Raw genomic sequence first — 57,254 nt, forward strand, 5'->3', positions numbered from 1 at the left:
GGCGATACCTGGCAGGTAATTATCGTGCATGACCTTAGGGTTACGCCCCGCTGAGAACCTGCCTTGAACAACACGCCTTATATGCAGCCCCGCAAAACGCTCTGGAGCGTTGCTTGCGGCATCCTCGCCCTCGTGCTCTGCACTGTCGCGTTCGCCGAACAGGGCATGCCGTTGGGCCAGAAGTCATTCGAAGCGTACCGACTCGATACCTTGCAATGGCTGCGGGACCATCGCAATTTCCAGGGCACCGACAGGGAAGCCGAACTCAACTGGAATGCACCACAGGAGTGGCGACCGGCTGGAGCGCCCAAACGCGGGATCATCCTGGTGCACGGTTTGGGTGACTCACCCTGGTCCTTCCACGACCTCGGCAGCGCACTCGCCGCACGCGGCTTTCTGGTAAGGACCGTGCTGCTTCCGGGCCATGGCACACAGCCGTCCGACATGCTGCAGGTACGCATGGAGGACTGGCGCCGGGTAGTCGACGAACAGGCCGCGATACTTCGCGCGCAGGTGGGTGAAATCTACCTCGGCGGCTTCTCCACCGGTGCCAACCTGGTGCTCGACTACGCCTACCAACACGACGACGTCGCCGGGTTGCTGCTGTTCTCCCCCGCTTTCCAGTCCAGCATGACCTACGACTGGCTGACGCCCCTGATCAGTTGGGCGCGCCCCTGGCTGCTGGCGCCAGACGCCAGCCGGCCACAACAGAGCCTGGTGCGCTACATGACCGTCCCCACCAATGGCTTCGCCCAGTTCTACCGCAGCAGCCGGGTGGCCCGCCAGGATCTCGAACATCGAACCTACGACAAGCCGGTATTCATTGCCGTCGCCGCCCACGACTCAGTGCTCGATACAAACTATGTGCTGGAGACCTTCCAGCAACGCTTCAGCAACCCCCACAGCCGCCTCGCCTGGTACGGCACATTGCCGGAGAGCGCCTGGGACACCCAGCGCGTAAAAGCACGCACCGACTACTTGCCGCAGCTGCGGATCAGCCAGTTCTCCCATATGGGCTTGTTGTTTTCACCCGATAACGCACTGTACGGCGAACAGGGCAGCCTGCGGTTTTGCTGGAACGGCCAGACGGAAGACGCCACCCGCGCCTGCGAACAGGGGTCAGAGGTGTGGTATTCGGACTGGGGTTATCGTGAAGCGGGCAAGATGCATGCGCGGTTGACGTTCAATCCGTATTTCAACTGGCAGCTGGGGGTGATTGATGAGGTGTTGGGCAACCTTGCTGTCGCGGGTGGGAACGGTGAGCGCTGAATAGCGTATTGATTGAGGGATTTGTCGCTGGCTCACAAATCCCAGGCAACAAAAAAGGGCCCACCTTTCGGTGAGCCCTTCTAGACCGCCCAGCAGAGCGGATTTTGTTTGGTAGGCGCGATTGGACTCGAACCAACGACCCCCACCATGTCAAGGTGGTGCTCTAACCAACTGAGCTACGTGCCTGCTGTGAGGCGGCATTCTACGGAATTCCGGAGGGCTGTCAACACCTTTTTTGCAGCTAAGCCTATGAATATGCGAATTTTTTATTTGTGACCGGTACAACCGTATTTTTCCGGTGGCTGGCAGCGGATTTTCAACTCAGGTAGGATCGGCGCACTCGTAAAAAATATAAAACAGAGGTTCCAGGATGGCGAACACCCCCTACCCCCAGTCGTATTACGCCGCGTCTGCGAATGCGGTACCTCCTCGCCCGGAGCTGCAAGGCGAAGTCGAAACCGATGTGTGCGTGATCGGTGCCGGCTATACCGGGCTTTCCAGCGCGCTGTTTCTGCTGGAGAACGGTTTTCGCGTGACGGTACTGGAAGCCGCCAAGGTGGGTTTTGGCGCGTCGGGCCGCAACGGCGGGCAGATCGTCAACAGCTATAGCCGTGACATCGATGTGATCGAGCGCAGTGTCGGCCCCAGGCAGGCGCAGTTGTTGGGGGATATGGCGTTTGAGGGCGGCAGGATCATTCGCGAGCGGGTGGCCAAGTATCAGATCCAGTGCGACCTGAAGGACGGCGGTGTGTTCGCCGCGCTGAACAGCAAGCACATGGGCCACCTGGAGTCGCAGAAGCGCCTGTGGGAGCGCTACGGCCACACCCAGCTGGAGCTGCTGGACGAACGCCGGATTCGCGAAGTGGTCGCCTGTGACAACTATGTGGGCGGCCTGCTGGACATGAGCGGCGGGCATATTCACCCGCTGAACCTGGCACTGGGCGAAGCGGCGGCGGTGGAGTCCCTCGGCGGCACGATTTACGAGCAGTCGGCGGCGACTCGCATTGAGCGCGGTGCCAATCCCGTGGTGCATACGGCACATGGCAAGGTCAGGGCCAAGTTCATTATTGTCGCAGGCAATGCCTACCTGGGGAACCTGGTGCCGGAACTGGCAGCCAAGTCGATGCCGTGCGGCACACAAGTGATCACCACCGCGCCGTTGGGCGACGAGTTGGCGAAGACGCTGTTGCCGCAGGATTACTGCGTAGAAGACTGCAACTACTTGCTGGACTACTACCGCCTGACCAGCGACAAGCGCCTGATCTTCGGTGGGGGCGTGGTGTATGGCGCGCGGGACCCGGCGAATATCGAAGCGATCATCCGGCCGAAGATGCTCAAGGCGTTCCCGCAACTCAAGGACGTGAAGATTGATTACGCCTGGACCGGCAATTTCCTGTTGACCCTGTCGCGTCTGCCGCAGGTTGGTCGCCTGGGCGACAACATCTACTACTCCCAGGGCTGCAGCGGCCATGGCGTGACGTACACCCACCTGGCGGGCAAGGTGCTGGCGGAGGCCCTGAGAGGCCAGGCTGAACGTTTTGATGCGTTTGCCGGCCTGCCGCACTACCCGTTCCCGGGCGGGCAACTGTTGCGCACGCCGTTCGCGGCATTGGGGGCCTGGTATTACGGGCTGCGAGACAAACTGGGGTTCTGATCCCGAGTCGCGGGGCTGGCTTGCCGGCCCCTGCGCATCAAGCACTTAGCCAAATCGCAGACACAAAAAACCCCGGTCTTTCGACCAGGGTCTTTGCTATCGATCCAACCAAGCCAGCGGCTTGTTTTGGCGTCTCAGGGCGTTCAGTGGGCCCTGGAACAGATATGGCGCAGCGGACGGGACTCGAACCCGCGACCCCCGGCGTGACAGGCCGGTATTCTAACCGACTGAACTACCGCTGCGTATCGCTCAGACTGCTGAAGTGTCACCTTCAACCGCCTTCAAACATCTGACTGATCAGCCTTGGCTGTTCAATCTCAAATCTGAAACATCAGACCTGGAAAATATGGCGCAGCGGACGGGACTCGAACCCGCGACCCCCGGCGTGACAGGCCGGTATTCTAACCGACTGAACTACCGCTGCGCGTCGGTGCAACCTTTAACGTTGCGTCTTGCCCGAAGGCAAAACTCTCAAGAAGTGGTGGGTGATGACGGGATCGAACCGCCGACCCTCTGCTTGTAAGGCAGATGCTCTCCCAGCTGAGCTAATCACCCTTTGCTTCGTTGAGGCCGCGAAATTTACGCAGGTAGCGGACCTAAGTCAATAGCCCGCTTGAAGTTTTTCTGAAAAAGACAAAATTGCTTCAGGACCGTCACGCGCCCTACTCGCTGTAAATCATCTTCTTGCTCATGCCACCGTCAACGACGAACTCCTGCCCGGTCACAAACCCCGCATTGCGCGACAGCAACCACGCCACCATCGCCGCCACATCTTCCACAGTGCCTACCCTGCCCGCCGGGTGCTGGGCGTGATCGGCATCCGTCAGCGGCTCCGCACGGCGCGCAGCCGGGTCGCGGGCATCGATCCAGCCCGGGCTGACGGCATTGACCCGCACTTCCGGCCCAAGGCTGATGGCCAGCGCATGGGTCAGGGCCAGCAAACCACCCTTGCTCGCCGCGTAGGCCTCGGTGTCCGGTTCCGACTGACGAGCCCGGGTCGAGGCCAGGTTAACAATCGCACCACCGTGAGCCCGCAGATACGGCGCACAGTGCTTGGCCAGCAACATCGGCCCACTGAGGTTCACCGCCAGCACCCGGTTCCAGTAAGCCAGGTCGAGGCTTTCCAGGGTGATATTGCGCGGGTCGGCCACCGCGGCGTTGCACACCAACGCATCCAGGCGCCCGAACTGGCCAAGCACCTCGGCCACGCCCTGGGCAACCTGCCGCTCATCGGCCACGTCCATGGTGATAAACCAGGCGTTGTCGCCCAGCACCTTGGACACCTTGGAACCGCGCTCACGGTCGAGGTCGGTGAGCACCACCTGCCAGCCTTCGCTGATCAACCAGGCAGCAATCCCCAGGCCGATGCCCCGCGCCGCGCCGGTCACCAGCGCGACCCGCCCGTTACTGGCGCTTGCCGCCTCCATGGACCACTCGATCACAGGGCAGCCAACCCACGGGCCAGATCGGCCTGCAAGTCAGCAACGTCTTCCAGGCCCACGGCAATGCGGATCAGGCTGTCGCGAATACCGGCCGCTTCACGCTCCTGCGGCGCCAGGCGGCCGTGGGAGGTGGTGCTTGGGTGAGTGATAGTGGTCTTGCTGTCACCCAGGTTGGCGGTGATGGAGATCAGGCGGGTTGCATCGATAAAGCGCCAGGCGCCCTCTTTGCCGCCCTTGACCTCGAAACTCACCACGGCGCCGAAACCACGTTGCTGGCGCTGGGCCAACTCGTGTTGCGGGTGGCTCTTGAGCCCGGCGTAGTGGACTTTCTCGATGCCGTCCTGCTGCTCCAGCCACTCGGCCAAGGCTTGGGCGTTGGCACAATGGGCCTTCATCCGCAGGCTCAGGGTTTCCAGGCCTTTAAGGAAGATCCAGGCGTTGAACGGGCTCAGGGTCGGGCCGGCGGTGCGCAAGAAGCCCACCACTTCCTTCATCTGTTCGCTGCGACCGGCAACCACACCGCCCATGCAACGGCCCTGGCCGTCGATGAACTTGGTGGCCGAATGCACGACGATATCCGCGCCCAGCTTCAGCGGCTGCTGCAATGCCGGGGTGCAGAAGCAGTTGTCGACGATCAGCATCGCGCCCTTGGCGTGAGCCACCTCGGACAATGCGGCGATGTCTACCAGCTCGGCCAACGGATTGGACGGCGACTCGACGAACAGCAATTTGGTGTTGGCCTTGATGGCCGCGTCCCAGCCGGACAGGTCCGCCAGCGGCACGTAGTCGACTTCGATGCCAAAGCGCTTGAAGTACTTTTCGAACAGGCTGATGGTCGAGCCAAACACGCTACGCGACACCAGCACGTGGTCGCCGGCGCTGCACAGGCTCATCACCACCGCAAGAATCGCGGCCATGCCCGTGGCGGTGGCAACGGCTTGCTCGGCGCCTTCCAGCGCGGCGATACGCTCTTCGAACGCACGCACGGTCGGGTTGGTGTAGCGCGAATAAACGTTGCCCGGCACTTCACCGGCAAAGCGCGCAGCGGCGTCGGCCGCGGTGCGGAACACGTAGCTGGAGGTAAAGAACATCGGGTCACCGTGCTCACCTTCCGGGGTGCGGTGCTGGCCGGCGCGCACAGCCAGGGTATCGAAAGCTACGCCATCGAGGTCGCTGTCCAAGCGACCGGCATCCCATTCCTGACTCATGCTCTACTCCTCAACTCAATGCTTTAAAAATCCAAACGCCCCCAGGCATAACCTGTAGGAGCGAGCTTGCTCGCGAAAGACTCAAGAACAGCGCGCTAATTCAGAATGCCCGCGTCATCGTTGACGACCTTCGCGAGCAAGCTCGCTCCTACATTGTCAGCCACCGATACCAGGGCCGGTGTCAACTCAGTTGTTGTACAGGTCGATGATCGCGCTGACCGCCTGGGTCTTGATCTTCGAGGAATCGTTACGGGCCTGCTCGATCTTGTTCAGGTAGGCCTCGTCGACATCGCCGGTGACGTACTTGCCGTCGAACACCGCGCAGTCGAACTCCTCGATCTTGATCTTGCCACCGCCGACGGCTTCGATCAGGTCCGGCAGGTCCTGGTAGATCAGCCAGTCGGCGCCGATCAGGTCCGCAACGTCCTGGGTCGAACGGTTGTGGGCGATCAGTTCGTGGGCGCTCGGCATGTCGATGCCGTACACGTTCGGGTAACGCACGGCAGGCGCGGCGGAACAGAAGTAAACGTTCTTCGCCCCGGCTTCGCGGGCCATCTGGATGATCTGCTTGCAGGTGGTGCCACGTACGATGGAGTCATCCACCAGCATCACGTTCTTGCCGCGGAATTCCAGCTCGATGGCGTTGAGCTTCTGACGTACCGACTTCTTGCGCGCCGCCTGGCCGGGCATGATGAAGGTCCGGCCGATGTAGCGGTTCTTGACGAAGCCTTCGCGGAACTTCACGCCCAGGTGGTTCGCCAGCTCCAGCGCTGCGGTGCGGCTGGTGTCCGGGATCGGGATAACTACGTCGATGTCGTGATCCGGGCGCTCGCGCAGGATCTTGTCGGCCAGCTTCTCACCCATGCGCAGACGCGCCTTGTACACCGAAACACCGTCGATGATCGAATCCGGGCGCGCCAGGTAGACGTGTTCGAAGATGCACGGGGTGAGTTTCGGGTTCAGTGCGCACTGGCGGGTGTGCAGCTTGCCGTCTTCAGTGATGTAGACCGCTTCGCCCGGCGCCAGGTCGCGGATCAGGGTGAAGCCCAGCACGTCCAGGGACACGCTTTCGGAGGCGATCATGTACTCGACGCCTTCGTCGGTGTGACGCTGGCCGAACACGATCGGGCGGATACCGTGGGGGTCGCGGAAACCGACGATACCGTAGCCGGTCACCATCGCTACAACGGCGTAACCACCGACGCAACGGTTATGCACGTCAGTCACGGCGGCGAACACGTCTTCTTCGGTCGGCTGCAGCTTGCCACGCTGGGCCAGCTCGTGGGCGAACACGTTCAGCAGTACTTCGGAGTCCGAATTGGTGTTGACGTGGCGCAGGTCAGATTCGTAAATCTCCTTGGCCAGTTGTTCAACATTGGTCAGGTTGCCGTTGTGCGCCAGGGTGATGCCATACGGCGAGTTGACGTAAAACGGCTGGGCTTCAGCCGACGTCGAACTGCCCGCGGTCGGGTAGCGCACGTGGCCAATGCCCATGTGCCCGACCAGGCGCTGCATGTGGCGCTGATGGAACACGTCACGCACCAGACCATTGTCCTTGCGCAGGAATAACCGGCCGTCGTGGCTGGTCACAATACCGGCAGCATCCTGGCCGCGGTGCTGGAGGACGGTTAGCGCGTCATACAGCGCCTGATTCACGTTCGACTTACCGACGATACCGACGATGCCACACATGCGACGCAACCCCTACTTAATGAATCTTGACTGAACACAACTTACTGAGGCGTTTTGGCCGGCAAGAGGTGTTCCTTGAACGGAAGATCAGCGGGTACGCTGATCCCGCTGGCCAGCCACTGACTGCTCCACCCCAAAATGAGGTTTTTGGACCAATCTGCAACCAATAGAAATTTTGGCACGAGTACCGACTCCTGCCACCACGAATCCTGCTGTACCGGCCCCAGGCTCAACAGCCCGACCGCCACGACCACCAGCAGCCCGCCACGGGCGGCGCCGAAGGCCATGCCGAGAAATCGATCGGTCCCGGAGAGGCCGGTGACACGTATCAATTCGCCGATAAGATAATTGACCATTGCCCCCACCAACAACGTGGCGATGAACATGATGGCGCAGCCCGCGATGACGCGAGCCGAAGGTGTCTCGATGTATCCGGCCAGGTAGACCGACAATGAACCGCCGAACATCCAGGCTACTACCCCTGCGATGATCCATGTCAGCAACGACAGTGCTTCTTTAACGAAGCCGCGGCTTAGACTGATCAAAGCGGAGATGGCGACGATTGCAACGATCGCCCAGTCAACCCAGGTAAATGGCACAGTTCAGCCTACAGACGGATAAGGCGGCGCATTTTAGCAGAGCGCCGGGCTATCGGTAAGCTGTGATTGGCAGTGCATTTGAAATCAATGAGTTGCGCCAGATAAATGCAGGAGCCGGCTTGCCGGCGATAGCGTCCTCGAGGCCGCCATCGCCGGCAAGCCGGCTCCTACAGTTTTAACCGCGCTCAGGCTGGAAGCGAACCACAAAACCTTTCAGGTTCTGCTGGCGGTCCAGCAAGTCCCGCAGGCGATCGGCTTCGGCACGCTCGATCAACGGTCCGATAAAGACCCGGTTCTTGCCATCGGCACTGCGGATATAGGCGTTGTAACCCTGAGTACGCAGCTTTTTCTGCAACGCATCAGCACTTTCGCGGTTTGCCAGGCTGGCCAGCTGGATCGACCAAGTGATCGGCAAGCCGTTCGGATCGATGCGGCTCTGGCCCACGTCCGGCTTACCCGGTGCAGCCGGTTGTGGCGCTACCGGTTTTGGCGCAGGCGCAGGCGTTGCAGGCTTGGCCGCGACGGCCGGAACAGCAGGCGCAGGCTTCACCACCGGCACGCTCGGCTGAATCGGCATCGACGGCGCTTGCTGTGCAGCCACTTCGTCATCGGTCGGCACCGGCTCTTCTTCAGGCAACGCCTGCGGCTCGGGCACCACCACCGGCTCAACCTGAACCTGGGGCACCGCTGGCGCCTGTGGCGCAGCCGGAGCTTCTACAACCACCTGGCGCTGCTCGTCCTGGCGGGAAAACAGCATCGGCAGAAAAATCACCGCCAACGCCACCAGAACCAGGGCTCCGACCATTCGCTGCTTGTATGCGCTATCCAGTAATGCCATGTGCAGCTTCCTCCGTGGAGCGCCGGGACAACCATTCGAGCGCCTCGGCAACACAATAAAATGATCCGAACAACAGAATCTCATCCTCAGGCGTCGCAATCGCGCACTGGGCTTCCAGGGCGGCTGTCACGCTTGCATGGGACGTCACCGACGCACCAAGGTTCTGCAACGCTACCTGCAACTCGGCAGCAGGACGACTGCGCGATGTATCCAGCGGCGCAACTGCCCAGGCTTGAACGTTGCCCAGCAAGGGCGCAACCACGCCATCCAGGTCTTTATCGGACAACAACCCGAACACCGCCAGGCGGCGACCGACAGGCGGCGTGCGCGCCAGGCGCTTGGCCAGGTATTCGGCGGCGTGAGGGTTATGCCCCACGTCCAGCAACAGGTTCAGGCGCTTGCCATTCCAGTCGAAGGCACGTCGATCAAGACGCCCCACCACGCGAGTAGCCTGCAACGTAGCGGCAATCTGCTCGGCATGCCAGGGCAAATCCAGCAACAGATAGGCTTGCAGGGCAAGGGCCGCGTTTTCCATCGGCAGGTTCAGCAGCGGCAGGTCGCGCAACTCGACAGCCTGGCCGCGCGCATCAAGCCCGCGCCATTGCCAATGCTGCTCGCCAATCTCGAGATTGAAATCACGCCCACGCAGGAAGAACGGGCAATCCAGCTCACGCACCTTGTCCAGCAAGGTATGCGGTGGATCCAGGTCGCCGCACAGTGCCGGCTTGCCCTGGCGGAAGATCCCGGCCTTTTCATAGGCCACGGATTCACGGGTGTTACCCAGGTAGTCGGCATGGTCGACGCCGATGCTGGTGACCAGCGCCAGGTCGGCATCCACCACGTTGACCGTGTCCAGTCGCCCGCCCAGGCCAACTTCCAGCACCACCACATCGAGTTGTGCACGCTCGAACAGCCAGAACGCCGCCAGGGTGCCCATCTCGAAATAGGTCAGGGAAATTTCGCCACGCCCGGCATCGAGTGCGGCGAAGGCTTCGCAGAGCTGCTCGTCAGTGGCTTCGACGCCATTGAGTTGCACCCGCTCGTTGTAGCGCAGCAGGTGCGGCGAGTTGTACACGCCGACCTTCAGGCCCTGGGCTTGCAGCAAGGCTGCGACAAAGGCGCAGGTAGAGCCCTTGCCGTTGGTGCCGGTGACCGTGATCACGCGCGGCGCCGGCCTGCCCAACCCGAGGCGGGCCGCTACCTGTTGCGAGCGCTCCAGGCCCATGTCGATGGCTGACGGATGCAACTGCTCAAGGTAGGCGAGCCATTCGCCCAGGGTACGTTGGGTCATATGTTTGCAGGCACCGGCGGCACGACGATCGGCTCTACTTTAGGTGCAACGTACACAGGTGTCGGCAGGCCCATCATTTGTGCCAGCAGGTTACCCAGGCGTGGACGCAGTTCGCCACGCGCAATGATCAGGTCGATCGCGCCGTGCTCCAGCAGGAATTCGCTGCGCTGGAAGCCTTCCGGCAGTTTTTCGCGCACGGTCTGCTCGATCACACGCGGGCCGGCGAAGCCGATCAGGGCTTTGGGCTCACCGACGATCACGTCACCCAGCATTGCCAGGCTGGCGGAAACGCCGCCGTAGACCGGATCGGTCAGCACGGAGATGAACGGAATACCTTCTTCACGCAGACGCGCCAGTACCGCGGAGGTCTTGGCCATTTGCATCAGGGAAATCAGTGCTTCCTGCATCCGCGCGCCGCCGGAGGCTGCGAAGCAGATCATCGGGCAACGGTTTTCCAGGGCGTAGTTGGCGGCACGTACGAAACGCTCACCGACGATGGCGCCCATGGAACCACCCATGAAGGAGAATTCGAAGGCGGAAACCACCACCGGCATGCCCAGCAGCTTGCCGCTGACGGAAATCAGCGCGTCCTTTTCACCGGTCTGCTTCTGGGCAGCGGTCAGGCGGTCCTTGTACTTCTTGCCGTCGCGGAATTTCAGACGGTCAACCGGCTCCAGGTCGGCGCCCAGCTCGGAGCGACCGTCGGCGTCGAGGAAGATATCAATGCGGGCGCGGGCGCCGATACGCATGTGGTGGTTGCACTTGGGGCAAACGTCCAGGGTCTTTTCCAGCTCCGGGCGGTACAGCACCGCGTCGCAGGATGGGCACTTGTGCCAAAGACCTTCAGGAACCGAGCTTTTCTTCACCTCGGAACGCATGATCGAGGGGATCAGTTTGTCTACTAACCAGTTGCTCATGCTTTCTTTCTCCAGTACCGGTGGCTTGAACACAGCCCCGCGTATGCCCTTGAGCTAAATTCATATGTGGCGATGACACAAGCTGGACGGGGTCAGACGTTCGACCTGCCATTTCCTGCCTGTGTCCTCAGCCTGCCAGACAACCTGCCATGCAGGGTTGCCACTTCATTTCCGGGCCTCCCACAGGCGGCGCCGGGCTGTTTTACACAGTGGTAGTTATGGACGGCGGCAGACTGCCAGCCGTCACATCGTCCCGCTGCTGTCGCGCACGGCTTGCATGAATGCGCGAATCTTTGCGTGATCCTTGATGCCCTTGCCCTGCTCCACCCCGCCGCTGACGTCCACGGCATACGGCCGAACCTGCTGGATGGCACTCGCCACGTTGCCTGGATTCAGACCGCCGGCGAGGATGATCGGCTTACTCAAGCCCTCGGGAATCAACGACCAGTCGAACGCTTCGCCAGTGCCACCGGGAACGCCTTCGACGTAGGTGTCGAGAAGAATCCCGCGAGCGCCAGTATAAGCAGCGCATGCCGCAGCGATATCGTCACCGGCCTTGACCCGCAGCGCCTTGATATACGGACGCTGATAGCTTTCGCACTCGTCAGGGCTTTCATCGCCATGGAACTGCAGCATGTCCAGTGGCACGGCATCGAGGGTTTCGTTGAGTTCGCAGCGGCTGGCGTTGACGAACAAGCCCACGGTGGTCACGAATGGCGGCAACGCGGCAATGATCGCCCGCGCCTGCACCACATTCACCGCCCGCGGGCTCTTGGCATAAAACACGAAACCGATGGCATCGGCCCCCGCCTCGACCGCCGCCAACGCGTCCTCTATGCGGGTAATCCCGCAAATCTTGCTGCGAACGGCAGACATGTCGATGAAACCTCAGGGCGTGTCCGGGAAAGTCCCGGATGGTAACAAATGCTTTTGAGGGCGTCAGCCGCCAAGTTCGCTGAAACCTGTGAGGAAGTGTGGCCCGATGAACCGCTGGGGCAGTTCGAACTCGTCGCGGTACTCCACATCCACCAGGTAAAGGCCGAACGGATGCGCCGTGACGCCGCCGGTGCGACGGATCCGGCTTTCCAGCACTTCCTTGGCCCACTCCACCGGGCGTTCGCCGGTACCGATAGTCATCAGCACCCCGGCGATATTGCGCACCATATGGTGCAGGAAGGCCCCGGCGCGGATATCCAGCACGATCATCTTGCCGTGGCGCGTCACCCGCAGGTGATGGACTTCCTTGATCGGCGACTTGGCCTGGCACTGGCCGGCACGAAACGCGCTGAAATCGTGGATGCCCACCAGATGCTGGGCCGCTTCAGCCATACGCTCGGCGTCCAGCGGGCGGTGGTTCCAGGTGATTTCTTCGTTGAGGTGCGCCGGACGAATCTGATCGTTGTAGATCACATAGCGATAACGCCGGGCAATGGCCTTGAAGCGCGCATGAAAGTGCGCGGGCATCACCTTGGCCCAACTGACGCTGACGTCGTGGGGCAAATTGATATTGGCGCCCATGACCCACGCCTTCATCGTGCGCTCGGCCTGGGTATCAAAGTGCACCACTTGCCCGCAGGCGTGCACACCGGCGTCGGTACGCCCGGCACACATCAGCGAGACCGGCGAGTCGGCGACTTTCGACAAGGCCTTCTCCAGGGTTTCCTGCACCGTCGGCACGCCGGAGGCCTGCCGTTGCCAGCCACGATAGCGCGAGCCTTTGTATTCCACGCCCAGGGCGATTCTGAAAAAGCCTGCGGCCGCCATTTCGGCGGCCGCGTTATCTATATTTGCCAAGAACTGAGAGCCTGATGAGTTGCGCAAAGGCGGCCATTATAAGGCCGCGCGCCGTGCGTGGGGCTTTTTGTAGGAGCGAGCTTGCTCGCGAAGGTCGTTAACGATAACGCGCCAGCCCAGGATAACCGCGGTGCCTGGACGGTCTTCGCGAGCAAGCTCGCTCCTACAGGGGAAGGTATCAAGCCAGCCGGCTGAGCATTTCCTTGGCTTCGCCTTTCTGGCCGTCATCGCCTTCGTTGAGCACTTCGGCGAGGATGTCCCGTGCGCCGTCGGCGTCGCCCATGTCGATGTAGGCCTGGGCCAGGTCGAGCTTGGTCGCCACTTCGTCGGTGCCGGAGAGGAAGTCAAATTCCGGTTCGTCGCCACCCAATGCCGCATCATCGGCAGTGAAGGACGGTTCGATCGACGGATGCTCCAGGCTTTGGGACAGGCGATCCAGCTCGGCGTTGACGTCGTCAAGCTCCGAGGCGAATGCGTCGGGCTTGGCCGCAGCAGGCGCCTCGGGCTCGTCGGCCAGGGACAGGTCGAAATCTTCCGGCAGGTCGAGGTCGTCCAGGTCAGCTGGCGTCAGGGTCGGCGGCTCTACCGGCGGCAGGTCCTTCATCTGGTCTTCAAGGCCGGAGAGGAAGTCGTCGTCGGACTGGGTCGACGATGGCGGATCAAGTTGCAGGTCCAGGTCGAAGTCCGAGAGGTCTTCCTCGCTGGCCTTGGCCTCGGTCTGCTGCTGCAGCACGGACTCGAAGCTCAGGTCGTCCGCTTCCGGGTTGACCACGGCCGGCGAAGCGGCTTCCAGGTCGTCCAGGCTTAGGTCGAAATCGGTGTCAAACGCGTCCAGCTCGGGCGCAGGTTCCGGCGCGGGTGCAGGCGACGCGGGTTCGTCCTTGAGCAGGTCCTTGACGTACTGGGCGTCGAGGGCCGCAGCGGCAACGGCAGCGCTGACGCCCGCCGCGAGCACAGCCATGGCCGGGAAACGGCTCTTCAGCTGTTCAACCTGGGCATGGTTGTCACCGTTGGCGACCAGTTGGCGCTCCTGGGTGACGAACCCGTCCTTGTTGCCCTGCAAACCGTGAACTTCCATCAGCTTGAGACGCAGGTCGCTGCGGGCAGGCTCTTGCTTGATCGCCTCTTCCAGCACTTCAGCGGCCTGGTTCAGATGACCACGGTCGATGTGCGACTGGGCTTGCGCCAGGGCGTCGGCTGGACGCTCGGCTGGACGCTCGGCAGCCACCGGGGCCACGACCGGTGCAATCACTGGAGCCACCACCGGAGCAACGACTGGCGCTGGAGCCGGGGCCAGCTTGACGTTCGGCGGCGGTACATCAAGGCCTTCGAAGCTGTCGGATGGCAGGTCGTGATCAATGTTCGGCGCAAACTCCGGCTCTTCAGCCAGGGCCCGCGCCATGCGCAGGTGCTTTTCTTCTTCAAGGCGCGCGTTGCGATGGCGGGCCCACAGCAGTAGCAGCAACAGCACCAGCAAACCCGCCGCGCCGCCGATCACGCCGAGCACGATCGGGTTGGTCAGCAGGTCGTTGAATTTGCCTTCGGTGGTGGCGGGCGCGGCGTCAGCCTTGACCGGCGTTTCGACCGGCGCAGCCGCCGGGGTTGCCGCCGGAGCGGTCGCTGCCGGTGTGGCCGGTCGTGCAGCCAGCTCGGCCGGCATCGTCGCGGTGGTTGCAGGCTGCGCTGCAGCGCCACCCGGGGTCTGCAACTTGGCCAGTTGATTGTTCTTGAGCTCGATCAGCCGCTGCAACTTGTCCAGCTGACTTTGCAGGTCAGCCATGCGGCTTTTCAGTTCTTCATTTTCGCGACGGGTCGAATCCAGGCTTTCCTGGGTCACCGCCAGCTTGTTGCTCAAGGCCCGGCTGTCGCCCGCCCCGCCCTTCACGCCTTTCTTCGCGGCTTCAGCCGAGACCAGGCTCAGGTTGTCCTTGGCATTGGTCTGCGACGGCGCATTACCCGCCTGGGTACGCTTGGTGGCATCCAGTTGCGCCTTGCCGGCGAGCTGATTGCCGCCGCGACGCCCCTCGCGCCACGCAGCATTTTGCGCAGTCACTTCAGCAATCGCCTCGGGCTGCGGCAGGCTGGTGCTCTGCCCCGAATCCGGCAGGCGCAGGACCTGGCCGGTTTTCATGCGGTTGATGTTGCCGTCGATAAAGGCGTCAGGGTTCAGCGCCTGGATGGCCAGCATGGTCTGCTGCACCGAGGCGCCATTGCGATTCTTCGCAGCGATTTCCCACAACGTGTCGCGGGAAGTCGTGGTGTGTTCCTTGGGCTTGCTGATGGCCGGAGCCGTCGCAGGCGCGTTCAGGCGTGGCGCCGATGCTGGTGCTGGCGCACCGGCTGCCGGGGTCGACTGATCGAACTTGGCCGGGTCGAGCAACACGCTGTAGTCGCGCATCAGGCGGCCGTTGGGCCATTGCACCTGCAGCAGGAAACGTACATAGGAATCAGGCAGCGGCTTGCTGGAGGTGACACGCACCACGCTGCGGCCGTTGGGATTGACCACCGGGGTAAAGGTCAGGTCGTTCAGGAACGCCTGGCGATCAACGCCCGCGTCCACAAAGGCTTGGGACGAAGCCAGGCTGGGGGTGATCTCGGAGGCGGTCAGGCCGCCGACGTCGAGCAACTCGATTTCCACCGACAGCGGCTGGTTCAGCTTCGACTTGAGGGTCATCTCCCCAAGTTGCAGTGCTTGCGCCATACCGGAGGACAGCGCCGAGGCGGCCGCTATTGCTAACACCAGTTTGCGAACTTGAACCATAGCCTCATCCTTTTTGAACACTCCTCGGCCCGCGAGAAGGTTGGTAACCGCTGCCATTAGGCATGGCGAGCCGATAGGTCACCGACGCGCAATTTTTCCAGCTTGGGGCCAAGCATAGCGCTTGGCTAGAATCAATCTACAAATTGCCGCCAAGTATCTTTTACACAAGGCCTTTTATCAACAACTGCGCCAGTTGCACGGCGTTCAGTGCGGCCCCTTTGCGTACGTTATCTGACGCCAGCCACATATTTAGTTCCGCCGGGTCATCGACTCCGGCGCGAACACGGCCGACATAAACCACGTCCTGACCCACCGCATCGCCAACAGCAGTAGGGTAATCACCCTCTTCCACCCGCTCGATACCCGGTGCTGCGTCCAGGGCGCGGTTGACGGCGGCGAGGTCGACCGCTGCGCCCAATTGCAGTGACACAGTCAGGCTATCGCCAAAAAACACCGGGGCTTGAACGCAAGTGACGGAAATCTTTAGTAAAGGCATTTCCAGCACGGCGCGCAATTCGTGCACCAGGCGCTTTTCCAGGGCAGTGTGACCCTGGGCGTCGGGCTTGCCGACCTGGGCCAGCAGGTTGAAAGCCATCTGCCGGTCGAAGAACTTCGGTTCCAGCGGGCGCACGTTCAACAGCTCGGCGGTCTGCCGGGCCAGTTCGCTGACGGCTTCGCGGCCCTGGGCGGACACGGCGAGGTTGGCGGTGACGTTGACGCGCTGGATATCCAGCAAACCGCGCAGTGGCGCGAGCACCACGGCCAGGGCGGTGGCCGATGGGCTTGGGCTGCTGACCTGATAAGGCTTTTTCAGGCCGTCCAGGACGTGGGCGTTGGCTTCCGGGACCACTTGCGGCGCCTGATCGGCGGGCAAGGCACCGGACAGGTCGATCAGGGTGCAGCCGGCGGCGGTGGCGCGCGGCGCAAAACTCAAGGTGACCGCCGGGCCGGCGGCGAAGAACACCAGCTGGACTTTGCTGAAATCAAATTCGTCGACTTCCCGCACCCGCACGTTCTTGCCACGAAACGGCACCGAATGCCCGGCCGACTCGCTGCTGGCCAGCAGGTGCAGGTTGCCCACCGGGAAGTCCTGTTCTTCGAGGATCTGCACCAGGGTTTCGCCAACGGTGCCGGTGGCGCCGATCACGGCAATATCAAAGGTCTGGGTCATGGGGGCTGCCTCGGGCATTGCGGGGGGAGCGGCACTTTACCGGGTGGCTGGGGGTGAGGCAATTCGCCTGGGGCTTGGGGTGAGGCTGATGGCCCCATCGCGGGCAAGCCCGGCTCCCACAGTTGACCGAGTAATTCAGGCAAACACCGTTCAATGTGGGAGCCGGGCTTGCCCGCGATGAGGCCCGAAAGCGCAATAAAAAACCCGCGCCTGTCACCAGAGCGCGGGTTTTCTCATAACAAGCAGCGATTACCGCTCCAGCAGAATCCGCAGCATACGACGCAACGGCTCAGCCGCGCCCCACAGCAGTTGGTCGCCCACGGTGAACGCGCCCAGGTACTGAGTGCCCATGTTCAGCTTGCGCAGACGGCCAACCGGTACATTCAGGGTACCGGTCACCTTGTTCGGGCTCAGTTCCTGGATGCTGATATCGCGGCTGTTCGGCACCAGCTTGACCCAAGGGTTGTGCTGGCTGATCAGCCCTTCGATGTCGGCGATCGGCACGTCTTTGTTCAGCTTGATGGTCAGCGCCTGGCTGTGGCAGCGCATGGCGCCGATGCGCACGCAGATGCCGTCCACCGGGATCGGGCTCTTGAAGCGACCGAGGATCTTGTTGGTCTCGGCCTGGGCCTTCCACTCTTCACGGCTCTGGCCGTTAGGCAGTTCCTTGTCGATCCAAGGGATCAGGCTACCGGCCAATGGCACACCGAAGTTCTCGGTCGGGTAGGCGTCACTGCGCATGGCTTCGGCCACACGGCGGTCGATGTCGAGGATCGCGCTGGCCGGGTCGGCCAGTTGATCGGCAACAGCGGCGTGGGTCGCGCCCATTTGCTTGATCAGCTCACGCATGTTCTGCGCGCCGGCACCGGAGGCCGCCTGATAGGTCATGGCGCTCATCCACTCCACCAGGCCGGCTTCGAACAAGCCACCCAGGCCCATCAGCATCAGGCTGACGGTGCAGTTGCCGCCGATGTAGTTCTTGGTGCCCGCGTCCAGCTGCTGGTCGATCACCTTGCGGTTCACCGGGTCCAGCACGATAACGGCGTCATCCTGCATGCGCAGGCTGGAAGCGGCGTCGATCCAGTAGCCCTGCCAGCCGGCTTCGCGCAGCTTGGGGAAGACTTCGCTGGTGTAGTCGCCGCCCTGGCAGGTCAGAATGACGTCGAGGGTCTTCAGTTCTTCAATGTTGTAGGCGTCCTTGAGCGGAGCAATGTCCTTGCCCACAGACGGCCCTTGACCACCCACATTGGAGGTGGTGAAAAACACCGGCTCAATAAGATCGAAATCCTGCTCTTCCAGCATCCGCTGCATGAGCACGGAACCGACCATACCGCGCCAACCGATCAGACCTACACGTTTCATCGCAACTACACCTTGTTCAAAAGTGGGCCGCCTTGCAGCAACATCTGCAAGCGGGCCCGAGAGATTACAGATTCCGCAGCGCGGCGACTACTGCGTCGCCCATTTCTTGCGTACCGACCCTGGTGCAACCCTGGGACCAGATGTCGCCGGTGCGCAGGCCCTGGTCGAGCACCAGGCTCACCGCTTTCTCGATGGCATCCGCCGCGTCGGTCAGGTTGAAGCTGTAACGCAGCATCATCGACACCGACAAAATGGTCGCCAGCGGGTTGGCAATGCCCTGGCCTGCGATGTCCGGCGCCGAACCGTGGCACGGCTCGTACATGCCCTTGTTGTTGGCATCCAGGGACGCCGACGGCAGCATGCCGATGGAGCCGGTGAGCATCGACGCCTGGTCGGACAGGATGTCGCCGAACAGGTTGTCGGTGACGATCACGTCGAACTGCTTCGGTGCACGCACCAGCTGCATGGCGGCGTTATCGACGTACATGTGGCTCAGTTCAACGTCCGGGTAGTCCTTGGCGACTTCCTCGACAATTTCGCGCCACAGCTGGCTAGACGCCAATACGTTGGCCTTGTCCACCGAGCAGACCTTCTTGCCACGCACGCGGGCCATGTCGAAACCGACACGGGCGATACGGCGGATTTCGCTTTCGCTGTACGGCAGGGTGTCGTAGGCCTGGCGCTCACCATTCTCCAACTCGCGCACGCCCCGTGGCGAGCCGAAGTAGATACCGCCGGTCAGTTCGCGGACGATCAGGATGTCCAGGCCAGCGACGATTTCCGGCTTCAGGCTGGAAGCGTCGGCCAGTTGCGGGTAAAGGATCGCCGGGCGCAGGTTGCCGAACAGACCCAGTTGCGCGCGGATCTTCAGCAGGCCGCGCTCAGGGCGAATGTCACGTTCGATCTTGTCCCATTTCGGGCCACCCACGGCGCCCAGCAGCACGGCATCGGCTGCACGGGCACGGTCCAGGGTTTCGTCGGCCAGGGGCACGCCGTGCTTGTCGATGGCCGCGCCGCCGATCACGTCGTGGCTCAGTTCGAAGCCCAGGCTGTACTTGGCGTTCGCCACTTCCAGCACCTTGACCGCTTCGGCCATGATTTCCGGACCAATACCGTCGCCAGGGAGAATCAGAATCTGCTTGCTCATGCGTTCCTCATTTCATCAAGCGACCCGCCCGCAGGCAGGTCGGGAAAAATTAATCAGCGTTCGGCCCACACCACCAGCACGTCGGTGCTGAAGGTGCCGTCGGCTTGAATCTCGAAATAATCACGCACTTCCTGGCCCATCGCCTTTTGCAGCTCAAGAATCGCCGCACGCAAGACCTCGGGCGTGCGCATGCGCTCAACCCACGAGGTGTATTCCAGGCGCAGGCGCTGGCGGCTGCTGTTGCGTACATGCAAACCGGCTTCGCTGAGCTGGCGCATCCACTCGCCGGTGGAATAATCGCGCACATGGCTGGTGTCGCGCAGCACTTCGACGGTTTGCAGGTAAGTGTCCAACAGCGGGCTGCCCGGTGACAAGACGTCAACAAACGCCGCCACGCCACCCGGCTTGAGCACCCGGCGCACTTCACGCAGGGCCAGGCCAAGGTCGCTCCAGTGGTGGGCCGAGTAACGGCTGAACACGAAGTCGAACTCACTGTCGGCAAACGGCAGGCGCTCCGCGGCGCCGTGCACCGTGCGGATATTGTCCAGGCCACGGTCCACGGCAGCGGCGGCGACCACATCGAGCATTTGCTGGGACAGGTCGTAGGCCACCACTTCCTTGACCAGCGGGGCAACGTTGAAACTCACGTGCCCGGCGCCGCAACCCAGGTCCAGCAGGCGTGCAGCGCCCTGCCCGGCCAGCTCGGCCTGGAGCAGCGCGAACTCGGTGCCTTGAGCGTGCACGGCACTGCTCAGGTAGGCCGAGGCCTGTTCGCCGAATTGTTTTTGCACGACTTGGGTGTGGGCGGTGCTGGTCATGGTGATTTTCCTTGGGTTTCGGGGTGTTTGTACGGGCGCTATCGCAGGCAAGCCAGCTCCTACAGTTGACCGGGTTCACAGGTCAAAAAGTGGGAGTGGGCTTGCCCGCGATGGGGCCCGCACGGCCTACCTCAAATCAAGCGTCGCGAAACAACCACGGCTGGCTGGCCCGATGTTTGGTTTCAAACGCGGCAATCGCATCGCCGTCCTGCAAGGTCAGGCCGATGTCGTCCAGCCCATTGATCAGGCAGTGCTTGCGGAAGGCGTCCACTTCAAAGTGATACACCTTGCCGTCCGGACGGGTCACGGTCTGTGCCGCCAGGTCCACGGTCAACTGGTAGCCCACATCGGCTTCCACTTGCTTGAACAACTCATCCACTTCGGCATCGCTCAAGATGATCGGCAGCAGGCCGTTCTTGAAGCTGTTGTTGAAGAAGATGTCGGCGTAGCTCGGCGCGATGATGCTGCGAAAGCCATATTCTTCCAGGGCCCACGGCGCGTGCTCACGGCTGGAGCCGCAACCGAAGTTTTCCCGGGCCAGCAGCACGCTGGCACCCTGGTAACGCTCGGCGTTGAGTACAAAGTCTTTGTTCAGCGGGCGTTTGGAGTTGTCCTGGTAGGCATAGCCCACGTCCAGGTAGCGCCACTCGTCGAACAGGTTCGGGCCAAAGCCGGTGCGCTTGATCGACTTCAAGAACTGCTTCGGAATGATCTGGTCGGTGTCCACGTTGGCACGGTCCAACGGCGCGACTAAACCGGTGTGTTGGGTAAAAGCTCTCATCGGGTATTCCTCAGATCAATTCGCGAACGTCGATGAAACGACCGTTGACGGCAGCCGCAGCAGCCATGGCCGGGCTAACGAGGTGGGTACGCCCACCGGCGCCCTGACGCCCTTCGAAGTTACGGTTGGAGGTGGACGCGCAATGCTCGCCCGACTCCAAACGGTCCGGGTTCATCGCCAGGCACATCGAGCAGCCCGGCTCACGCCATTCAAAACCGGCTTCGAGGAAGATCTTGTCGAGGCCTTCGGCTTCGGCCTGGGCTTTAACCAGACCCGAACCTGGCACCACGATCGCCTGCTTGATGGTCGAGGCAACCTTGCGGCCCTTGGCGATCACCGCCGCAGCGCGCAAATCTTCGATCCGCGAGTTGGTGCAGGAGCCGATGAATACGCGGTCCAACTGGATGTCGGTGATCGCCTGGTTGGCTTTCAAGCCCATGTATTTCAAGGCGCGCTCGATGGAGCCACGCTTGACCAGGTCGGTTTCCTTGGCCGGGTCCGGCACGTTCTGATCAACAGCCAACACCATTTCCGGCGAGGTGCCCCAGCTGACTTGCGGCTTGATCTGGGCGGCGTCCAGGGTGACCACGGTGTCGAACACCGCATCGGCGTCGGAAACCAGGTCTTTCCAGGCTTCTACTGCAGCGTCCCAATCGGCACCGCTCGGCGCGAATGGGCGACCCTTGACGTAGGCAATGGTCTTTTCGTCTGCTGCCACCATGCCTACACGGGCACCGGCTTCGATGGACATGTTGCAGATGGTCATGCGGCCTTCGATGGACAGGTCGCGAATCGCGCTGCCGGCGAATTCGATGGCATGGCCGTTACCGCCGGCGGTGCCGATCTTGCCGATCACGGCGAGCACGATGTCTTTGGCGGTAACGCCGAACGGCAATTCGCCCTCGACCTCTACCCGCATGTTCTTCATTTTCTTGGCGACGAGGCATTGGGTGGCGAATACGTGCTCCACCTCGGACGTACCGATACCGTGAGCCAGGGCACCAAACGCGCCGTGGGTGGAGGTGTGGGAGTCGCCGCAGACCACGGTCATGCCCGGCAACGTGGCACCCTGCTCCGGGCCGATCACGTGGACGATCCCTTGACGCACGTCATTCATCTTGAATTCGGTGATGCCATATTCGTCGCAGTAATCATCGAGGGTCTGCACCTGAAGGCGCGACACGGTGTCGACGATGGCGTCGATCCCGCCTTTACGCTCCGGGGTAGTCGGCACGTTGTGGTCCGGGGTGGCGATGATCGAGTCGACACGCCAAGGCTTGCGCCCGGCCAGTCGCAGGCCTTCGAACGCTTGAGGCGAGGTCACTTCATGGATGATGTGACGGTCGATGTAGATCAGCGACGACCCATCATCGCGCCGTTTCACTTCATGGGAATCCCAAAGCTTGTCGTAAAGCGTTTTGCCGGCCATCACGCGGTCCTCATCAGGTGTTTCTATGCCCCGGGCCTTGAACGATTCAATAACCCTTTGGCTTGTGAGGCTGATGGTATGGCGCTACATTAAATAACTCAAATTCATATTTTTTATGCTTTGGATTACCAACTGGAATACGACAATGGACCTGGCCAACCTCAATGCCTTTATCGCCATCGCCGAGACCGGCAGCTTCTCCGGCGCCGGTGAACGCCTGCACCTGACCCAACCGGCCATCAGCAAGCGCATTGCCGGTTTAGAGCAGCAATTAAAGGTGCGACTGTTCGACCGACTGGGGCGCGAAGTCGGCCTCACCGAAGCCGGCCGTGCGTTATTGCCCCGGGCTTATCAGATTCTCAACGTGCTGGACGACACCCGGCGCGCCCTGACCAACCTCACCGGCGAGGTCAGCGGGCGCCTCACCCTGGCCACCAGCCATCACATCGGCCTGCACCGCCTGCCGCCGGTGCTGCGTACGTTTACCCGGGAATACCCGAACGTCGCCCTCGACATTCAGTTTCTAGATTCGGAAGTTGCCTACGAAGAAATCCTCCATGGGCGGGCCGAAGTGGCGGTGATTACCCTGGCCCCGGAGCCGCATACTCTGGTGCGTGCGACGCCGGTGTGGGACGACCCGCTGGACTTCGTGGTGGCGCCGGAACACAGCCTGATCAGCAACGGCAGCGTCAGCCTGGCGGACATCGCCCGGCACCCGGCAGTGTTTCCCGGTGGCAACACCTTTACCCACCACATCGTGCAGCGGCTGTTCGAGGCCCAGGGCCTGACGCCGAATATCGCCATGAGTACCAACTACCTGGAAACCATCAAGATGATGGTCTCCATCGGCCTGGCCTGGAGCGTGTTGCCGCGCACCATGCTGGACGATCAGGTGGCACGCATCGCTTTGCCGGGCATACAGCTCAGTCGCCAGCTAGGCTATATCGTGCACACCGAAAGGACGCTGTCGAACGCTGCGCGGGCTTTCATGAGCCTATTGGATGCACAGGTCGATCTGCCAGGGAATCAGGCTTGAATCGCCGTGGCCCCTAGACCGTGAACCCGCGCCGAACGCCCATTGAGCCAAGGCCCTTTGATAATGCGCAACCCCGCCGATTCCGTGCCACCCCTGCCCCGCATCCACGCCCTGGACCCACAGGAGGCGGAGCAAAGCTGGGACAGCGCGCCGCAACTGCTGGCGGCGCTCAACGCTGCCCGGCTGGGCGCCTGGAGCTGGGACATCGACACCGGCCGGATAAGCTGGTCCCGGGGCACCCAGGCGTTGTTCGGCTTCGATCCGCGCCAGCCCCTGCCCAAAGACCTGGAATACCTCGACCTGCTGGCCCCTGAGGACCGCGCCAAAGTGGTTCGCGCGTTTCATGCCGTACTCGCGGGCGAGCCGTTCGCCCAGGCCATGCACCACCGCATCCAATGGCCGGATGGCAGCCTGCACTGGCTGGAAATCAACGGCAGCCTGCAGCCGCAAAAGTCCGGTCGCCGACGGATGATCGGGGTGATCCGCGAGATCACCCAGCAGCGCGAACGCGAACACGCCCTCAGCCATTCGGAAAAACGCTTCGCCACACTGTTTCACCTGTGCCCGCTGATGGTGCTCTTGACCCGCCAGGCCGACGGCCTGATCAGCGAAGCCAACCAATACTTCGAAAGCCTGTTCGGCTGGCCGCTGGCTGATGCCATTGGCCGCAGCACCCTGGACCTGGGCCTCTGGGTGCACCCCGAGCAACGCGCACTATTGACTAAGGCCACCCAGCGCAAAGGCACGCCCATCACCATGGAAGTGCAGTTTCGCGCCAGCAACGGGCAAATCCACGATGGCACTCTCAGCGCCCAGAAAGTCGAGCTGGACGGCGAGGACTACCTGATCAGCACCTTCCTCGACACCACCGAACGCAAGAACGCCGAGCAAGCCCTCAAGGACAGCCAGGAGCGCCTGGACCTGGCGCTGGATTCGGCACAGCTGGGCACCTGGGACTGGCACATTCCCAGCGGCATGCTCTACGGCTCGGCCCGCGCCGCCCAATTGCACGGCCTGGAACCCCAACCGTTCCACGAATCCTTCGAGGCCTTTTTTGAAGGCATGCCCAATGAAGAGCGCGAGAACATGCGCAACGCCTACCGCACCCTGCGGGAAGGCCCGGCGGGCAACTACCAACTGACCTACCGCGTGCAACTGGAAGATGGCAGTTCGCGCTACCTGGAGAGCCGCGCCCGCCTCTATCGCGATGAGCTGGGGGCGCCATTGCGCATGGCCGGGACCCTGCTCGACATCACCGACCAGGTGGAACGCGAGCAACGCCTGATCGCCTCGGAAGAAAAATTTGCCAGCCTGTTCCTCGCCAGCCCCGACCCGATTTGCGTCACGCGCCTGGAAACCGGGCAGTTCATCGAGATCAACCCGGCCTTCACCCAGACCTTCGGCTGGACCGCCGCCGAGGTGATCAACAACGACGCCGAACAGATCGGCTTGTGGGATGAGTCCAGCCAGCGCCTGCAGCGCATCGAGCAGGTGATTCGCGAACAAGCCCTGAGCAACGTGGCAATCATCGTCCATCACAAAAACGGTCAGGCGCTGAACTGTGTGATTACCAGCCGCCTGATCCAGGTGGGCGACCAACCGTGCATCGTCACCACCCTGCGGGACATCACCCAACAGCAACGCTCGGAAGCGGCACTCAAGGCCAGCGAGGAGAAATTCGCCAAGGCTTTTCACTCCAGCCCCGACGCAGTGTCAATCACCGAGCGCGACACAGGGCGCTACGTGGAGGTCAACGACGGTTTCTGCCGCCTCACCGGCTACCGTGCCGAAGAAGCGATTGGCCTGACGCTGTACCAGATCGGTATCTGGGCCGACGAAAACCAGCGCGCCGCATTGCTCGCCGAGCTGCAGATCAAGGGCCGCATCCATCATCTGGAAATGCTCTGGCACAACAAGCGTGGTGACGTGCTGGCGGTGGAAGTGTCGGTGGAGCCCATCACCCTCAATGAAACGCCGTGCCTGCTGCTGACCGCGCGGGACGTCAGCCTGCTGAAAAACGCCCAGGCGCAGATTCGCCACCTGGCCTATCACGACCCACTGACCAACCTGCCCAACCGTGCGCTATTGATGGACCGCCTGAGCCAGCAGATCGCCCTGCTCAAGCGCCACAACCTGCGGGGCGCGCTACTGTTTCTCGACCTGGACCACTTCAAGCACATCAACGATTCCCTCGGCCACCCGGTGGGTGACACGGTGCTGAAAATCGTCACTGCACGCCTCGAAGCCAGTGTGCGCATGGAAGACACCGTGGCGCGCCTGGGTGGTGATGAGTTTGTGGTGCTGCTCAGCGGCCTGGAAGGTACGCGCTCGCAAGTCAGTGTCCAGGTCCAGGAACTGGCCGACACCCTACGGGAGCTGTTGTCGGAGCCGATGTTTCTCGACGGCCACCGCTTGCAGGTCACCCCCAGCATCGGCGTGGCACTGATTCCCGATCACGGCTCCACCCCGGCCGATCTGCTCAAGCGCGCCGACATCGCCCTGTACCGGGCCAAGGATTCGGGGCGCAACACCACCCAGATGTTCCATAACAGCATGCAGAAAACCGCCAGCGAGCGCCTGCGCATGGAAACCGACCTGCGCCTGGCCTTGTCTCGCGGTGAATTCAGCGTGCACTACCAGCCGCAGGTGGATGCCCGGGGCAACCGGATCGTCGGCGCCGAGGCCCTGGTGCGCTGGCAGCACCCGCAACTGGGCGCGCAGTCGCCGACTGAATTTATCAAGGTGCTGGAAGACAGCGGGCTGATCCTGGAGGTGGGCACCTGGATCCTCGACGAAGCCTGCGGGACCTTCGCGCAATTGATCGCCGAGGGCCTGGTGGACCCGCTGAACTTCAGCCTGTGCGTCAACATCAGCCCCCGGCAGTTTCGCCAGAACGACTTCGTGGAGCGGGTGGAACGCAGCCTGCGCACTCACCAACTGCCCTTCACGCTGCTGAAGCTGGAAATCACCGAAGGCATCGTGATCCAGAACCTGGACGACACCATCAGCAAAATGCGCCGCCTGAAAAAGCTCGGCGTGAGTTTTGCGATGGATGACTTTGGCACGGGCTATTCATCACTGACCTACCTCAAGCGCCTGCCGGTGGATGCGCTGAAGATCGACCAGTCGTTTGTACGCGATGCGACTCACGACCCTAACGATGCGGAGATTATCCGCGCCATTGTGGCCATGGCCCGTAGCCTGAATCTGGAGGTGATTGCCGAGGGTGTGGAAACCCCTGAACAGCTGGCATTTTTGCAGGGCTTGGGGTGCCATTTGTACCAAGGGTATTTGCACAGTCGACCGCTGCCGATGGAGGGGTTCAGGCAACTGTTGTTGTAGGCCTTAGACCAACTTTACTGCGTAGCCGCTCTTGTTATTCCAGGTCGACGACAGCAGCGATTCTTTATAACCATAAAGGTCGATATCACCGTTGACCACCACGACCGAATGCTGAAAGTTGGCCAAGGTGCCCAATACCCCGCCGGCCAACTCCTGAACGGTGCTCGGCCGTGTATAGGCGTAGAGCCCCAATCGACGGAATCCGTCCCCGGGGAGCTCACCATTGTTGAGGGTCTCCATAGCCGTCTCAAAACTCTGCCCGGCGCGACCCTCATGATTTTCCAACTGCGCCCGCTTGGCGCTCACCGCATATAAAAAATTGGCATCCTTCACCAATACTTTGTCAGTACCGTTGAGGTTGGAATGTTGCTCGGCTTTTTTTAACTCTTCGTGGGTAATGCGCAACTTGAAACCATCTCGCATGACGACTGCGTAACCATCACCGGTTGCGCTGATGCGTTTGTAGATGCCCGCTGGGCTTTGACCCAACTTCATCATCGCGGCTTTCATCGCCGACACCGTCACACAGTTACCTTCCACGCCTTGGTAGAAGCCAGCCCAGATATTCTCGGGTTTGACCCCTACCGGCACACTGGAAACCTGAACCGTGCCCTTGCGGGGATCGACAAGCAACTCATCTGAAAGGGTTTCATCACCAGTAAGCCTGTAGCCATAGCTGTCGCCAAGGCGCTCCCGTGCCTGATAGTTATACCTGACCCCATCCAGCACCAGGGATGCCCCCAGATAACGCGTTTCAGCGAGGCCAACGGTATCCTTACCCCGTAGAAAACTGGAAGGGACGTATTGCATGAAGCCCGTCATGCCCATGCCTTCCAAAGCCCGCTTTGGAAACTCACCAGACAAGGTTTTTGTCAGGGCCTCGTCAAAGCTTGCGTCCGGCCTGAGCTCCAACGCATCCATCTGCTTGCGCTTCACAAAAGTGGCAAATATGAAACTGGCATCCCGTATCGCGCCCTTATCACTGCCACCAAATCTTGATGCCCGGGTTGCGCGCGTTAACTCATCATGAGCCACATGGACTGTAAAACCGTCTTTCATGGTGATGTCATAACCAGTGGTAGACCGCTTTACCTCATCAAATACATCGGCAGGGCTTTGACCAAATTTGAGCATCATCATCTTGATGACAGCGGCGTGGGTACTGACATCAACATTATCGCCAAAGCCGGGTTCTTTGGCAGTGAACGCGTTAACGATGTCTTTAGGTTTTCCGCCGTTTTTTCTCAGAAAAAAATCTGCAGGGGCATCGGGCATCACAGGTTTGGGAGTATCCAACGGTACTTGCTTGTCGGGTATCACTTTTACCGGGGGCTCTGCGTCTGGAGTTACTGTGTTTTTATCGGTAGTTAACACGTCCCGATCGAGAAGCTCTCGCAGCCATCGCACAATCGTATGCAGGGACGTTAATACGTCCGCCCAGGAAACATTTCCAGAATCCCGAACACCTGAAGCATTACTGGCAGGTATAAATTCCTGACTACTCTTGGCCGAAGATGGAACGTGCCACAATTCATTATCTTTTATGTTAATCATCCGAACAGTACCGCTCGACACTGAAAAAACCATATTCCACTCCTTCATGTTTATACTTAACAAGCGATAACAACCAGACCGCATCAAGCCAACCAACAGGCACAGTTACCCTGCCGGAGGAGGTTGACTCGACGCCCCACCGCTGGTGTTGCCCAAAAAACGGAACTCTATTCAGACGTAAGCCACACTAACCGGCTTCATACCAACGCAATGGCATCGCCACGTTTTGGCGCTCCGCCCTTTTTCCCATACAACTCTTCAATACCGTTGATCACCGCCACCGAATGCCCTGTGCGATTGACCATGCCCAGCGTGCCTTTTGCAAGTTCACTCACCGGCACTTTCTTCATATGCTGCTTCAGGCCCAGTCGCAGGAACCCTTCCCCGGCGCCTCTTTCATCTTCACCATCATTGAGACTGCGCACCGCAGCGCTATAACTTCGCTGGGCAGTGCCATCATTATTTTCCATCTGCGCCCGCTTGGCGCTGACCGCAAACAGAAAGTGCGCATCCTTGAGCATCTCCTTGTCGCGCCCGACAAACTTCGACCCACGAATGCCCTCTGCCAACTCCTGACGGCTCAGGGTGAGAGCAAATCCATCGCGCATGGTCACCCGGTAACCCTCTGCGACCTTTTGAACTTCTTTATAGATATCCGTGGGGCTCTGGCCAAACTTCACCATGGCCGCCTTGATGGCCGATATCGTCACGCAATTGCCGTCCGGCCCCTGGCGGAACCCGCCCCAGATATCATCAGCCTTGGCCCCGCCACGCTTGCTGGAAAGATCCGGAAGGTGGCTCGCCCGGGGATCGGGCAGCGGGATGTCCGATTTAGGCAGTACCGGTGTTGTGGGGACAGGTGTTGCATCGAGATTTACTTTGGTGCCCTTGTCCGACAGCACGCTTTGCAACTGCGCAAAAAACTGCGTGAACATCTCAAGCATATTCTTGAGCAACTGCGAACTGTCTGCAGTGTCACGAAAGCCACCTTGCGCTTTATCGCCAAAGGACAAAGCGTTATCGGTCGCAAAGCTAATATTCTTTGGAGCACTCTTCGCTGCCGCTGTTGCAGGTCCCCCAGACTGTAAGTACTCGGGCCTTATAATCGCTGGACTATTAATCACCTTATCAAACATGCACTCACCTCCTGGAACGTGCTCCCCCTGCATTAACGAGCACGGGGAGCTACCGCCTCTAGTTAAACCCTGAAAAAAACCGTGACGAACTTATGCCCTTGTTCGACGACCGTTATCGAACTGCCGGGGGCTGTCGAACCGACTGCGGTTATATTTATTGAATGAGTTGGTCGAGCAGTCTTCCGCAGGCCCGGGAGCAGTCAAATCCGGCTCGGGCGTGGGACGCACGTCTGGCGTTACATCAGGCTGCGGGACTATGGGTGTTTTTTTATCGACTTCAGACTTCACGGGGGGCTGCGGTATGAGTGGAGTTTTGCCATCGTTCCCAGGCTTTACCGGCGACTGTGGCAGCACCAGCGTTTTGGTATCGACTTGCGGCAGGATCGGCAGATTCGGCACTACCAGGGTGTTGGCATCAACACCCGGCTTTACCGGCGAGTGCGGAACCACCGTGGCTCTGCCATCGATTTCTCGTGTCACTGTCGTACGCGGTGCAACTTTCGCCTCGGGATGGGGGCAGTGGCAGTTAGCGACCTGAACGGTCACGTTAATATCATTCATCGGCTTGTTTTGCGGCTCCGCATCCCGCCTTACTTCAGGCAAAGGGCCGGGCATTACTTTCGCCAAACCCCCCAAATCCGCCTGCACTTTAGGCACCGGCGCAGGAGCCACTTTCAACGCAGGGTTGGCCTCTGGTACAACCTTCGGTGCCGGACCTGCCTCGGGTGGGACTTTAGGTAAAGGGACAACCTCAGACATCGGCTTGGGCAAGCTGCCTTGAGTCGCTAACATGTTGCGCATCGCCTTCACGACAGAATCAAACATCTCAAACAACTTCTGCAGCGAGTCTCTGGTCACCGTAACGTTACTGTCTTTTGAACCTGCGTCATGATCACGAACAACTGCATTGGAAAAACTGTTTGGAAGCAAGTTATTGCGAGGCTTATTGACGCCGCCCTGCTCTCGATCCAATGAGCGATAGTCGGGATTCATGGAAACAGAAGTATTAATCGACAGATTAGACATGGACTTATCCTTTTCAAGGCTCCCCTGAACCGGCAAACGGCACGGGAAGTCATGGTCTTCATTTGGATTTAAACAAGTGCGAGTGCGCTCACTCCCTACTTTTGTGGAACCTGAGCCCATTGAGTTCCGATAATCGAGCCTCACATAAGGAAACCATAAGACACGCAGAGACTTTTCCCTATGGACATCCGGCAGAAATTCGTATTCCGCCTCGTCTCGTACGAAAAAAAAACGATATATCACGCAACAGTCAGATCTGCACGCAACCTAATGAAATCACCCGCTTCGAATAACGGAGTGAACTTGTGTTAATTACCGCGCGCGCCATTACCTCGCGCCAACTAATTCAACCTATACGCCTTAAAACTTCTGCATTACTAAAACCGGACGCACATTATTTTTTACACACACGAAGAAATCCTGCGCTACCGAGAGCGGTCCGTGCGCACTGGCAAAAACCCGTCAACTTCAACCACTTTACTCGCACATCGTTTATTTCAGGCACAAAAAAAGAGGCACTCGGAGTGCCCCTTTAATTACGCGATGAAACTTCTATATATATAAACTTAATCTTGCAACGCCAATGCCTCAGGCTGCCTGATCGGGCACTCCCAGCAAGCGCGCGACCTGGTCCAGGTCCGTTTCACGACGCATCGCCGTGAACAGCTCCACCGCTTCAGGATAATTGCGTGTCAGCATCGCCAGCCATTGCTTCAAACGACCGGGCGCCTGGCGCTCGGTGAGTTGTTCCACCGACTGGCGCCAGAACTCATGCAGCATCGGCTGCATCTCGGCCCAGGTCATCTCCACCACTTCTTCGCCGGCACGCGCCGCCGTAATCTGCCGGGCAAGGTCAGGGCGCGCCACCAGGCCGCGACCGAGCATGATGTCTTCCACACCACTGATTTCCCGGCAACGCCGCCAGTCTTCAACGCTCCAGATATCACCGTTGGCGAACACCGGCACCTTGACCACTTCCTGCACACGCGGGATCCACTCCCAATGGGCCGGCGGCTTGTAGCCGTCGACCTTGGTGCGCGCATGCACGACGATATGCGCCGCGCCGCCTTCGGCCAGGGCCGTGGCGCACACCAGCGCACCGTCCGGGCTGTCGAAACCCAGGCGCATCTTCGCGGTAACAGGAATATGCGCCGGCACCGCGCGCCGCACGTGCTCGACGATCTGGTTGAGCAGCTCCGGCTCCTTGAGCAGCACCGCACCACCACGGGACTTGTTGACGGTCTTGGCCGGGCAACCGAAGTTCAGGTCGACCACTTGCGAGCCCAACTCACAGGCCAGGGCGGCGTTTTCCGCCAGGCACACCGGGTCCGACCCCAGCAATTGCACGCGCAGGGGCACGCCGGCAGCGGTCTTGGCACCGTGCAGCAACTCGGGGGCGAGTTTGTGGAAGTAGGCAGGCGTCAGCAGGCGGTCGTTGACCCGAATGAACTCGGTCACGCACCAATCAATACCGCCGACCCGGGTCAGCACGTCCCGCAGGATGTTGTCGACCAACCCCTCCATGGGCGCCAAAGCAATTTGCATGGAAAACACTCAACGAAAAACGTGGCGCAGTTTACTGGTTTCAGACGCCAGCAGGTAATTCGCCTTGCAGTGCAGGGCCGTAACCCTCAAGAAATTCCGACGGCATGCGCTTGGGCTTGCCGCTGGACAGTTCGATGCAGACAAAGGTGGTTTGCGCCCGCAGCAAGGTGGCGCCGTCACGCGGGCGCACCAGCTGGAAGCGTCGGGTCATTTTCAGGCGCTGATCCCAGTCGACGATCCAGGTCGCCAACTGCAGCTCGTCGCCTTCGTAGCCGGCGGCGAGGTAATCGATCTCATGGCGCACCACGGCCATGGCGCGATCCAGCCCGCGGTACTCGGTCAAGTCCAGCCCCAGGCGCTGGGAATGGCGCCAGGCGCAGCGTTCCAGCCAGGACACGTACACGGCGTTGTTGGCGTGTCCAAGGCCGTCGATGTCTTCGGTACCGACCTGAAGATCGATGATAAACGGCGTTGCCAAGTCCCAGCCCATGCGGTGCTCCCGGTCGATTAATGTCGGCGGCGAGCAGTGTAACCCATGGTTCAGGCGGTTTGGCGCTCCGGCACGTGGCGGCCGGCCAGCAGCGTCAGTACGCCTTCGATCACACGCGGGTCTGCCAGCACCTTCTGGTGCCCGCCCTGCTCCAGCCGCAACAGGCGGCTGTCGAACCAGGCGTCATGGATGACCTGGCAGGCTTTGACCGAGACGAAGGTATCGTCTTCGGCATGCACGATCAGGCCCGGGATATTCATTTGATAGTGAGCGACGTCGAGGTGCTTGAGGGGCATGCCCATCGTCAGCTCCACCTCCTGGATAAACGCCGAACGCGCTCGCGCCGGCAGACCGACCATGCCGGCAAAACCGCGCAATACGTCGAGGAACCGCGAAGGCGCGGCGATGCTGACCAACGCCTCGGTGCGCAACCCCAACTGGACCGCCAGCATCGCACTGGCACCGCCCATGGAGTGACCGACAACGGCATGCAACGGTGGCAGCTCGGCCGCCGCTTCCAGCATGGCACGAGCGAAGAGCAGCACATGGGCTTCGCGCCCCGGTGAGCGGCCGTGGGCCGGGCCATCCAGGGCAACCACCGAATAACCCGCCGCCACTAACGCAGTGATCAGGCTGGCGAATTGCGTTGGGCGCCCTTCCCAGCCGTGCATCAACAGCACTGCCGGGCCCTGGCCCCACTTCAGCGCCGACAGGCCGAAACGCAACGTGATGCGCTCCGACTGCGCCAGCAGCGGCAACTCCCAGTCACGGGGCGGCAGATCCCGAGGCGTCATGAACACCCGACGCATCTTGCTGGCCACCGTTTGCGGCGCCAGCCGGCCCAAGGTGCCATTGACGCCACGAATCCACTTCAACGTGCTCATCGCTCATTCCTCAGGCCAGAAGCCGTTCTTAACGCACCGCGGACTTGGCCGCACGCAACACACGATCCGACAACTCACCCGGGCCCAGGGCGCGGGCCAGCGACAAGCCACCGATCATCAGTGCCATGTCGGCCAGCGCCTTGTCGGTGTCTTCGGGGCTGGCGGCCAGCTGTGCAGCCATCAGTTCGCAGTGTTCGTTCAAGGCTTGGCGGAACTCGTCCGGCAAGCGGCTCATCTCGCCTACCGTGGCCGGGATCGGGCACGCGTGGGACGTGGAGTCGCGGTGCTTGCGCGACAGGTAGAACGCCGCCACCAGGGCGCGACGTTCCTCGCCGGTCAGCGTCGAGTCCATGTCTTCAACCGCGGCGCGACGTCGGGCCAGCAACTCGGTGAAGGCCTCCAGCATCAGCGCGTCCTTGCTTTCAAAGTGCGCGTAGAAACCACCGACGGTGAGCCCCGCCGCGCCCATCACTTCGCCAACACTGGGCTCGGCCGGGCCACGCTGGATCAAGGCGGCGCCAGCTGCTTGCAGAATACGTTCGCGGGTTTGTGCTTTTTTATCGTTCATCGTTGCCTCCGAATCTCATGCCTCGAATATTATTACCATAATAATATTTCGCAAGCCACCGGCATGACCATTGGTCAGAAGAACATGTGAGGGAGAGGAAGGAAGATTGGCCAAACGCCAGACAAACAAAAGGGCCATTCAATAATTGAATGACCCTTAAAAATCCCGCAGAGCGGGTAATCGTGGCGTCCCCTAGGGGACTCGAACCCCTGTTACCGCCGTGAAAGGGCGGTGTCCTAGGCCACTAGACGAAGGGGACACAAACCTTCTGTACAACTGATCAGCGCTGAGAACTGATCTGATTCAAGGACGGTGTGGCCAGACCTTGAACCTGTAAATTGGTGGAGCTAAACGGGATCGAACCGTTGACCTCTTGCATGCCATGCAAGCGCTCTCCCAGCTGAGCTATAGCCCCGGATTTTTCGCCTCGCGGCGCAGCAGACCTTTCGAGCTGCTTGTTGAAACTGGCGTCCCCTAGGGGACTCGAACCCCTGTTACCGCCGTGAAAGGGCGGTGTCCTAGGCCACTAGACGAAGGGGACACAAACCTTCTATACAACGTGATCAGGCTGAGTCTGATCGAATTCAAGGACGGTGTGGCCAGACCTTGAACCTGTAAATTGGTGGAGCTAAACGGGATCGAACCGTTGACCTCTTGCATGCCATGCAAGCGCTCTCCCAGCTGAGCTATAGCCCCTCGTCGGTGAGGACGGGGCGAATCTTAATGGCGTATTCGAAACGTGTCAAATTTATTTTCAACAATTTTCAAAATTTTTTGCCGAGATAACAATCACTTACCGAGCAAACCCCGGAAAACCGGGGTTTGGCCGTTACAACAGCGGGCTTAGGCGATAGCGCCCAGCAGCTTTTCCCATTCCTTGTTTTCTTTCTTCGACACACCACCAAGCAAATCAAGGGCTTGGCGCAGACGGAAACGCGTCAGGTCCGGGCCCAGAATTTCCATCGCATCGAGTACCGACACCGAACTGGCGTGCCCGGTGATCGCGGCAAACATCAGCGGCATGGCGTCGCGCAGTTTCAATTCCAGGGATTCAACCACCGCCTGGATGGTCGCGGTGATTGCATCCTTCTCCCACTGGCGCAGGCTTTCGAGCTTCCACAGGATCAACTGCATCAACTGGCGAACCTGATCGCCCGACAGCTTCTTCGACTCAAACAGCTTCACATCGGGGTTCACGCCACCGGCAAAGAAGAAACTCGCCAACGGTGCCACCTGGCTGAAGGTCTCTACCCTGCCCTGCACCAGCGGCGCGATCTTCATCATGTACTCGGGGTTCAACGCCCACTGCTGCACACGGCTGGCGAACTCTTCCACCGGCAGGTCACGCAGCCACTGGCCGTTGAGCCACGACAGCTTCTCGATGTCGAAGATCGGCCCGCCGAGGGACACGCGGGACAAGTCGAAGTTATCGACCATTTCCTGCAGCGAGAACTTCTCGCGCTCGTCCGGCATCGACCAGCCCATGCGGCCCAGGTAGTTGAGCATCGCTTCCGGCATGAAGCCCATGCGCTCGTAGAACGTCACCGAGGTCGGGTTCTTGCGCTTGGACAGCTTGCTCTTGTCCGGGTTACGCAGCAGCGGCATGTAGCACAGCTGCGGCTGTTCCCAGCCGAAGTATTCGTAGAGCAGGATCAGTTTCGGCGCCGACGGCAGCCACTCTTCGCCACGCAGTACGTGGGTGATGCCCATCAGGTGATCGTCCACCACGTTGGCCAGGAAGTACGTCGGCAGGCCGTCGGTCTTCATCAGCACTTGCATGTCCATGCGGTCCCACGGGATCTCGACGTCGCCGCGCAGCATGTCCGGCACCACGCACACGCCTTCGCTCGGCACTTTCATGCGGATAACGTGCGGCTCGCCGGCGGCCAGGCGCTGGGCCACTTCTTCTTTCGACAGCAGCAGCGCGCGGCCGTCATAGCGCGGAGTTTCGCCACGGGCCTGTTGCTCGGCGCGCATCTGGTCCAGCTCTTCTGCGGTGCAGAAGCACGGGAACGCGTGGCCCATGTCCACCAACTGCTGGGTGTACTTTTTGTAGATGTCGCTGCGCTCGCTCTGGCGATACGGGCCGTGGGGGCCGCCGACGTCCGGGCCTTCAGCCCAGGTAATGCCCAACCAGCGCAGGGCATCGAAAATCTGCTGTTCCGACTCACGGGTGGAGCGCAGTTGATCGGTGTCTTCGATCCGCAGGATGAATTCACCGCCGTGCTGCTTGGCAAAGCAGTAGTTGAACAAGGCGATGTAAGCAGTACCTACGTGGGGATCCCCAGTAGGCGATGGCGCGATGCGCGTGCGGACGGTGGTCATGGCGGGTCTCGAATTGGCGATAAAACTGAAAATGAAACAAGGGGCGAATGGTAACAGCCCCAAGCCCTTGGGCTCCAGCGTGGGGAGGCGAACAAAGGGCATATGAGACAAGCTCCGGTCTCAAGACTCGACATGGCTATTTGCCAGAGCGTTCGCTGGCTATATTCCATTACCTTTTGTTACCGACATGATCGCCATGCCTGCCCCGCTCAAACGCCGCCTGTTTATCTTCCTGTTTATCGTGATCCTGATCGCCGCGGGCTTTTTCGCCCAGTGGTTCTTCAAGGGCCGCTTTTATGAAAGCACCGACAACGCCTACGTCCAGGGCGAGATCACCCGCGTCTCCAGCCAACTCGGCGCGCGGATCGTCGAGGTGCTGGTGGGCGACAACGAACACGTGGAAAAGGGCCAGTTGCTGGTCAAGCTCGAAGGCGACGACTTCCACCTCGCCGTCGACCGCGCCAACGCCGCCCTGGCCATGCGCGAGGCCGAGCGCGTGCAGGCCCAGAGCAAACTCACCCAACAAGCCAGCCTGATCGCCGCCGGTGCAGCCAAGGTGTCCTCCAGCCAGGCCACCCTCGGCCGCTCGCAGATCGACCTGAACCGCGCGCAAACCCTGCGCAAGCCCGGCTACGTGTCGGAAGAACGGGTGACCACCCTCGACGCCGACAACCATATCGCTCGTTCCCAGGTGACCATGGCCCAGGCCGACCTGCAGGGCCAGCGCCAGCAGGTCAACGCCCTGAACGCCGAGATCAAGCGCCTCGACGCCATGATCGCCAACGCCAAAACCGACCTGGCCCAGGCCGAACTGAACCTGACCCGCAGCGAAATCCACGCGCCCATCAGCGGCCTGATCGGCCAGCGGGCCGCGCGTAACGGGCAATACGTGCAGGCCGGCGCCTACCTGCTGTCGATCGTCCCCGATCAGGACATCTGGGTGCAGGCCAACTTCAAGGAAACCCAGATCGGCCACATGCAGCCCGGGCAAAAGGCCGAGCTGACCTTTGATGCCTACGGCGACACCCCGATCGAAGGCCGCGTCGCCAACCTGTTCGGCGCCTCCGGCGCGCAGTTCAGCCTGCTGCCGCCGGACAATGCCACGGGCAACTTCACCAAGGTCGTACAACGGATTCCGGTAAAACTGACCTTCGCCGCCGACAACCCGCTGCAAGGCAAAATCCGCCCGGGCATGTCGGTGACGGTCAAAGTGAACATCCAAGACCCGCACGATGGCCGGTGATCAACTGCTGGCCCCGGTCGGCGAGCCGAGCCGGCGCGACTGGATAGCCGTGATGAGCGTGATGCTCGGCGCATTCATGGCGGTGCTCGACATCCAGATCACCAACTCCTCCCTCAAGGACATCCAGGGCGCGCTGTCGGCCACCCTGGAAGAAGGCTCGTGGATTTCCACCTCCTACCTTGTGGCCGAAATCATCATGATCCCCCTCACCGCCTGGCTGGTGCAGCTGTTGTCGGCGCGTCGGCTGGCGGTGTGGGTATCCGGCGGGTTCCTGATCGCCTCACTGATGTGCTCCATGGCCTGGAGCCTGGAAAGCATGATCGTGTTCCGCGCCTTGCAGGGCTTTACCGGCGGCGCGCTGATCCCGCTGGCGTTCACCCTCACGCTGATCAAGCTGCCCGAACATCACCGCGCCAAAGGCATGGCCATGTTCGCCATGACCGCCACCTTCGCGCCGTCCATCGGGCCCACCATTGGCGGCTGGCTGACCGAGAACTGGGGTTGGGAATACATCTTCTACATCAACATCCCGCCGGGCCTGATCATGATCGCCGGCCTGCTGTACGGGCTGGAGAAAAAGGATTCCAACTGGGACCTGCTCAAAAGCACCGACTACCTCGGCATCGTCACCATGGCCGTGGGCCTCGGGTGTTTGCAGGTGTTCCTGGAGGAAGGCCATCGCAAGGACTGGCTGGAGTCGAGCCTGATTGTCAGCCTGGGCACCGTCGCCCTGCTGAGCCTGATCACCTTTGTGATCGTGCAGATGTCCAAGCCCAACCCGCTGATCAACCTGCGCATCCTCGGCAATCGCAACTTCGGGCTGTCGAGCATTTCGAGCCTGGGGATGGGCGTGGGGTTATACGGCTCGATTTACCTGCTGCCGCTGTACCTGGCGCAAATCCAGAACTACAACGCGCTGCAAATCGGCGAAGTGATCATGTGGATGGGGGTTCCGCAGTTGTTCCTGATTCCGCTGGTGCCCAAGCTGATGAAATACGTCTCGCCCAAGTGGCTATGCACCCTGGGGTTCGGGCTGTTCGGGTTGGCGAGTTTTTCGTCGGGGGTGCTCAACCCGGACTTTGCCGGCGACCAGTTCAACCGGATCCAGATCATCCGCGCGCTGGGGCAGCCGTTGATCATGGTGACCATCTCGTTGATTGCCACGGCATACATCATGCCGAAAGACGCGGGGTCGGCGTCGAGCCTGTTTAATATCCTGCGAAATCTGGGTGGGGCGATCGGGATCGCATTGCTGGCGACGCTGCTGGATGCGCGCACCAAGACGTACTTTGATTATCTGCGGGAGGCGATTGTGCCGACCAATCCGCAGGTGGCGGAACGGATGGCGACGTTGACCGAGAAGTTTGGCAACGAGACGGCGGCGTTGGGGAAGTTGAGTGAGATTGCCCATCAGCAGGCGCAGATCATGGCCTATAACGATGCGTTTCACTTTGTGGGGTTGGCGCTGGGGATCAGCATGGTGGCGATCTTGTTGACCAAGGCGTTACCGGCGGGGCTTAAGGCTGGGGAGTCTCATTAGACCGAGGTGCCGCCATCGCAGGCAAGCCAGCTCCCACAGTAGACCGAGTTGTTCAGAAGAACACCGATCAATGTGGGAGCTGGCTTGCCTGCGATGAGGCCAGACCCGGCACCGCAAATCAAACAGCCAACAGACGCTCGCGCAACTTGCCAATCTCATCGCGCATCTGCGCCGCCGCTTCAAACTCCAGGTCCCGCGCCAACTGGTACATCTTCTCTTCCAACTGACGAATACGCTTGGTGATCTCGCTCGGCGAACGCAATTCCGCTTCGTACTTGGCGTTCTCCTCCGCGGCCTTGGCCATGCCCTTGCGCTTCTTGCTGCGCGAGCCCGGCACAGTCGCGCCTTCCATGATGTCGGCCACGTCCTTGAACACGCCCTTGGGCGTGATGCCATGTTCCAGGTTGTAGGCAATCTGCTTGTCACGACGACGCTCGGTCTCACCAATCGCCCGCTCCATGGAGCCGGTAATCCGGTCCGCGTATAGAATCGCCCGGCCATTGAGGTTCCGCGCCGCGCGGCCAATGGTCTGGATCAGCGAACGCTCGGACCGTAGGAAGCCTTCCTTGTCCGCATCCAGAATCGCCACCAGGGACACTTCCGGCATATCCAAACCTTCGCGCAGCAGGTTGATCCCCACCAGCACATCGAAGGTGCCCAGGCGCAGGTCGCGGATGATTTCCACGCGCTCCACGGTGTCGATGTCCGAGTGCAAATAGCGCACGCGCACGCCGTGGTCGGCCAGGTAATCGGTCAAGTCTTCGGACATGCGCTTGGTCAGCGTGGTGACCAGCACCCGCTCTTCCAGGGCCACACGCTTGGTGATTTCCGACAGCAGGTCATCCACCTGGGTCAGCGCCGGGCGGATTTCGATTTGCGGGTCCACCAGGCCAGTCGGGCGCACCAGTTGTTCAATCACACGCCCGGCATGTTCGGCCTCGTAGTTACCCGGCGTGGCCGAGACAAAAATCGTCTGCGGGCTGATGCCTTCGAATTCGTCGAAACGCATCGGCCGGTTGTCCAGCGCCGACGGCAGGCGGAAACCGTATTCCACCAACGTCTCTTTACGCGAGCGGTCACCTTTGTACATCGCGCCTACCTGCGGCACGCTGACGTGGGACTCGTCGATCACCAGCAAGGCGTCATCCGGCAGGTAATCAAACAGGGTGGGCGGCGCCTGCCCGGATTCGCGGCCCGAGAGGTAGCGCGAGTAGTTTTCGATGCCGTTGCAGTAGCCCAGCTCGAGGATCATCTCCAGGTCGAAGCGGGTACGCTGCTCCAGGCGCTGGGCTTCCACCAGCTTGTTGTTGGAGCGCAGGTATTCCAGGCGTTCCACCAGTTCGCCCTTGATGCCCTCGATGGCGCCCATCAGGGTTTCACGCGGGGTCACGTAGTGGCTTTTCGGGTAGAAGGTAAAGCGCGGCAGCTTGCGGATCACCTCGCCGGTCAACGGGTCGAAGGCCGACAGGCTCTCGACTTCATCGTCGAACAGTTCGATGCGGATCGCTTCCAGGTCGGATTCCGCCGGGTAGATGTCGATCACATCACCGCGCACGCGGAAGCTCGCCCGGGCGAAGTCCATGTCGTTGCGGGTGTATTGCAGGCTCGTCAGGCGCCGCAGCAGTTCGCGCTGGTCGAGTTTGTCGCCGCGGTCGACGTGCAGCACCATCTTCAAATAGGTTTCCGGGCTGCCCAGGCCGTAGATGCACGACACCGTGGTGACGATGATCGCGTCCTTGCGCTCCAGCAGCGCCTTGGTCGCCGACAGACGCATCTGCTCGATGTGGTCGTTGATCGAGGCGTCTTTCTCGATAAAAGTGTCGGACGACGGCACGTAGGCTTCCGGCTGGTAGTAGTCGTAGTAGGAAACGAAGTACTCCACCGCGTTGTTCGGGAAGAACGCCTTGAACTCGCCATACAACTGCGCGGCCAGGGTCTTGTTCGGCGCCAGCACCAGGGTCGGGCGGTTCACCTGGGCGATCACGTTGGCAATGCTGAAGGTCTTGCCGGAGCCGGTCACCCCGAGCAAGGTCTGATGCGCCAGGCCGGCCTCGATGCCTTCGACCATCAGGCGGATGGCTTCCGGTTGATCGCCGGCGGGCTCGAAGCGGGTGACTAGCTGGAAATCCGACATAACGTACCTCTTGAGTCACCCCGGGGCCGGAAAAAGCAGCGGGGACGAAAAAGACCGCGACCCGCGACTGTTCGGCGCAGGTTGCAGGAAAAAACCATGATAGCTGTAGAAGTGGAGGCGAATGTGACGGGTTTCAAGGCAATCGTCCTACATGCCGCTGGCCGCCAATGTTGCAATAAGACTAACGGTCGGTAAATAAACCGAAAAACTTGGCCAAAAAGCCGTTTCGGCTGTCGCCGCGAGCGGTGATGGCCTCTATACTAGCTCCCCGTTTGTGCACCGCTCTAGTGCATTCGGCTGGAGCGCGACACGTCCCTCCACTCTCTATAGAGCTGCCGCAAAAATGAGCCTGTTCTCCGCTGTCGAAATGGCACCACGCGATCCAATCCTGGGCCTCAACGAAGCATTCAACGCCGATACCCGAACCACCAAGGTCAACCTTGGCGTGGGCGTTTACTGCAACGAGGAGGGGAAGATTCCACTCTTGCGTGCCGTTGCCGAAGCGGAAGCCATTCGCGTGGCGCAACACGCCGCCCGTGGCTACTTGCCGATCGACGGTATCGTCGCCTACGACCAGGCCGTGCAAAAGCTGCTGTTCGGTGCGCAGTCGCCACTGATCAGCTCCGGCCGCGTGATCACCGCCCAGGCTGTTGGCGGCACCGGCGCCCTGAAAATCGGCGCAGACTTCCTCAAGCAACTGCTGCCAAACGCCGTCGTCGCCATCAGCGACCCGAGCTGGGAAAACCACCAGGCGCTGTTCGAAAAAGCCGGCTTCCCGGTACAGACCTATCGCTACTACGACGCGGCCACCCACGACGTCAACCGCGCCGGCCTGCTGGAAGACCTCAACGCCCTGCCGCCGCAGTCCATCGTCGTGCTGCACGCCTGCTGCCACAACCCGACCGGCGTCGACCTGAGCCCGGCCGACTGGCAACAAGTGCTGGACGTGGTCAAGGCGAAAAACCTCGTGCCGTTCCTCGACATGGCCTACCAGGGCTTTGGCGACGGCATCGACGAAGACGCCGCTGCGGTGCGCCTGTTCGCCGAGTCGGGCCTGACCTTCTTTGTGTCCAGCTCGTTCTCCAAGTCGTTCTCGCTGTACGGCGAGCGCGTGGGCGCCCTGTCCATCGTCACCGACTCCAAGGAAGAAAGCGCGCGCATCCTGTCCCAGGTCAAGCGCGTGATCCGCACCAACTACTCCAACCCGCCGACCCACGGCGCGGCGATCGTGGCAGCGGTGCTGAACAACCCTGAGCTGCGCGCCCAGTGGGAAGCGGAACTGGCCGAAATGCGCCTGCGCATTCGCGGCATGCGCGAGCAGATGGTGGCTGAACTGGCCAAGGCTGCTCCTGGCCACGACTTCAGCTTTGTCGGTCGCCAGCGCGGGATGTTCTCCTACTCCGGCCTGAGCGTTGAGCAAGTGACCCGCCTGCGCAGCGAGTTTGGTATCTACGCGCTGGATACTGGCCGCATCTGTGTGGCGGCGTTGAACCAGAACAACATCGATGCCGTGACCAAGGCTATCGTTCAGGTGCTGTAAGCCTGTTGTGATGCACAAAAAGGGGAAGCCGGTGGCTTCCCCTTTTTCATTCTGAACGCCGCGCCCAATGTGGCGAGGGAGCTTGCTCCCGCTGGGCTGCGAAGCGGGCCCCAAACCTGCCACCGTGAACTTTCTGAATGATTGCGGTGCCTGAATGGGGGCTGCTGCGCAGCCCAGCGGGAGCAAGCTCCCTCGCCACAGGGTGTGGTGGCTTACCTTAAGAAGTGAGGCGTGGCCCTTAAAAATTCGCTGCTTTCAGTCCGCTACCCCTAGACTGACAGCAAGACTGTCCCTTCCCCTCGAGTACCCTATGAGAAACGACGACCTGGACCTGCGTGCCGACCGCGACGAACTGGACCACTTCACCCCACGCCCAACCCCCGCCAAGCGCCAGAAAAGCCTGGTGCTGCAAGTCGCCCTCGGCGTATTCCTCGGTGGTTTGGCGTTGTGGCTGGTGCAACTGGGCGCCGGCGCCCTGATGGCCAAACTGGCCATGGGCACCCTGCAATTTGGCGGCTGACAAAGACCAAATGTGGGAGCCGTCGAGCTTTAGCGAGGCCGCGATAGCGGTGGGTCAGGCAGCATCAATGTCGACTGTGCCGCCGCCATCGCAGCCTCGCTAAAGCTCGACAGCTCCCACAGGGAACCTATTCCGCCTTCAGTCCGCGCTCTTCCAGCAATCGTGGTTTGGCCTTGTGGCTGGTACAACTGGGCGCCAGAGCCCTGTGCAATTTGGCGGCTGACAAAGATCAAATGTGGGAGCCGTCGAGCTTCAGCGAGGCCGCGATAGCGGTGGGTCAGGCAGCATCAATGTCGACTGTGCCGACGCCATCGCAGTCTCGCTGAAGCTCGACAGCTCCCACAGAGGGACCTACTTCGCCTTCAGTCCGCTCTATTCCGGCAACTATGGTTTGTGCAACTCGGTGCAAGCAGACACCCTGTAATTTGGCGATTAACTCCCTGAGTTGAACTTCCCGTAGCAGCTGTCGAGCCCCAGCGAGGCTGCGTTGGCCGCGCTGCCGCTATCGAGTCATACACTCAGACCGAGTCGCGCCTGACGCAGCCTCGCTGGGGCTCGACAGCTGCTACGGCTACGTTGTTAAGGCCAGGCCGCGCTCTTCCAGCAACCGCACAAAACTGTTCAGACTCTGCGACACCGTGCCCCTTCGCCAGATCAGCCAGGTATTCAATATCCGGAATGTATCCGTCAGCGGCCACACACTCACCGCCGTAAACCCCGGCATGCTCTCCAGCATGCTCCGCGGCATCAGCGCCAACCCCGCACCGGCGCTCACGCAAGCCAGCATCCCGTGATAAGACTCCATCTCGAAAATCTTCCCCGGCACCGCGCCATCCTGTGAAAACCAACGCTCAAAGTGATGCCGATACGAGCAGTTCGAGCGAAACGTATAGATGCTCTCCCCGCTCACATCCTGCCCCCGGGTAATGGGCGCATGGTGCAACGGCGCTATCACCACCATCTCTTCCTCAAACACCGCCACGCCTTCGAGCGTCGCGTGCAACACCGGCCCATCGACAAACGCCGCCGCCAGCCGCCCCGACAACACGCCCTCGATCATCGTGCCGGACGGCCCGGTGGTCAGGTCCAGCTCGACCTTGGCGTGCTTCTGGTTATACGCCGCCAACACCGCAGGAATCCGCACCGCCGCCGTACTCTCCAGCGAACCCAGGGCAAACGCGCCCTGAGGCTCCTCCCCCGCCACCGTCGCCCGGGCTTCTTGCACCAGGTCGAGGATGCGCCGGGCATAGCCGAGAAAATTCCACCCGGCCGGGGACAACCGCAGCCGGCTTTTCTCGCGAATAAACAAATCCACGCCCAGGTCCTGCTCCAACTGCTTGATCCGCGTGGTCAGGTTCGACGGCACGCGATGGATCAATTGCGCGGCAGCGCTGATGCTGCCTTGCTCGGCAACGGCTTTGAAAATTTCCAGCTGGACCAGATCCAAGTCATTCTCCAAACGTGAATGTATTGCTTAATATTATTCAGTTTCCGAAAAAGATACAGCCCCGTACGCTGGCCTCCATCCCATTCACTGCGCAGGACGGTGCCATGAACCAGATTTCCTCCCAGACCCACGCCTTGTCGATCAACCCCGCCAACGGTGAAACGGTCGCCAGCTACCCGTACGAAACCGAGGCGCAGCTGGATGCCGCCCTCACCCGCTCGATCAACGCCTTCCGCAATGGCCGCAATACGCCCGTCGCCCAACGCGCCGAATTGCTGCTGGCCCTGGCCAGCACCCTGCGCGACCAGGCCGAAGAAATGGCCCAAATGACCACCCTGGAAATGGGCAAACCCATCGCCCAGGCCCGTGGCGAAATCGAAAAGTGCGCGCAACTGGCCGAGTGGTACGCCGCCCACGGCCCGGCCATGCTCGCCCCGGAAGCCACCCTGGTGGACAACGGCACCGCCCAGATCGAATACCGCCCGCTGGGCCCGATCCTCGCCGTGATGCCGTGGAACTTCCCGGTGTGGCAAGTGCTGCGCGGCGCCGTGCCGACCATGCTCAGCGGCAACACCTACGTGCTCAAACACGCGCCTAACGTGATGGGCAGCGCGTACCTGATGAAACAAGCCTTCCAGCGCGCCGGCTTCGCCGATGGCCTGTTCGAAGTGATCAACGTCACCCCCGACGGCGTGTCCAAAGCCATCGCCGACCCACGCATCGCCGCCGTCACCCTCACCGGTAGCGTCCGCGCCGGCATGGCCATCGGCTCCCAGGCCGGTGCCGCGCTGAAGAAATGCGTACTGGAGCTGGGCGGTTCCGACCCGTTCATCGTGCTCAACGACGCCAACCTCGACGAAGCCGTGCAAGCCGCCCTGATCGGCCGCTTCCAGAACTCCGGCCAGGTGTGCGCCGCCGCCAAGCGCCTGATCATCGAAGCAGGCGTGGTGGAAGCCTTCACCGCCAAATTCCTCGAAGCCAGCCGCAACCTGGTGATGGGCGACCCGACCGCCACCGAGACCTACATCGGCCCGATGGCCCGCTTCGACCTGCGGGACGAACTCGACGGCCAGGTCCAGGCCACCCTGGCCGAAGGCGCCACCCTGCTGCTGGGCGGCCATAAAGTCGAAGGCGCCGGCAACTACTACGCACCCACCGTGCTGGCCAACGTCACCGACCAGATGACCTCGTTCAAACAGGAACTGTTCGGGCCGGTCGCCTCCATCATCACCGCCCGCGATGCCGACCACGCCGTGGCCCTGGCCAACGACAGCGAGTTCGGCCTCACCGCCAGCGTGTTCACCACCGATCCGCAGAAGGCACGCAGCATCGCCAACCAACTGGAAACCGGCGGGATCTTTATCAACGCCTACAGCGTGTCCGATCCTCGGGTCTCGTTTGGTGGTGTGAAAAAGAGTGGCTTCGGGCGGGAGTTGTCGCACTTCGGCGTGCGGGAATTCTGCAATGCGCAGACCGTGTGGCTGAACCGCCGTTAAGGCAATCGCGTCAAACGATGGCCCGCCCTGCGGGTCATCGTGCTGTCTGGTTAAGCACCGTCACATACGCACCGAACATATCCGCCATCGCGTCCGCATAGGCGGCAATTTGCGCCTCGGTGCGCGGGCTTCCCGAGAACTCCTTTGCCACTGAACTGAAGGTGGTGGCGATCAAATCACAGGCCAATACGCGAGTGGCTTCCGGCACCTGCGGCAGCAATTCAAACATGAACGTCTGGAAGATGTTTTGTCCCTCCGCCCGAACTTCATGGGCCTCCGGCGCGTCACGATAAAGCGGCGCCGCGTCGCTCAGGGCTACCCGCATCTGCGCCTCCTCGCACTCCGAACGAATGAACGCATGCACCAGCGTGCGCAGCCGCTCCAGAGGCGGTTGACTCACGTCCTCCAGGATCCGGCTGAGCATTTGCGAGGTTTGCTGCCATTCATCGGTTTGCAACCGGAACAGGATCGCCGCCTTGTTGGGGAAATACTGGTACACCGATCCCACGCTGACACCGGCCTTTTCCGCGACACGGGCGGTGGTGAAACGGCTGGCGCCTTCCTTGGCCAAAACCTGAATAGCCGCTTCCAGAATGGCCGATACCAACTCGGTGGACCGTGCCTGTTTTGGCTCTTTGCGTGAGGAAATCTGCGAGGTCTGGCGGTCGGTCATGGCGCGTTCCTGCGGCTGGGCGAATGCGAATAGCGAATGTGACGAATTGTTCGCATACTTTAAATGCGACGAATCATTCGCATACTAGCCCGGCGCCTCACGGCGCTCAACCTGCAACAGGACATCCCCATGAATACGCTTACCACAGCCCCGATGGCGGCCCTGATTGAACGGCTGTACACACAGGCCGAAGCTGTCTCGAGCCCTGTTTTCAGCACCATGCCCCACGAAGAACGCAATCGCCTGATGCACAGCAAGACTGAATACCTCGAACTCTACGGCCTGCTGAAAGACCTGTGGCTGCCCGTCTCCCGCGACACCGGCACCCTGCTGTACATGCTGGCACGCAGCGCCAAAGCCCGGGCCATCGTCGAGTTCGGCACCTCGTTCGGCCTGTCCACCCTGCACCTGGCGGCCGCCCTGCGGGACAACGGCGGCGGCGCGCTGATCACCAGCGAATTCGAGCCCTCGAAGATCGCCCTGGCCCGAGAACACCTGATAGAAGGCGGCGTGAGCGACCTCGTCGACATTCGCGCAGGTGATGCCCTGGTGACGCTGGCAACCGGCCTGCCCGACAGCGTCGACCTGCTGCTGCTCGACGGCGCCAAGGCGCTGTACGGCGATGTGCTGAACCTGGTGGAAAACCGCCTCAAGCCCGGCGCCTTGATCATCGCCGACAACACCAACTACTGCCCCGACTACCTGGCCCGCGTGCGCTCCCCGGCAAACGGCTACCTGTCGGTGCCGATCGGCGACGACGTCGAGCTTTCCGTACGCTTGGGCTAATGCCCTCATCGAAGGATTCGAGGCACCCGTGCAAGAGTGCGAGGTTTATACTCGGCCCCCTCGCACTTAACCCACAGCCTTCGAAACGAGATTCCCGATGAGCCTTTCCCTCTCTACAACCCCTGCGCGCAAGCCGGTCGCGCCACTGCTGGCATTTGTCATCCTGCTGCTGGGCGCCGCCTTCCTGCAAAACAGCGTCGGCGGGCGCCAAGTGCTGTTGCTGGTGGTCGGCGCCGCGCTGGGCTTGACCCTGTACCACGCCGCGTTCGGCTTTACCTCGGCCTGGCGGGTGTTCATCACCGACCGACGTGGCGCGGGTTTGCGCGCACAGATGGTGATGCTCGCGATTGCCGTGGTGCTGTTCTTCCCCGCGCTAGGAGCGGGCACATTGTTCGGCCAACCCGTGGTCGGGCTGGTGGCGCCGGCCGGGGTGTCGGTGGTGTTCGGGGCCTTTATCTTCGGCATCGGCATGCAACTGGGCGGCGGCTGTGCGTCCGGCACGCTGTTCACCGTGGGCGGCGGTAACGCGCGCATGCTGGTGACCTTGTTCTTCTTTATCTGCGGCTCGTTGATCGCGACCCACCACGTCGACTGGTGGTTCTCGCTGCCGTCGTTCCCGGCGGTTTCCATCGTCAAAAGCTTCGGCGTGGTGCCGGCCTTGCTGCTGAGCCTGGCGGTGTTTGCGATCATTGCAGCCGTCACCGTGCGCCTGGAAAAAGGTCGTCACGGGCAACTCGAAGCCGGCGTGACCAGCGAACACCAGGGCCTGCGCCGTTTCCTGCGTGGGCCATGGCCGTTGGTGTGGGGCGCGATTGGCCTGGCCCTGCTCAACTACGCCACCCTGGCACTGGCCGGTCGGCCGTGGGGCATCACTTCGGCGTTCGCCCTGTGGGGCGCCAAGGTGGCCAGCGGGTTGGGCGTGGACGTAGGCAGCTGGGCGTTCTGGCAAATGCCGGGCAATGCCAAAGCGCTGGCGGCGCCAGTGTGGGAAGACGTCACCAGCGTGATGGACATTGGAATCATCCTCGGTGCGCTGTTGGCTGCGGGCCTGGCCGGACGTTTCGCTCCAAGCCTGAAAATCCCGGCGCGCTCGCTGTTCGCCGCGGTGATCGGTGGCTTGTTGCTGGGTTACGGCTCGCGCCTGGCGTATGGCTGCAACATCGGCGCGTACTTCAGCGGGATTGCCTCGGGCAGCCTGCATGGCTGGGTGTGGTTGGTGGCGGCGTTTGTCGGCAATAGCGTGGGTGTGCGGTTGCGGCCGTTCTTCTTTGCGGGCGAGCGGCCGCAGGTGGCGTTGAGCGGGTGCTAAGGCACGACTAACAGGATCACGACGACATGCCCACCCCATCCTCCAACGCCGACTTCATGCGCCTCGCCCTCGCCCAGGGCCGCCTGGCACTGCCCAAGTGCCTGCCAAACCCGCCTGTGGGTTGCGTGCTGGTGAGGGATAACGCGGTGATCAGCCAAGGCCATACACAACCGCCGGGGCTGCATCACGCGGAGGCAATGGCGCTGGGCAACCTGTCCGGTGATTGCTCCGGGGTCACTGCATTTGTGACGCTGGAGCCCTGCTCCTTTCACGGCCGCACGCCGTCCTGTGCGCTGGCCTTGATCAACAGCGGTGTCGAGAAAGTGTTTGTTGCGATGCTGGATCCCGACCCGCGAAACTCGGGAGCAGGCATAAAAATGCTGCAGGATGCGGGGATCACCGTGGAGGTCGGTTTGCTGGCAGAGGACGCGGCCAAAGACCTGGCCGAGTTTCTGGTGCGCAAGTAGGAGCCGGCTTGCCGGCGATGGTCGTCAACGATGACGCTGGTACGCTGGATGAACGCAGCGCTCTCGGATTTTTCGCCGGCAAGCCAGCTCCTACAGGGGAAGGCCCGCCCTCGCGAAAAGCCTTGGAGAGCCCCAACACCTGCCGCGAGACTTTCCTCTCAACATCATCGGCTTTTTGAAATCACTCCACTCATGTACTCGTTCAAATCGCGAAAGTCCTGAACCTTCCAGGTGAACGGAGACAGCTTCACACCGTTCTCCCGCAACGTTCTGGGAATCAGGTCGCCATTTGGGCGAAGAATGATGGATGACACGATAACGCCCGGATAATCATTCAGGCGTTTCTTGAAAGCGGGCGTCGTAAGGTCAGGCGTAGGCGGCTTGCTTTTATTGGCCAATGGCCCAGAGCCCTTGATATCGGCCCCATGGCACATGCCACAGCGCTGCACGTAGATATTTTTCCCGTTCACATTTTCCGCAAAAGACAGTGATGTTTGAACGAGCGCCAACATCCCCAACGAAGCGATGAATACTATTTTTGCTTTCACTGTTCCCTGTGACCTTGTTATATAAACCGGATGATTTTCCTTCGGGCCGCACTTGCTTGCAAGGATCGCCAAGAGAAACCAATGAACACTCAGCATGGAGCGAGTCGATTGAAAGCCGTTAAATTCCTGGCCCTTTTAGCCCTGCCACTGTTTGGCGGGTGCTCTACCATGGGCGCCCTCAAATCCTTTACCACCGCGTATCATGAGCCGCAAAACCCCACCACCAGCAGACTTAGGGTGATCACTGATCAGGTCGTGCGGCTGGTACCCGGCAGCACCTGCATCAACTGGGACTTGCCGGGGGCCGGCTCGGTCAACTCAAGGAGCCTAGCCCCGTTGAATGATAAAACCTTCAATGACAAGCGCCTGGGCATCCCCGGTGGCGAGGGTGTAAAAAACAGCGCCGAAGTGTATGTGCAACCGAACACGCCGCTGACGGTGGTGTACTCAGGTGCTGACGGAAGACATCAGTGCCTCTACAGCACTTACTTTGAGCCTGAAGCCGGCGCCGACTATGAGGCTGCCTCAGAGTACTGCACGATCGCCATTTATAAGGTCGTGAAGAATGGAGCCACAGGAGAAGTCAGCCGCGGGCTTGTTAAAAGCGCCCCGGCAAAGGTGTGCCCCTCGGTGTCCCCCCTCTAAACCTCGACTCGAGCCGTTATCCACTCGCGGCTGTAAGCAAGCACGCGACTGGACATCGCCGTCGGAAAATGAATAAACCCATGGGCGGCCTGCGGTAACAGGAACACCTCACTCCCCGCCCACCGCTCGGCCATCTGCAACGTGTCGTCGAGCAACGGGTCCAGCTCCCCCACAAACATCAGCGCCGGCGGCAGCCCCGCAAGGTCGCCATACAGTGGTGACAACGCCGGCTGCCGACGCTGCTCGTCACTCAAGCCCGGCGTGAGCAGGCGCAACGCATCCACCATCCCCGGCCCGTCCAGCAGCAGCGTTTCCCGTCCCGCCGTGCGCACACTTGGCGTGCCGGTCAAATCGTAGACGCCGTAATACAGCACCGCCCCGCTCACCCGTGCCAGCAACTCCGGCCATTGCTTCAGCGCCAGCAACGTCGCCGCCGCCAGGTGCCCACCGGCAGATTCGCCGACGACGATCACCGGCAGGCCGGCAAACTCCTCACACTCCCCGAGCAACCAGCGCGCCGTGGCCAGGCAGTCTTCCAGAATCCCTTCCACCGGCGTATTCACCGCCAGCCGGTAATCCACCGACACCACCGCCACGTCACACGCGTTCACCATGGCCACGTTGAGGTCGTCATTCATCTGCGCATTGCCGATCACCCAGCCGCCACCATGAATATCCAACACCACGCCCTTGACCTTGCCCTTCGGCCGAATGATGCGCACCGGCACCGAGCCCACCCGCCGGCTTTCGGCTTCAAGGCCATGCTTGAGCAACTTGTTGCCCACCACCATCTGGCCAGAGCGCAACAGCGCCTGGATCACCCGGGGCGTCACGCGGTTGCGGATGCGAAAACGCGGCAACCACGCCAGTTTCTGGTTGAAGCGCTGCATTTGCGCCACTTCATGTTCGTTGGCAGGCCACAGCGTATGAGTTCCCAATTCGATATTCCCTCTATCTCTAAAAGAGATGGCACCCTCTGAAATCAAGCCGCTTCCACGATCGCTGCCCGGTTTCCATCTTCGCCAGTGTGCGTGGCCATCATGGCAACGATATTTCCGGCCCCTATCGGTGGCCTCAGCGGTTATTGCGCAGGATGGAGAAATTCAACGCAGCCGCAACGCTTAGCCACACCAGATACGGAAACAGGATGAGCCCGGTGATCAGGTCCAGCCGCACGGTCAGCAGCACCATGGCAGCGACCACCAACCACAGCAGCGTGAGGATCACCATGCCGGCAAGAATGCGGTGGGCGCCGAAGAACACCGGCGTCCACAGCGTGTTGAGCGCGATCTGCGCGGCCCATAGCGCCAGCACGATTTCGCTGCCGGGAATCAGCGTCAGGCGGTAGCCGGCCCAGGCGAGCAGCAGGTAGATGATCGACCAGGCGACCGGGAACAGCCAGTTGGGTGGGGTGAAGCCGGGTTTGACGAGGGTGGCGTACCACTCGCCCGGCTTGAAGATAATGCCGGTGCTTGCGGCGGCGGCGCAGGCCAGAAGAAAAATGAAGAACGTCAGCATAATCGGTCCTTAGCTGGGAGCAGCTACCTGGAGATGAAAGCCATGACGGCGGTTTCAGGGTTGGACGTTCAGCGAGGCAAAAAGTGTATTTTTCTTTCCGCCGCACTCCGGCGCAGATGCGCAGGGTTATTGGCGACAACTACTTTTCCGGGCAGGGATTGAACACTTCCGTCGCCGCTACCGCAGACACATACGGAATTTTCGTACCCGGGACCATCCCGACGGAGTAGGCGTTTTTGCCGGTTTCGCGCACATAGGTCTTATCGGTGGTCAGGTCGCCCGGCTGGTTTTCACCGAGCAGGTAATCCAGAAACTGGATTTTCACCGGTGTGTTGAATTGCCCTTCAGCCGTCAGCGGAATGATCTGAGCAGCGCCCGCCCGAGTGAAGGCGAAAAACGCGGCGGCCGCTTCACGACTGCGGAAGGTTTTGACGCACAGCACATCGCGGGTACGCAGCGTGATAAAGCGCTGATAGCTGCCACCGGAATAGGTACTCAGAATCAAGCCATCGTCCACCAGAACGCCCAGCCCCTGAGTGGCACGGCACTGGCCATCGCCGCCATTCTCCGAGCCGTAGGGCAAGTAGCACCAGTTGGTCTGGCTCAGGGCCCGCACCGAACCGGGAGCAATCTTCAGGTCGTGCACGATTTGCTGGCGGGCTTCGGGGGTTTGATACGGAATGCTGCAGCCACTGAGGATCAGGGCCAGTAACACGAACAACAGGCGATAAGAGCGCATAGGTTTTCCATAACGGGCACGGCAGGTCGTTGCGCGGGTTGCCAGGGGGTCATTCCTTTGAAAGCTGCGCAGGTTCTGTCACATTCTACGACAAGTACCTCGCGGCGAAACTTTGATGGAAATACAGATTTCGGAAACGTCCGACTGGCAATTGTTCGCGACCATCGCCGAAGCGCTGGAGCACGGTTTGAACGGTGAATGGACGGTAAAGGCCGACGGGCTGGATCAGCGGTATTGGGATTTGCTCGTTGAAGGCCAGACCATCACCCTGCACCTTGAGCATTATTTGGGGATCAGCCTGCTCATGCCTGGCCAGGGCGAGAGCCTGGAGGGTTTGAGTGATTTGGGGTTGAGGGCGTATCGGCTGGTGGTTCCTTTTGTGCGGTAAAGGAGCCGTGGTATTGACCGCAGCACCTTGCTCCATTGCCTACGCTTGCGTCAGAATCCGCCGGCTTGTGCACCTGGGTGGTCATCTCTAAGGTTGCTCGGTCGCTGAAAACTCAGTGATCGGGTTTAGTAGCCCTTAGTTGAATTGCGCTTAGTGCATGAGCTTCATCAATCAGACGTTCCTGTCTGTGCTTGATGGTGGCTGTGCGTAGGGCGCCTTCGGGCGCGCCGGCTTTGCGTAATTCCCCGGTCTACTAACCTGCGTGCAGCTGCCACCCTAATTTTCGTTTAGTAGCGAAAGAGGGTCAGCCCCAATTCAGGAATTGCGTATATGTTCAAAGTAACGCCGAATCCTCCGAAAGCGCCGGATTTAAAGCTCTACCAAGCGGCCGAACGCGCGCTTGATCACTATCTGAACCCCGCCACCGAAAGCGCCCCGGGATCAGACGCCCTCTTCAGCGTCAGCTCCGGCGCAAGCAACGAAATCCTGATCGCCAACAGCTACGAAACCGTCTCCTCCGTCAGCGCCCTGCTGCTCGACCTGTCCGACGAACTGACCGGCAAAGACCGCGACGTGGCATTGGCCATACACCAACTGAGCGAATTGAGCGTACTGCTGATCGACAAACTGATGGACCGCGAAACACCTCGGGCGTAAAGCCCAACGCGGTCCTGCGGGACTAGCCCTTCAACTCACCCAACCGATTACTCGCCGCGTCGTCGTATGCCACATACAAGGACGCGGCGAGAGGTGCACGGTGCACTCAGCCATTGCTGAACCCCGCCTGGTTCGTCGTAATGAGCCAAGTCGAAACCCAAAAGGTGATTCATGGAAGCTGATCCGCTGTGCCTGGTATTTGTACCAGCGCTCGTAGCCGTTCTCACCGCCGCTGAAGACAGAAAGGGCTCACCTCTTACTGAGGCTGAGGTCTGTGATATTCGAGACCGGGCGGTTTGTATCACCCTTCCCTTCAGCGTTGCGCTTGATATGGAAAGGCTGCGCGGCTATCCCGATCTGATTGCGGAGAATTGCTGGAGTGAATGGCAAAACCACAAAGGTCGTTGATCTATAAAGATCGTGACGCGGCATTTGCCACTCACCTGCTTATCGGCAAACTGATGGACCGCGAGACACCTCGGGCGTAGAGCCCAACGCGGTCCTGCGCGACTAGCCCTTCAACTCACCCAACCGATTACTCGCCGCGTCGTCGTATGCAACGTACAGCGACTCAGCGATTTGGCTTTTGATGGCCTTGGCGCTTTCCAGACCCAATACAAAACCTTCGGCCTTGCCGCCTGCGCGGTTCAGGTCTTCTTTGGTGTCAGCACCGGTGATGGCGTCGAGGAGTTTGATGGCTTGCGGGCCTACGCCTTTTGGGAGGCTGATTTGGTCGATGCTCATTGGGATGCCTCGGATGAGGTGCGGGATGGGGTGGTGCGGGGTGAAGAGGTCATGGGCGATACCTTGAGATTGAGGTCGGTAGCGCGTGGAACCACTGCCGGGGGTGAGCATGGTAGACCGGTATGGGGATTAAAGGGGTGGTTTCGGCCCAGAAGCGGATGTTCAACCCGGCCCACTTAGATCCATAGTATCTGCTTTCGAAGAAATGCTACCTGTTTGAGGACAGCTAAAGTACGAAAAATAACTATCTAACCGGTGAGCGGTAGAACTTATATCTGACATCTGACGGACGCCTAGACGTATCCGCGTAGGGCGACGAGCCCCCGCAGGCACACTTGGTCAGCTACATTTCGTTGGCTTTATTGTGCCCATACTCAACGCGTCTTGTCTGCGTCACGCAAAGGTCGTAACGCTCTGGAGATGTTCTGAAGAGTTAATGGTATAACCTGAGGCTCAGCGGGGTGTTGTCGAATGTGGAGGTCCTACTGCAGGATTTCGGCGGCAATACCCAGAGGGGGAGAACGATGGAAACGTTCCACAATCCAGATAGGTTTATGTCCGATCTGCGGCAAGTGCTGTCACAGGGAAGAAAGCGTATCGGGATTCTCGTCGGAGCAGGAGCACCACTTGCAATTCGAGTTAACGAGAAAAATGAAATAGACCCTGAAGGGAATTCACTCATCCCTGGTGTTGATGCGCTTACGCAACAGGCCACCTCTGGGCTGACACCAACTCAATCAGCAGCAGTCGATGCTATAAAAATAAGTCTGGGCTCCAACGCTAATATTGAGTCCATTCTTTCACGCATCCGCTTACTGGAGCAGGCGCTGGGAGACACCGAAGTTCAAGGTCTGGACTCCAATGGTTATAAAATCCTCGGCAAAGCAATATGTAAAAATATTGGAAAAATCGTTGGCGTTTCCTTGCCGAAAGAACGCAATGCTTATTCAGATTTAATCGCATGGATTACGGGAACGGTTCGGTCAAACTCCGTCGAAATATTTACTACAAACTATGATTTTCTTTTCGAAGAAGCCTTCGAAAGAGTGAGAAGCCCGTATTTCGATGGATTTTCAGGAGGCAGCAAACCTTTCTTCGATCCAGTATCAGTAGCTGGCGATGACTTGCCTGCTCGCTGGGCAAAGCTATGGAAGATGCATGGCTCTCTTGGCTGGGCTTTAGAAGATGGAGCCGTTGTTCGAGGACACGGACGAGAAGCGGCTGAGTTAGTTTATCCAGACCACCTAAAATATGACCTGACCCAAAAACAGCCATATTCAGCACTATTTGAGAGACTTAAAAGATTTCTACTCACACCAGATTCGTTGTTACTGACCATTGGATTTTCCTTTAGGGATGCGCATATCTGTGCAGTTCTAGATGAAAGCTTAGCGATGAATGCCAACTCAGCAGTACTAGCATTTCAATACCAAGATCTAGAAAAAGAAGAGCCCGCAGTTAAATTGGCGAGCGACAGGCCTAACTTAAGCGTCTACGCAGCAGACGGGGCCGTGATAGGTGGTGTTCCAGGAAAGTGGCGTCCGGGAGAGCTTCCCAAAAATTGGGGAAGTATCCGGGAAAGCTTCTGGGCATCGCGATGGCCAAAAGAGCCAGCGGTATTTCTGTTGGGCGACTTTGCTGCTTTTGCGCGATTTTGCGCTTTGGCTCAAGCCAATGATTTAATAGCAAAATCGTTAAAAAGAGACGAGCCCGACCAGGCTGAAAGTGAAGCCGATAGCATCAGCGGTGATGGAATCAAAATAGAGGATGGTCAAAATGAGTAGCAATGACCCAACCTACTTAGGAGTCGTTAGCGCCGTTTCAGGAGCCACCCTCACCGTAAAATTAGCAGAATCCCTTGACTCTGGCTTTGCCGTTATAAGAGGCCATACATACCGGGTTGGCCAAGTTGGCAGCTTTGTTAGAATTCCTCAAGGCTATCAAGATTTATTTGGCATTGTTTCTGAGGTCGGCGCGACTGCCGCACCAGTACAGTCAGATATTTCAGGGATCGACTCAGGAAGATGGATGACTGTCCAGCTCGCTGGTGAAACAGTAGGAGGACAATTCGAGAGAGGGCTTAGCCAACATCCTAATATAAATGACTCTGTACACTTAGTCATCGAGTCCGATCTAAGAAGGATATACGGATCCGTTGGTGAGGACCAAGTGGTCATAGGTCATCTAGCGAGCGCCGAAAACATCGAGGTGCGCTTATCGTTGGACGCACTTGTAACTCGGCACTCCGCAATACTTGGCTCAACAGGATCAGGAAAATCCACTACTGTTGCGAGTCTCCTACGGTCGATCATCCGAAAGGATGAAAAGACCGGATCCCCTGGCGCTCGTATCCTCATGCTTGACATCCATGGTGAATACACGAAAGCGCTTGAGGATGTGGCAACTGTTTTTAGCGCTACCCCTAGCCAAGGTCAAGAATCGTTGTTCGTTCCTTATTGGGCGCTGGAGGCTGGGGAGCTTTTGGACTTCATCACGGGAGGCCTATCCGACGCCCACGAAATTGCCTTCACAGACAAAATCGCGGAGCTAAAAGATGAAGGAATTAGTGCATACCCAAGAGCAGGTGTCGATTCAAGAACACTCACCGTAGACAGCCCAGTTCCGTTTAGCTTGAAACAACTTTGGTATGAATTGGTTAATTTTGAAACGACAACCTATCTCGGAACAAATCGTGATGAGCCTGCACTTGAGGAAGTGGGCGACGCAGACATGTTGATCGCGCCAAAATACCAGCCTCACGCAATGGGAACCAAAGGACCA

General features: G+C 60.4%; 50 protein-coding genes and 8 tRNA genes (1 of these 58 only partly in view). 18 read left to right on the forward strand and 40 right to left on the reverse strand.

Annotated elements, in window-relative coordinates; translation table 11 throughout:
- The first annotated feature begins 165 nt into the window (after positions 1–165).
- Positions 166–1,269 (forward strand): carboxylesterase, encoded by a 1,104-nt coding sequence (locus M2400_RS16390; protein ID WP_259197347.1) that lies wholly within the window; start codon positions 166–168, stop codon positions 1,267–1,269.
- A 109-nt stretch (positions 1,270–1,378) separates the two neighbouring features.
- Here the strand turns inward: M2400_RS16390 and M2400_RS16395 are convergent.
- Positions 1,379–1,455 (reverse strand) — tRNA-Val (locus M2400_RS16395).
- Between the two features lie 184 nt (positions 1,456–1,639).
- Here M2400_RS16395 and M2400_RS16400 point away from each other — a divergent pair.
- Positions 1,640–2,923 (forward strand): FAD-binding oxidoreductase, encoded by a 1,284-nt coding sequence (locus M2400_RS16400; protein ID WP_177043943.1) that lies wholly within the window; start codon positions 1,640–1,642, stop codon positions 2,921–2,923.
- A gap of 165 nt (positions 2,924–3,088) precedes the next feature.
- Here M2400_RS16400 and M2400_RS16405 read toward each other — a convergent pair.
- The 19 genes from M2400_RS16405 to leuC all read right to left on the reverse strand — a co-directional run bounded on the left by M2400_RS16405 (position 3,089) and on the right by leuC (position 22,173).
- A tRNA-Asp gene (locus M2400_RS16405) sits at positions 3,089–3,165 on the reverse strand.
- Positions 3,166–3,270: 105 nt separating this feature from the next.
- Positions 3,271–3,347: transfer RNA gene (locus M2400_RS16410), tRNA-Asp, on the reverse strand.
- A 55-nt stretch (positions 3,348–3,402) separates the two neighbouring features.
- Positions 3,403–3,478 (reverse strand) — tRNA-Val (locus tag M2400_RS16415).
- A 107-nt stretch (positions 3,479–3,585) separates the two neighbouring features.
- The gene (locus M2400_RS16420) at positions 3,586–4,350 is read right to left on the reverse strand and encodes an SDR family oxidoreductase (protein WP_177043944.1); all 765 of its coding nucleotides are present in this window, start codon (positions 4,348–4,350) and stop codon (positions 3,586–3,588) included.
- 11 nt (positions 4,351–4,361) lie between these two features.
- A complete protein-coding gene (locus M2400_RS16425; protein WP_008438742.1) occupies positions 4,362–5,573 on the reverse strand; it encodes an O-succinylhomoserine sulfhydrylase in 1,212 nt (403 codons plus the stop codon).
- Between the two features lie 186 nt (positions 5,574–5,759).
- Entirely contained in the window at positions 5,760–7,265 is a 1,506-nt protein-coding gene (gene purF / locus M2400_RS16430) for an amidophosphoribosyltransferase (protein ID WP_003212683.1), read from the reverse strand.
- A 41-nt stretch (positions 7,266–7,306) separates the two neighbouring features.
- A complete protein-coding gene (locus tag M2400_RS16435) occupies positions 7,307–7,864 on the reverse strand; it encodes a CvpA family protein (RefSeq protein ID WP_003212681.1) in 558 nt (185 codons plus the stop codon).
- A gap of 175 nt (positions 7,865–8,039) precedes the next feature.
- The gene (locus tag M2400_RS16440; protein WP_259197320.1) at positions 8,040–8,702 is read right to left on the reverse strand and encodes an SPOR domain-containing protein; all 663 of its coding nucleotides are present in this window, start codon (positions 8,700–8,702) and stop codon (positions 8,040–8,042) included.
- Complete coding sequence (folC, locus tag M2400_RS16445; protein WP_259197319.1) at positions 8,686–9,993, reverse strand: bifunctional tetrahydrofolate synthase/dihydrofolate synthase; 1,308 nt, start codon at positions 9,991–9,993, stop codon at positions 8,686–8,688. The genes M2400_RS16440 and folC overlap by 17 nt, the downstream gene beginning before the upstream one ends.
- Entirely contained in the window at positions 9,990–10,910 is a 921-nt protein-coding gene (gene accD, locus M2400_RS16450) for an acetyl-CoA carboxylase, carboxyltransferase subunit beta (protein ID WP_177043947.1), read from the reverse strand. The genes folC and accD overlap by 4 nt, the downstream gene beginning before the upstream one ends.
- A gap of 243 nt (positions 10,911–11,153) precedes the next feature.
- Positions 11,154–11,786 (reverse strand): phosphoribosylanthranilate isomerase, encoded by a 633-nt coding sequence (locus M2400_RS16455; RefSeq protein WP_177043948.1) that lies wholly within the window; start codon positions 11,784–11,786, stop codon positions 11,154–11,156.
- A gap of 63 nt (positions 11,787–11,849) precedes the next feature.
- Positions 11,850–12,674 (reverse strand): tRNA pseudouridine(38-40) synthase TruA, encoded by an 825-nt coding sequence (gene truA / locus M2400_RS16460; protein ID WP_177044041.1) that lies wholly within the window; start codon positions 12,672–12,674, stop codon positions 11,850–11,852.
- Positions 12,675–12,882: 208 nt separating this feature from the next.
- Positions 12,883–15,465, reverse strand: a complete 2,583-nt coding sequence (locus M2400_RS16465; protein WP_259197318.1) for a FimV/HubP family polar landmark protein — start codon at positions 15,463–15,465, stop codon at positions 12,883–12,885.
- A 160-nt stretch (positions 15,466–15,625) separates the two neighbouring features.
- The gene (locus M2400_RS16470) at positions 15,626–16,636 is read right to left on the reverse strand and encodes an aspartate-semialdehyde dehydrogenase (protein WP_177043950.1); all 1,011 of its coding nucleotides are present in this window, start codon (positions 16,634–16,636) and stop codon (positions 15,626–15,628) included.
- A 249-nt stretch (positions 16,637–16,885) separates the two neighbouring features.
- The gene (gene asd / locus M2400_RS16475; RefSeq protein ID WP_177043951.1) at positions 16,886–17,998 is read right to left on the reverse strand and encodes an aspartate-semialdehyde dehydrogenase; all 1,113 of its coding nucleotides are present in this window, start codon (positions 17,996–17,998) and stop codon (positions 16,886–16,888) included.
- 64 nt (positions 17,999–18,062) lie between these two features.
- Positions 18,063–19,145, reverse strand: coding sequence for a 3-isopropylmalate dehydrogenase (gene leuB, locus M2400_RS16480; protein WP_177043952.1), 1,083 nt, complete (start codon positions 19,143–19,145; stop codon positions 18,063–18,065).
- A gap of 53 nt (positions 19,146–19,198) precedes the next feature.
- A complete protein-coding gene (locus M2400_RS16485) occupies positions 19,199–19,963 on the reverse strand; it encodes a class I SAM-dependent methyltransferase (RefSeq protein ID WP_259197317.1) in 765 nt (254 codons plus the stop codon).
- 136 nt (positions 19,964–20,099) lie between these two features.
- Entirely contained in the window at positions 20,100–20,744 is a 645-nt protein-coding gene (gene leuD / locus M2400_RS16490; protein ID WP_094953214.1) for a 3-isopropylmalate dehydratase small subunit, read from the reverse strand.
- 10 nt (positions 20,745–20,754) lie between these two features.
- Entirely contained in the window at positions 20,755–22,173 is a 1,419-nt protein-coding gene (leuC, locus tag M2400_RS16495; protein ID WP_177043953.1) for a 3-isopropylmalate dehydratase large subunit, read from the reverse strand.
- A gap of 145 nt (positions 22,174–22,318) precedes the next feature.
- Here leuC and M2400_RS16500 point away from each other — a divergent pair, with 145 nt between their 5' ends.
- Together M2400_RS16500 and M2400_RS16505 are read left to right on the forward strand one after the other, a co-directional pair.
- The gene (locus tag M2400_RS16500) at positions 22,319–23,209 is read left to right on the forward strand and encodes a LysR family transcriptional regulator (RefSeq protein WP_003212656.1); all 891 of its coding nucleotides are present in this window, start codon (positions 22,319–22,321) and stop codon (positions 23,207–23,209) included.
- A 63-nt stretch (positions 23,210–23,272) separates the two neighbouring features.
- A complete protein-coding gene (locus M2400_RS16505; protein WP_259197316.1) occupies positions 23,273–26,551 on the forward strand; it encodes an EAL domain-containing protein in 3,279 nt (1,092 codons plus the stop codon).
- A gap of 3 nt (positions 26,552–26,554) precedes the next feature.
- Here the strand turns inward: M2400_RS16505 and M2400_RS16510 are convergent, their stop codons facing one another.
- From M2400_RS16510 to gltX, 12 genes are all read right to left on the reverse strand, one after another.
- Positions 26,555–28,138: a hypothetical protein gene (locus tag M2400_RS16510; protein ID WP_259197315.1), complete on the reverse strand. Its 1,584-nt coding sequence runs from the start codon at positions 28,136–28,138 to the stop codon at positions 26,555–26,557.
- A gap of 164 nt (positions 28,139–28,302) precedes the next feature.
- On the reverse strand, positions 28,303–29,241 hold the full coding sequence (locus tag M2400_RS16515; protein ID WP_259227775.1) for a hypothetical protein: 939 nt from the start codon (positions 29,239–29,241) through the stop codon (positions 28,303–28,305).
- Positions 29,242–29,331: 90 nt separating this feature from the next.
- Positions 29,332–30,267, reverse strand: coding sequence for a hypothetical protein (locus M2400_RS16520; protein WP_259197314.1), 936 nt, complete (start codon positions 30,265–30,267; stop codon positions 29,332–29,334).
- A gap of 588 nt (positions 30,268–30,855) precedes the next feature.
- Positions 30,856–31,812 carry a tRNA-dihydrouridine synthase gene (locus M2400_RS16525; protein WP_177043957.1) on the reverse strand — a complete coding sequence of 319 codons (957 nt, stop codon included), beginning with the start codon at positions 31,810–31,812 and terminating at the stop codon, positions 30,856–30,858.
- A 40-nt stretch (positions 31,813–31,852) separates the two neighbouring features.
- Positions 31,853–32,302, reverse strand: a complete 450-nt coding sequence (locus tag M2400_RS16530) for a thioesterase family protein (protein ID WP_259197313.1) — start codon at positions 32,300–32,302, stop codon at positions 31,853–31,855.
- A gap of 50 nt (positions 32,303–32,352) precedes the next feature.
- Entirely contained in the window at positions 32,353–33,186 is an 834-nt protein-coding gene (locus M2400_RS16535) for an alpha/beta hydrolase (protein ID WP_259197312.1), read from the reverse strand.
- Between the two features lie 28 nt (positions 33,187–33,214).
- Positions 33,215–33,754, reverse strand: coding sequence for a TetR/AcrR family transcriptional regulator (locus M2400_RS16540; RefSeq protein ID WP_177043959.1), 540 nt, complete (start codon positions 33,752–33,754; stop codon positions 33,215–33,217).
- A 183-nt stretch (positions 33,755–33,937) separates the two neighbouring features.
- Positions 33,938–34,013 (reverse strand) — tRNA-Glu (locus M2400_RS16545).
- Between the two features lie 80 nt (positions 34,014–34,093).
- Positions 34,094–34,169 (reverse strand) — tRNA-Ala (locus tag M2400_RS16550).
- A 50-nt stretch (positions 34,170–34,219) separates the two neighbouring features.
- Positions 34,220–34,295 (reverse strand) — tRNA-Glu (locus M2400_RS16555).
- 79 nt (positions 34,296–34,374) lie between these two features.
- A tRNA-Ala gene (locus M2400_RS16560) sits at positions 34,375–34,450 on the reverse strand.
- A 147-nt stretch (positions 34,451–34,597) separates the two neighbouring features.
- Complete coding sequence (gltX, locus tag M2400_RS16565) at positions 34,598–36,079, reverse strand: glutamate--tRNA ligase (protein ID WP_177043960.1); 1,482 nt, start codon at positions 36,077–36,079, stop codon at positions 34,598–34,600.
- A gap of 196 nt (positions 36,080–36,275) precedes the next feature.
- Between gltX and M2400_RS16570 the strand changes: the two genes are divergently transcribed.
- Both M2400_RS16570 and M2400_RS16575 read left to right on the forward strand, forming a co-directional pair.
- Positions 36,276–37,322, forward strand: coding sequence for an HlyD family secretion protein (locus M2400_RS16570; protein ID WP_177043961.1), 1,047 nt, complete (start codon positions 36,276–36,278; stop codon positions 37,320–37,322).
- A 49-nt stretch (positions 37,323–37,371) separates the two neighbouring features.
- Positions 37,372–38,862, forward strand: a complete 1,491-nt coding sequence (locus tag M2400_RS16575; protein WP_177044043.1) for an MDR family MFS transporter — start codon at positions 37,372–37,374, stop codon at positions 38,860–38,862.
- A 118-nt stretch (positions 38,863–38,980) separates the two neighbouring features.
- Here M2400_RS16575 and uvrB read toward each other — a convergent pair whose 3' ends face one another.
- Entirely contained in the window at positions 38,981–40,996 is a 2,016-nt protein-coding gene (gene uvrB / locus M2400_RS16580) for an excinuclease ABC subunit UvrB (RefSeq protein ID WP_017478784.1), read from the reverse strand.
- A 343-nt stretch (positions 40,997–41,339) separates the two neighbouring features.
- Between uvrB and M2400_RS16585 the strand changes: the two genes are divergently transcribed.
- Positions 41,340–42,536 (forward strand): amino acid aminotransferase, encoded by a 1,197-nt coding sequence (locus M2400_RS16585; protein ID WP_259197311.1) that lies wholly within the window; start codon positions 41,340–41,342, stop codon positions 42,534–42,536.
- A gap of 310 nt (positions 42,537–42,846) precedes the next feature.
- Positions 42,847–43,056: a hypothetical protein gene (locus M2400_RS16590; protein ID WP_177043963.1), complete on the forward strand. Its 210-nt coding sequence runs from the start codon at positions 42,847–42,849 to the stop codon at positions 43,054–43,056.
- Between the two features lie 571 nt (positions 43,057–43,627).
- On the opposite strand, the gene M2400_RS16595 is transcribed toward M2400_RS16590, so the two are convergent.
- A complete protein-coding gene (locus M2400_RS16595) occupies positions 43,628–44,503 on the reverse strand; it encodes a putrescine utilization regulator PtrR (protein WP_177121317.1) in 876 nt (291 codons plus the stop codon).
- A gap of 104 nt (positions 44,504–44,607) precedes the next feature.
- Here M2400_RS16595 and M2400_RS16600 point away from each other — a divergent pair, with 104 nt between their 5' ends.
- Entirely contained in the window at positions 44,608–45,999 is a 1,392-nt protein-coding gene (locus M2400_RS16600) for an aldehyde dehydrogenase family protein (RefSeq protein WP_259197310.1), read from the forward strand.
- A gap of 34 nt (positions 46,000–46,033) precedes the next feature.
- Here the strand turns inward: M2400_RS16600 and M2400_RS16605 are convergent, their stop codons facing one another.
- Positions 46,034–46,672, reverse strand: a complete 639-nt coding sequence (locus tag M2400_RS16605) for a TetR family transcriptional regulator (RefSeq protein WP_259197309.1) — start codon at positions 46,670–46,672, stop codon at positions 46,034–46,036.
- 129 nt (positions 46,673–46,801) lie between these two features.
- Here M2400_RS16605 and M2400_RS16610 point away from each other — a divergent pair, with 129 nt between their 5' ends.
- The 3 genes from M2400_RS16610 (at position 46,802) to M2400_RS16620 (ending at position 49,234) form a co-directional block, all read left to right on the forward strand.
- Positions 46,802–47,458 (forward strand): O-methyltransferase, encoded by a 657-nt coding sequence (locus tag M2400_RS16610; protein ID WP_259197308.1) that lies wholly within the window; start codon positions 46,802–46,804, stop codon positions 47,456–47,458.
- Between the two features lie 97 nt (positions 47,459–47,555).
- The gene (locus M2400_RS16615; protein WP_177121320.1) at positions 47,556–48,767 is read left to right on the forward strand and encodes a YeeE/YedE family protein; all 1,212 of its coding nucleotides are present in this window, start codon (positions 47,556–47,558) and stop codon (positions 48,765–48,767) included.
- A gap of 26 nt (positions 48,768–48,793) precedes the next feature.
- Complete coding sequence (locus tag M2400_RS16620; protein WP_259197307.1) at positions 48,794–49,234, forward strand: bifunctional diaminohydroxyphosphoribosylaminopyrimidine deaminase/5-amino-6-(5-phosphoribosylamino)uracil reductase RibD; 441 nt, start codon at positions 48,794–48,796, stop codon at positions 49,232–49,234.
- A 164-nt stretch (positions 49,235–49,398) separates the two neighbouring features.
- Here M2400_RS16620 and M2400_RS16625 read toward each other — a convergent pair whose 3' ends face one another.
- On the reverse strand, positions 49,399–49,746 hold the full coding sequence (locus M2400_RS16625) for a cytochrome c (RefSeq protein WP_218171949.1): 348 nt from the start codon (positions 49,744–49,746) through the stop codon (positions 49,399–49,401).
- Positions 49,747–49,863: 117 nt separating this feature from the next.
- Here M2400_RS16625 and M2400_RS16630 point away from each other — a divergent pair, with 117 nt between their 5' ends.
- Positions 49,864–50,427, forward strand: coding sequence for a hypothetical protein (locus M2400_RS16630; RefSeq protein ID WP_259197306.1), 564 nt, complete (start codon positions 49,864–49,866; stop codon positions 50,425–50,427).
- Here M2400_RS16630 and M2400_RS16635 read toward each other — a convergent pair.
- The 3 genes from M2400_RS16635 to M2400_RS16645 all read right to left on the reverse strand — a co-directional run bounded on the left by M2400_RS16635 (position 50,424) and on the right by M2400_RS16645 (position 52,684).
- Positions 50,424–51,317, reverse strand: a complete 894-nt coding sequence (locus tag M2400_RS16635) for an alpha/beta hydrolase (RefSeq protein ID WP_177129609.1) — start codon at positions 51,315–51,317, stop codon at positions 50,424–50,426. The two genes, M2400_RS16630 and M2400_RS16635, sit on opposite strands and share 4 nt — an antisense overlap.
- A gap of 184 nt (positions 51,318–51,501) precedes the next feature.
- A complete protein-coding gene (locus tag M2400_RS16640; protein ID WP_177121364.1) occupies positions 51,502–51,942 on the reverse strand; it encodes a tryptophan-rich sensory protein TspO in 441 nt (146 codons plus the stop codon).
- Between the two features lie 142 nt (positions 51,943–52,084).
- Positions 52,085–52,684 carry a hypothetical protein gene (locus M2400_RS16645; protein WP_259197305.1) on the reverse strand — a complete coding sequence of 200 codons (600 nt, stop codon included), beginning with the start codon at positions 52,682–52,684 and terminating at the stop codon, positions 52,085–52,087.
- A gap of 115 nt (positions 52,685–52,799) precedes the next feature.
- Between M2400_RS16645 and M2400_RS16650 the strand changes: the two genes are divergently transcribed.
- The 3 genes from M2400_RS16650 to M2400_RS16660 all read left to right on the forward strand — a co-directional run bounded on the left by M2400_RS16650 (position 52,800) and on the right by M2400_RS16660 (position 54,137).
- A complete protein-coding gene (locus tag M2400_RS16650; RefSeq protein WP_259197304.1) occupies positions 52,800–53,072 on the forward strand; it encodes a DUF3630 family protein in 273 nt (90 codons plus the stop codon).
- Positions 53,073–53,402: 330 nt separating this feature from the next.
- On the forward strand, positions 53,403–53,729 hold the full coding sequence (locus tag M2400_RS16655) for a DUF6124 family protein (protein WP_259197303.1): 327 nt from the start codon (positions 53,403–53,405) through the stop codon (positions 53,727–53,729).
- Positions 53,730–53,900: 171 nt separating this feature from the next.
- Entirely contained in the window at positions 53,901–54,137 is a 237-nt protein-coding gene (locus M2400_RS16660; protein ID WP_259197302.1) for a hypothetical protein, read from the forward strand.
- Between the two features lie 102 nt (positions 54,138–54,239).
- Here the strand turns inward: M2400_RS16660 and M2400_RS16665 are convergent, their stop codons facing one another.
- On the reverse strand, positions 54,240–54,473 hold the full coding sequence (locus tag M2400_RS16665; protein WP_003214497.1) for a hypothetical protein: 234 nt from the start codon (positions 54,471–54,473) through the stop codon (positions 54,240–54,242).
- A gap of 524 nt (positions 54,474–54,997) precedes the next feature.
- Between M2400_RS16665 and M2400_RS16670 the strand changes: the two genes are divergently transcribed.
- Together M2400_RS16670 and M2400_RS16675 are read left to right on the forward strand one after the other, a co-directional pair.
- Positions 54,998–56,257: an SIR2 family protein gene (locus M2400_RS16670; RefSeq protein WP_259197301.1), complete on the forward strand. Its 1,260-nt coding sequence runs from the start codon at positions 54,998–55,000 to the stop codon at positions 56,255–56,257.
- On the forward strand, positions 56,250–57,254 hold the 5' portion of the coding sequence (locus tag M2400_RS16675; protein WP_259197300.1) for an ATP-binding protein. The gene runs 828 nt beyond the window's last position; only the first 1,005 of its 1,833 coding nucleotides appear in the window; it begins with the start codon at positions 56,250–56,252; its stop codon lies beyond the right edge, outside the window. Before M2400_RS16670 ends, M2400_RS16675 begins: the two co-directional genes overlap by 8 nt.

The sequence above is a fragment of the Pseudomonas sp. BIGb0558 genome, from assembly GCF_024807515.1.
GTDB classification, from domain to species: domain Bacteria; phylum Pseudomonadota; class Gammaproteobacteria; order Pseudomonadales; family Pseudomonadaceae; genus Aquipseudomonas; species Aquipseudomonas yamanorum_A.

What these genes read in the sequence shown, in the direction of transcription:
- M2400_RS16390 (WP_259197347.1), top strand. Translation starts at nt 166, where the DNA reads ATGCCGTTGGGCCAGAAGTCATTCGAAGCGTACCGACTCGATACCTTG.
- M2400_RS16400 (WP_177043943.1), top strand. Translation starts at nt 1,640, where the DNA reads ATGGCGAACACCCCCTACCCCCAGTCGTATTACGCCGCGTCTGCGAAT.
- M2400_RS16420 (WP_177043944.1), bottom strand. Translation starts at nt 4,350, where the DNA reads ATGGAGGCGGCAAGCGCCAGTAACGGGCGGGTCGCGCTGGTGACCGGC.
- M2400_RS16425 (WP_008438742.1), bottom strand. Translation starts at nt 5,573, where the DNA reads ATGAGTCAGGAATGGGATGCCGGTCGCTTGGACAGCGACCTCGATGGC.
- purF (WP_003212683.1), bottom strand. Translation starts at nt 7,265, where the DNA reads ATGTGTGGCATCGTCGGTATCGTCGGTAAGTCGAACGTGAATCAGGCG.
- M2400_RS16440 (WP_259197320.1), bottom strand. Translation starts at nt 8,702, where the DNA reads ATGGCATTACTGGATAGCGCATACAAGCAGCGAATGGTCGGAGCCCTG.
- folC (WP_259197319.1), bottom strand. Translation starts at nt 9,993, where the DNA reads ATGACCCAACGTACCCTGGGCGAATGGCTCGCCTACCTTGAGCAGTTG.
- accD (WP_177043947.1), bottom strand. Translation starts at nt 10,910, where the DNA reads ATGAGCAACTGGTTAGTAGACAAACTGATCCCCTCGATCATGCGTTCC.
- M2400_RS16455 (WP_177043948.1), bottom strand. Translation starts at nt 11,786, where the DNA reads ATGTCTGCCGTTCGCAGCAAGATTTGCGGGATTACCCGCATAGAGGAC.
- truA (WP_177044041.1), bottom strand. Translation starts at nt 12,674, where the DNA reads ATGGCGGCCGCAGGCTTTTTCAGAATCGCCCTGGGCGTGGAATACAAA.
- M2400_RS16465 (WP_259197318.1), bottom strand. Translation starts at nt 15,465, where the DNA reads ATGGTTCAAGTTCGCAAACTGGTGTTAGCAATAGCGGCCGCCTCGGCG.
- M2400_RS16470 (WP_177043950.1), bottom strand. Translation starts at nt 16,636, where the DNA reads ATGACCCAGACCTTTGATATTGCCGTGATCGGCGCCACCGGCACCGTT.
- asd (WP_177043951.1), bottom strand. Translation starts at nt 17,998, where the DNA reads ATGAAACGTGTAGGTCTGATCGGTTGGCGCGGTATGGTCGGTTCCGTG.
- leuB (WP_177043952.1), bottom strand. Translation starts at nt 19,145, where the DNA reads ATGAGCAAGCAGATTCTGATTCTCCCTGGCGACGGTATTGGTCCGGAA.
- M2400_RS16485 (WP_259197317.1), bottom strand. Translation starts at nt 19,963, where the DNA reads ATGACCAGCACCGCCCACACCCAAGTCGTGCAAAAACAATTCGGCGAA.
- leuD (WP_094953214.1), bottom strand. Translation starts at nt 20,744, where the DNA reads ATGAGAGCTTTTACCCAACACACCGGTTTAGTCGCGCCGTTGGACCGT.
- leuC (WP_177043953.1), bottom strand. Translation starts at nt 22,173, where the DNA reads ATGGCCGGCAAAACGCTTTACGACAAGCTTTGGGATTCCCATGAAGTG.
- M2400_RS16500 (WP_003212656.1), top strand. Translation starts at nt 22,319, where the DNA reads ATGGACCTGGCCAACCTCAATGCCTTTATCGCCATCGCCGAGACCGGC.
- M2400_RS16505 (WP_259197316.1), top strand. Translation starts at nt 23,273, where the DNA reads ATGCGCAACCCCGCCGATTCCGTGCCACCCCTGCCCCGCATCCACGCC.
- M2400_RS16510 (WP_259197315.1), bottom strand. Translation starts at nt 28,138, where the DNA reads ATGGTTTTTTCAGTGTCGAGCGGTACTGTTCGGATGATTAACATAAAA.
- M2400_RS16515 (WP_259227775.1), bottom strand. Translation starts at nt 29,241, where the DNA reads ATGTTTGATAAGGTGATTAATAGTCCAGCGATTATAAGGCCCGAGTAC.
- M2400_RS16520 (WP_259197314.1), bottom strand. Translation starts at nt 30,267, where the DNA reads ATGTCTAATCTGTCGATTAATACTTCTGTTTCCATGAATCCCGACTAT.
- M2400_RS16525 (WP_177043957.1), bottom strand. Translation starts at nt 31,812, where the DNA reads ATGCAAATTGCTTTGGCGCCCATGGAGGGGTTGGTCGACAACATCCTG.
- M2400_RS16530 (WP_259197313.1), bottom strand. Translation starts at nt 32,302, where the DNA reads ATGGGCTGGGACTTGGCAACGCCGTTTATCATCGATCTTCAGGTCGGT.
- M2400_RS16535 (WP_259197312.1), bottom strand. Translation starts at nt 33,186, where the DNA reads ATGAGCACGTTGAAGTGGATTCGTGGCGTCAATGGCACCTTGGGCCGG.
- M2400_RS16540 (WP_177043959.1), bottom strand. Translation starts at nt 33,754, where the DNA reads ATGAACGATAAAAAAGCACAAACCCGCGAACGTATTCTGCAAGCAGCT.
- gltX (WP_177043960.1), bottom strand. Translation starts at nt 36,079, where the DNA reads ATGACCACCGTCCGCACGCGCATCGCGCCATCGCCTACTGGGGATCCC.
- M2400_RS16570 (WP_177043961.1), top strand. Translation starts at nt 36,276, where the DNA reads ATGCCTGCCCCGCTCAAACGCCGCCTGTTTATCTTCCTGTTTATCGTG.
- uvrB (WP_017478784.1), bottom strand. Translation starts at nt 40,996, where the DNA reads ATGTCGGATTTCCAGCTAGTCACCCGCTTCGAGCCCGCCGGCGATCAA.
- M2400_RS16585 (WP_259197311.1), top strand. Translation starts at nt 41,340, where the DNA reads ATGAGCCTGTTCTCCGCTGTCGAAATGGCACCACGCGATCCAATCCTG.
- M2400_RS16590 (WP_177043963.1), top strand. Translation starts at nt 42,847, where the DNA reads ATGAGAAACGACGACCTGGACCTGCGTGCCGACCGCGACGAACTGGAC.
- M2400_RS16600 (WP_259197310.1), top strand. Translation starts at nt 44,608, where the DNA reads ATGAACCAGATTTCCTCCCAGACCCACGCCTTGTCGATCAACCCCGCC.
- M2400_RS16605 (WP_259197309.1), bottom strand. Translation starts at nt 46,672, where the DNA reads ATGACCGACCGCCAGACCTCGCAGATTTCCTCACGCAAAGAGCCAAAA.
- M2400_RS16610 (WP_259197308.1), top strand. Translation starts at nt 46,802, where the DNA reads ATGAATACGCTTACCACAGCCCCGATGGCGGCCCTGATTGAACGGCTG.
- M2400_RS16615 (WP_177121320.1), top strand. Translation starts at nt 47,556, where the DNA reads ATGAGCCTTTCCCTCTCTACAACCCCTGCGCGCAAGCCGGTCGCGCCA.
- M2400_RS16620 (WP_259197307.1), top strand. Translation starts at nt 48,794, where the DNA reads ATGCCCACCCCATCCTCCAACGCCGACTTCATGCGCCTCGCCCTCGCC.
- M2400_RS16625 (WP_218171949.1), bottom strand. Translation starts at nt 49,746, where the DNA reads ATGTTGGCGCTCGTTCAAACATCACTGTCTTTTGCGGAAAATGTGAAC.
- M2400_RS16630 (WP_259197306.1), top strand. Translation starts at nt 49,864, where the DNA reads ATGAACACTCAGCATGGAGCGAGTCGATTGAAAGCCGTTAAATTCCTG.
- M2400_RS16635 (WP_177129609.1), bottom strand. Translation starts at nt 51,317, where the DNA reads ATGCAGCGCTTCAACCAGAAACTGGCGTGGTTGCCGCGTTTTCGCATC.
- M2400_RS16645 (WP_259197305.1), bottom strand. Translation starts at nt 52,684, where the DNA reads ATGCGCTCTTATCGCCTGTTGTTCGTGTTACTGGCCCTGATCCTCAGT.
- M2400_RS16650 (WP_259197304.1), top strand. Translation starts at nt 52,800, where the DNA reads ATGGAAATACAGATTTCGGAAACGTCCGACTGGCAATTGTTCGCGACC.
- M2400_RS16655 (WP_259197303.1), top strand. Translation starts at nt 53,403, where the DNA reads ATGTTCAAAGTAACGCCGAATCCTCCGAAAGCGCCGGATTTAAAGCTC.
- M2400_RS16660 (WP_259197302.1), top strand. Translation starts at nt 53,901, where the DNA reads ATGGAAGCTGATCCGCTGTGCCTGGTATTTGTACCAGCGCTCGTAGCC.
- M2400_RS16665 (WP_003214497.1), bottom strand. Translation starts at nt 54,473, where the DNA reads ATGAGCATCGACCAAATCAGCCTCCCAAAAGGCGTAGGCCCGCAAGCC.
- M2400_RS16670 (WP_259197301.1), top strand. Translation starts at nt 54,998, where the DNA reads ATGGAAACGTTCCACAATCCAGATAGGTTTATGTCCGATCTGCGGCAA.